We start from the raw sequence: 44,758 nt of genomic DNA, 5'->3' as shown, positions 1-44,758 counted from the left end.
CGATGGACACCCTTGCATTCAGCTAACACTTCCCACTGTAAAGGTGTGTTCGGGACTTACACCCTAGAGTTATCGCCCATGCTGGGCACACAAGCCAAAAGGCGCCAATTGTTTTCAATTGGCGCCTTTTTTTATATCTTACTAAAATATCTTAATTAAGGCTTAAAATATGCAGCCTTTATTATAATAGCAATCACATTTTATATGCATTTTTCCATTGGTTTAAAATTTTAAAGACAAAAGTTATTCCCAGATGCGACAGGCCTAGAAATTTTCACATACACGGAAAAACTTAAATCATTCTTACATTAAAAACCAATGTTATTGGTTGGACTCGTAAAACTAAAATTATCTCTACGAATATCTTTAGCATGTTTAAAGACGTATTTTAAATAAAACTGATTTGATGAGGGAGCATATGCGCCCAAACCATTTATATTACGATCATAGGTAAAACCTGCCTGAAAGTTTTCCATAAAATTAATGCCTACCGTTGCCGTTATTGCATTATCCCAACGATACGAAACTCCAAATCTAAAGTTCCCCTGCAATTCAAAATTAAGTGCAAGATCAATCACAAATGGTTCGTTTTTAGCTTTTTTAGCCAAAATAGACGGTTTAAACAACAAATTATTATTAATTGTTGTTAGAAATCCGGTGATCAGATAAAACTCTGAATTTGTTGTTAACGGTGTGCTTTTGATGCTTGGATCGTCAATTTCTTTTATAAAATTGGGAGTTGATAGTCCAACAAACCAACTGGGTGCATTGTATAAAAAACCAACTCCAATTCGGGGTCTGATCAAATTATTAATATTATTTTCGAAACTCACGTCATTACCTTGCCCAAGATCAAGCCTGGAGTAATTTACATTAAGGTTACTTATACCTCCTTTTAAACCAAAGGTTATCATATTGTAATCATTAGTATAAATTGTATACGAATAATCTGCTGTTGCTATCAGCTTTTGAGTTACTCCAAGATTTTCGTTTATCAGATTAAAACCAGTTCCCATATATATAGAAATTGGTACATTAATATTCAGGTTTTGAGTTTCAGGAGCGCCTTCAATTCCTGTAAATTGTGATCTGTGTATTAAAAGAATACTTCCGTCATAATAGCCGGCAAAGGCTGGGTTAAAGCTGGACATGTTGATCTTGTAATCTGAAAATTGGGCGTTTTGTTGCGCATTTGCTAAAAATGAGAATAATAAGTTCAGTAAAATTATTATAGAATTGCATTTCATTTTGTTATTCGGTTTTAGATTTAAGGATTAAGGTGTAAAAACCCTTTTTTGGTAACTCGTTTATTTTCATTATTCGTAAAACTAAATATGTAGTAGTACGTTCCAAAAGGAAGTAATCCTTTTCCGCGACCTAAACCTTTATTGGCAAAACCTCTAAATAAATTATCTCCTTGTCCGTAATGAGTAATGCTATAAACTAAACTACCTGAAGTATTAAAAATTTCAAGTTGATTGTCGGCAAATGTTAGTACTCCTTCAATAGCGAGATAGTCATTCTTTCCATCTCCATTTGCTGATATTCCATTCTTTATGATGACATCGCAATAATTAAAAATAACTTCAACCTCAAATCTTTTGGTGCTTTCACACTCTGCACCAAAGTAAGACGCATAATATTTATGTTTATCTTCTAATAATGTATCACTATCTAATGGAACTCCTCCAGAGGCGGTATCGTACCAAAGTATTTCTTTTTCATTGGTGATAAGATCTGAAATTGCTGTCTCTTTCTCTCTGCAGAAATATTGTATTGCGTTTCCGCTTGGAGCAGCCTCATCATTCACTATTATAGTAACAGGAATACGGTTGGTGTTACAGGCATTAATTGAGACTTCTGCATAATAAATTCCTGAACGTAAAACCTCCTGAGATAAAAGCGCCGGTGTTGACAATGGATCTGCAAACCAATTTAAAACGTTATACGGTATTGAAATATCTGAAACTAATGGTTTATCAATTGCGCAAAATTTCTGCAATAAATTGAGAGTATTTGGAGATGGCGCTTTTTCTATTGTAACAATTACTGCTTTGGTATCCGAATTTCCTGAGATATCCGTTACTGTCAGTATCACTGAATTGCTGCCAATATTTGTGCAATCAAAAGTGGTTTTATCTATAGTCATTGTTGCAATAGTACAATTATCAGTAGAACCATTATCGATTTGAGAAGCCGTTATAAATGCTTTTCCTGTGATATCCAACTGAACCGTTATATTTTGAACTACTACTGTTGGTTTGATTTTATCTTCGACAGTAACTGTGGCAGTCGCTGTATCTGAATTTCCATTAACATCCGTTACTGTCAGTATCACTGAATTGCCGCCAATATTTGTGCAATCAAAAGTGGTTTTATCTAAAGTCATTGTTGCAATAGCACAATTATCAATAGAACCATTATCGATTTGATAAGCTGTTATAACTGCTTTTCCTGTGGCGTCTAACTGAATCGTTATATTTTGAGCTACAACTGTTGGTTTGATTTTGTCCTGTACAGTAACTGTGGCGGTGGCGGTATCCGAATTTCCATTAACATCAGTTACTGTCAGTACCACTGAATTGCTTCCAATATTCGTGCAATCAAAAGTGGTTTTGTCTAAAGTCATTCTAGCAATAGCACAATTATCAGTAGAACCGTTATCGATTTGAGAAGCCGTTACAACTGCTTTTCCTGTGGCATCCAGTTGAACCGTTATATTTTTTATTAGAACTGTTGGTTTCATTTTATCTTCGACAGTAACTGTGGCAGTGGCTGTATCTGAATTCCCATTAACATCTGTTACTGTCAGTATCACTGAATTGCTGCCAATATTTGTGCAATCAAAAGTGGTTTTATCTATAGTCATTGTTGCAATAGTACAATTATCAGTAGAACCATTATCGATTTGAGAAGCCGTTACAACTGCTTTTCCTGTGATATCCAGCTGAACCGTTATATTGTGAGTCACAACTGTTGGTTTGATTTTATCTTCGACAGTAACTGTGGCAGTGGCTGTATCTGAATTTCCATTAACATCTGTTACTGTCAGTACCACTGAATTGTTGCCGATATTTGTGCAATTAAAAGTGGTTTTATCTAAAGTCATTCTAGCAATAGCACAATTATCAGTAGAACCGTTATCGATTTGAGAAGCTATTACAACTGCTTTTCCTGTGGCGTCTAACTGAATCGTTATATTTTGAGCTACAACTGTTGGTTTGATTTTGTCCTGTACAGTAACTGTGGCGGTGGCGGTATCCGAATTTCCATTAACATCAGTTACTGTCAGTACCACTGAATTGCTTCCAATATTCGTGCAATTAAAAGTGGTTTTGTCTATAGTCATTGTTGCAATAGCACAATTATCCGTAGAACCGTTATCGATTTGAGAAGCTGTTATAACTGCTTTTCCTGTGGCGTCTAACTGAATCGTTATATTCTGAGCCACAACTGTTGGTTTGATTTTATCTTCGATAGTAACTGTGGCAGTCACTGTATCCGAATTTCCTGAGGCATCCGTTACTGTCAGTATTACTGAATTGCTACCAATATTCGTGCAATCAAAAGTAGTTTTATCTAAAGTCATTGTAGCAATAGCGCAATTATCAGTAGAACCATTATCGATTTGAGAAGCCGTTATAACTGCTTTTCCTGTGGCATCCAACTGAACCGTTATATTTTTTGTTACAACTGCTGGTTTAATTTTATCTTCGACAGTAACTGTGGCAGTCGCTGTATCCGAATTTCCATTAACATCCGTTACTCTCAGTATCACTGAATTGCTACCAATATTTGTACAATCAAAAGTGGTTTTATCTAAAGTCATTGTAGCAATAGCGCAATTATCAGTAGAACCATTATCAATTTGAGAAGCTATAATAACTGCTTTTCCTGTGACATCCAACTGAACGGTAATATCCTGAGCTACAACAGTTGGTTTGATTTTATCTTCAACAGTAATTGTGGCAGTGGCTGTATCCGAATTGCCTGAGGCATCCGTTACTGTCAGTATTACTGAATTGTTGCCAATATTTGTGCAATCAAAAGTGGTTTTATCTAAAGTCATTGTAGTAATAGCACAATTATCAGTAGAAGTATTATCGATTTGAGAAGCCGTTACAACTGCTTTTCCTGTGGTGTCTAAGTGAACCGTTATATTTTGAGCCACGGCTGTTGGGTTAATTTTATCTTCGACAGTAACTGTGGCAGTAGCTGTATCCGAATTTCCTGAGGCATCTGTTATTTTCAATATCACTGAATTGTCGCCAATATTCGTGCAATCAAAAGTGGTTTTATCTAAAGCTATTGTAGCAATAGCACAATTATCAGTAGAACCATTATCGATTTGAGAAGCTATAATAACTGCTTTTCCTGTGGCGTCTAACTGAACCGCTATATTTTGAGTCACAACTGTTGGGCTGATGATATCTGATGCTACTACAATTATAAATTTTTGTTTAATGACACATCCATTATCATCGGTTGCAGTTACTTCATAGGTTCCTTCATTTAGATTAACCGCTTCATTGGTTGTTGATGTAACACCATTGTTCCAGACAAAACTGTAGGGAGCTACACCGCCTGTAATAGTTGCTGTTGCTGAACCAGTTGCTGAACCTTGACATAATGCATCTGCCTGTGTTGGAACACTGTTTAATGCTGTTTGAATATTAGATATTGTTACATCACTAGAATTGCTACAACTTCCGTTTGTTATTGTCCATCTTAGCACATAGGTAGTTCCTGGAATTCCGCTAAAGAAAGTTTCTGCCTCATTAACATTAGTAATTGTCCCTCCAGAACCACTTACAATACTCCAACTTCCGGTACCTAGTACAGGAATATTTCCTGCAATTTCTATAATGGCACACTTATCATTAACAATTTGAGCTTGAGATGTAGTTACAAGACATAAATTAGCTGCATCAGAAAAAACTTCACCACAAATAAAATCAGACTGGTTAATCACTATACGATAACCGTAATTATGATGAGATGAAGGGATATTAGTTAAGACTAAAGTTGGCGTTGTTGTACCTGAATAGACTGGTGTGTCGACTAAATCATTCCAGGTAATTCCTTTGTCAGCACTATATTGCCATTGGTATAAAGTTGTGCCAGAACCAGCCATTATACTTACATTATAACTTACACTTCCTGATACATCTGAAACAGCATCTTCGGGTTGTGCCGTAATACTACTACTCTTTCCTGGTTTTCTAACGTTTGGATTCGTTCCTGAATAATTAGCCCCAATTACCTTTCCGTCTGAATCAACTGCTGGAGGATTTCCGTCACCATACATCATATTTCCATCTGAGCCTTCGGCAGTTTTACTATTATATGCTTCATTGGCATCGCTACAGCCGTCGTTATCACTATCAAGATCCAAATAATCTGGTATTCCATCATTATCAGTGTCCAATGAATTTTCAATAACTAAACTTCCCGTCTCAATATTAAAATTACCTATTGATGGTGATGTTGCATTGGATATAACATCTCCTATACCAGTATATGCAGACAAAATAGGTACTTGATTCGTAGTTGAATTAACCGTTATTGATTGACCTGCGACGATATTTGTTATTTTTACAAGAGACGATGATGGATCAGAAGGAAAAGGTACCCAACCTGTAATCGCTGCTCCATTGACACGAATTAAAGAAGTACTCGCTGTATTTACTATTAAAGCTAAAACATTTGAATAAATCATAGAACTTGGTGTAGTAAAATTAAAGCTGGTAACTGCTTTATTTGCATCCAAAACATTTAACCATGAAGGGTCATTATTATTGGGTGTTACTTGCCAAACAGTAACTTTTTTACTTGTTTCAAGTATTTTAAGATCAGTAAGAGCTACGTTAAAATTATAAACATCACCCGCATCGAGCAATGTTTTAATCAAAACACCATCGATTCTTACCTCAGTATTGGGCTCTTCAGCCATTACGTAAGTAGTATTCGGATTATTATTTGGGATGTAATGTTTTGTTCCTAACTGATTAGTTGGCAACAACATTATGTTCAGGTTCTCACCTCCACCAGATGGGTTCCAGGCAACATCGACTCCCATAATAACTCCTAAAGGTTGGGTTGAACTGATAGTCCAACCAGTCATATCCAATTTATTACCTCCTTGCAAATAAGTTTGTCCAATATTTAGAGTAAAAGTTTTTTGAAGGAGTCCTTCCTTATTTTTTATTATAATCTGATTATTATCAATATTACTATAAATAGCTGCGTATTGATAATTACCTCTTTGAGTATCTGTAAACAATCTGTATTCGGTTCCCCAAAGCTTTTCTGGCAGGACGATCCAAGAATCACTTGCAGGACGACTGGTTGTTAACTCCTGAACAATAGTCACTGGTCCCGTTGCGCTCAATATATAACTTTTATTATTTTCTACTGTATTCAATTGCATTATAGGAATTCCTGTTTGTGGTACATTAATCGTTAATGCACCAGAATTTGGTATTGTATAAAAATTATTTCTGAAATTAATCTCTGTACCTGCAGCCCCAGAAATGTTAATGTTCCATTGTTTTATCATACCATCTTCAGCTGGTGGTGCGAATAAATTAAATACAGTAGCGGTTGTAGATACATCGCGTTCTTCATCGTCTAAAATACCATCATTATCATTGTCTAAATCGACGCTGTTAATTACGCCATCACAATCATAATCCTGATTAGGACCGGTACCCCAATTAGCACACGGATTATTATTTGGATCCAGCTGAACCTTTACGGCTGTTCGTGGTGATTCGCACACACCATCGTTTTCACTTACATAATAGGTTTGCCCATTGTTTAAGACAGTGCCGGATGATAAAGGAAAAGCAGCACTATTACTGACATACCATTTAGGATTAGCGGCACTTGTTATTAAGGTGGCTAAAGTTGCATTTATATTGGTATAAACGTACGGTGAAGCAATTACAGGTGAATTAGGAAGAGTATTTAATGTAACCTGAACAGGAACTCTTTCAATACTTTCTACTCCATTTACGGTTTGACTTGCGTAATAAGTAGTATTATTGGTCAAAACAGTTGTATTTATCAAAGCATTTCCGCCTGTTGCAGCACCATACCACTTTATATTTTCCCCTTGTACAGAAAGATTGTTTAACCTAACATTAAAATTGATACAAAAATCTTGATTAGCTGCTGCTTGTGGAGGTGCAATTATTGTAAAAACAACTTTACTCCAATTACTTTCCTCATTAGTACTACACAAAGCCTTAATATAATAGGTTAATTTCGTATTCAAAGGAGGATTGTTGTATGTTTTACTTACAACTCCCGCAGCAATATTTCCGGATTCTACCAAACCGGAGCCGCCGTTCCCAGGTAACCCTGAAGTCCGTAATTCATATAAATAACCATCTAAAGCATTTTGTTGGTTACTCCAGTTTAAAGTTACATTTCCATTTATACTATTTGATACTATTAGATTTTGAGGTTTATAGCAATCTTTTAGCGCCCCTGTAAACTGAATTTGAGCAATTGTTTGCCTAAGACTAATATCACTAGCTGTCAAATTGTTAATATTCACTGTCGCAGCACCATAAGCCAATATTCCCCTGTTTCCTATAGTTGTGGGTGTATAAGCTGAAAAATAAGGGGTCGATGATCCTGCTGCATTTTGTAAAACAGCAACGACCAAATTGTCAGAGGCATTGTAATTAAAACTTGTAGGTAAATCAATCGTTATCCATTGATTATCTTGTGTAATAGTCACTATTCCAGAATAAACTGACGTAAGATCAGCTACAGGAATAAAATCAGAAGCTGAAGAAAATGATGTTTTGGTTGTATGACCTAAATAAACCGACCAATTATTAAAATTAGATGCGTTTACAGCTCCGCCAGTAATTTTCCATTTAATTTGCGTGATGGGTCCAGTTGTTCCATCCTCTGCCTGATATTCACTTGCCAGAACAATTTGTTGTGTATAACTATAGCCCGCCCCATCATAACAAGGAAATACAAAATCGGTATTAGTCCCTCCCGATGTACCAATATGAATTTGAGCGTATAAAGTGTAAAAGGATAAACAAAAAAATAATAGTAGAATTTTTTTCATAAAATTAATTTAGTATTAATGGCTCTAAAACTTTTATTTGTCGTCAGGATATAATAGTTAAGGAGAAATCTAGCTTCGTAAATAGGTTAATTAGGATTACTACTTTGGAAAGACGTCTTAGATATTTCTAACTTAAAGTTATTTTTAAGTATGTGATCCCTAAAGTGCCAAAAATAGTACTTAATTAACCCGTCCGAAAAAAAGAAGGGGGGACAAATTGGGGGACATTTTGAAGCAAAACACTAACAAATTCAGCCTTATAGCTGATATTAAAATACAGAGAGCCCTTTTTTTTAATGTTTTACTCTTTTTTGGGATACAACTAAAATCTATTAAAAATGATAATTTGGTTTAAAAAAAACTTCAGTCTGGAGTCGATTTCAAATTTTGTGCAAAAAGTTATGGCGGTTTGTTCTATTTCGAATAAATTATTCCATAACTTTTGCTTGCAATCAAAGAACTATTTCCTTTAATCCCTAAAAGCACCGTCCAAACCAAAATGCTGAAGACATACAAAGACAGCCACTACTTATAGCAAGGCAATCTTTTTTAAGTTTTCCGTAAAATATCTGAAATTTTTTCCCTTAATGGTCACAAAATTAAAATCCCATTTCGTTAAGAAATGGGATTTTTTTTATGTCTATTCTATGTTATTTATAAGTACTTACATTTAAATATAAATAGTTGTTCCGATATCTTATTATAATACCATTCTTTCCGTAATTGTTTTATTTGAAGAAGCATCAATTCCGGTGACTTCGGCATACTTTACATTTGGTAACCAAAATGAACCGCCTTCAATGCGCACAAATATTTTTTCTACCTGAATTTTTTTCTGATTTACACTTACGAAAACATGGTATTTTTGATCTGAATCTATCTTTTTTAAGGTTAAGGATAACTTTTTGTACGATACAAATTGAAGCTCAAACTCCTCATTATTTACCGTTTTACTTTCTATTCCGTATGCAAATTTACGTTGCATATAAGTTAAATCTTTTTTTTCTCCCTTCTCTGCATATCGAATCCAGTACGCTTTTATGGGATTGCTTTTGTCTATTTTTCCATCTTCCTGGTAGTTTATAGCATATATCGCCGTGTTTACATTTGGGTCCCGCTGAATATAAAACAGCATATTATCTATATTTTTGGGCGTTGGAAAATTTAATGGCGATGGATTTTTGGATTGTGCCAATAGATTTCCAGAAATTATATTTACCAAGATCGTTATAACGATTAGTGATTTTGTGAAATTTTTAAATGGTATTTTATTCATAAATGAAATTTTTATATAACCTGTGGGGTATAATTATTCTAACACATAGAAACATAGCTTTAGGACGCTTAAAAAAGGCGTTTCACTTGTTTAAAACAAACATAGTTGGCTATGTAAACTAAGTTTCTTTTTGTTTTCTTCTTTTACACATAAAATCTATCCCGTCCCGAAGTTTCGGGATCGGGATAGGATCGTGCAATCTCATTAAGTTAAGCTTTTAAATTATTACAGATCAAATCCGTTTTTATCCGCGTTTTTACGAAGTAAATCTGTTTTATCCGCGTCAAAATTAGACGCTGATTTTACTGATTCGCTAAAGCAAAAACGCTGATAAAAACGGATTTCCCTAATTACTTTCTGGATTAATCTGTTTTTTGTTTGCCCTAAAAACCCAATATTTAATCAGCGGATAATTAAATCCATAAGAAACAAAAGTATCTGTGATTAATCTTCCTATTCTATAATCGATTTGAAATACTTTTTGCAAAATAAGCGTACCACATGATTTTAAGGAGATGCTTCCCAAAACCACCAACGCAAATTTAAAAAGCTGACTATTAATGTGGCTGCTATAACCAGATTGATTTTTAAATACCCAAAATCTATTGATACTGAAATTGATAATTGCGCCAACGGTCCCGGAGATTAAAATAGAAAAGGTAAAATGCAATTTGAATACTTCTGTCAATAAAATCATCAAGCCATAATCTGTAATACCACCCAAAAATGCTGCAACTTGTGCTCGCAGAAAAGTAATAATGGATTTTTTCCTAAACATATCAGTCGTGGGTTTTATCCTTTAAATCGCCCAACTTTAAAAGTTTCAAGCTATCAGCAGTATTGATTATAAGCAATATAATAGTAATTAAACCAGCCAAATATGCAATTGATCCCTGAAATAAAACTTCAATAATTAAAATTAAGGCAATAATAAATCTAAGTTCTGTTGGTCCAACAAAGCCAGAATCTATACGGTATTCATTTGTAATTTTGTAGCGTAACTGGCTGATGATGATAGACCAACCATACAATGCGACAAAAGTAAAGGCTATTATTTGTGTGCCATTTTTAGCATAAATGTAGTAGCCAAAACCTATGAGTACAATACCAATCCAATCGGCAATAATATCGAGTGCAAAACCATACCAACGGCGTTGAATATTTCTATAATACGCCAATCTTCCATCTAAAGAATCGCCTAACCAATTTATAACCAAACCGATAATACCCAAAAGCAAATACCAATTTGCTATGTAAGTACCTAAAACAAAAGCTAAAAAAACTAATCCTGAGCCAAGTGTACCAATTAAAGTGAGTACGTTTGGCGAAATGAATTTAGGCACTTTTGGAAGCAAAAATACAATCGTTAACTGTTCTGCCCTTTTTAGAATATTAGTTCGCTTACGGTCTGAAAATGTTCTTTGCACAATTGCACTATAACCTTCAATTTGTGTTTCTTGTCCCATCAATAACGCAATATTTGCAAGCCTGATAGTATAGCCAATTCTAGCTTTAATTTTATTTTTCTATGGGTATTTTTAAAAAAATCAGTGGTTCTTTTTAGCTTACCTGATCTGATCAGATAACTAAATGCGAGGGCAATCAGCATATTATTTAACAATTCCCGCAAAACGTTGATAGAAAACCGTTGGACTGTTCTCGTTTTTAGGAGCATATTTTCCTGCTATAATCGGAATATAAATAACTCTTCTTCTACTTTCTTCGCCACGGATAGAGGATTCTGCCACTCTGTGCCACAAACGGCCATCGTGAATGGTTAAATCTCCGGCCTCCGGATTTATGGAAACTTCTTCTGGATCAGCTTTATTGTCTAAAAAGTATTTTTTACGGAAAAGCATTTGATAAATATTTTGCTTGTGAGTACCCGGAATGATCTTAAGACCGCCATTTTCAGGTTGTAAAGTGCTTAAATGGATACCCACATTTAGCATAGGGTTTAATTTTGCACCATAAAAAATATCTCTCAAACCATCTGTATGCCATCCCATTTTAGTAAACTTACTTTCTGGCCCATTGATATAATGATTGAAAACCATTCCGTCTTTTTCTTCAGTGCCTAATCTAGCCTCATCGCCTGCCAATGGTAATAAACTATTAAATCTTGGATCAAGTAAAAGGCCGCTTAAGGTTTGATGATGTTGATTGATAAAAGCAAAACGCTGTACAATAGGAGAACCATCTAAATCTTTTCCATATTTAATAGGAACACCATTTATTTTTTGAAGGTCATTGTCAATCCATTTTTGCTGTACTTGTTTCGAGGCATCAATGATGGATGAAACAGTTTCAGGATTTATAAATTTTTTGAAATGGATAAAGCCATATTGGTTAAAAAAGTCAATTTGCTCGGCAGTTAATTGCTCAGTAAGGGTAAAAGTTTTATAAGAAGATATCATGATAATATAGATTTAATAAATGAAATAATAAAGTTTAATAATTTTATCTAAAAGATTAGCAGCAACAACAGCAACAACACATTCGCATATTGGCGTGCATTTGGTCTTTAGGAAAATTAAACTTATTTCTTTTATTTGACATACTCTATAGGATTAGTAGATATTAAAACAAATGTAATATAATTTCTCTTTTGCAAAGGATATTTTTTTATTTTTTTTTCGAAAAAATTAAATTTTATAGATTCCGGCGGCAGTTTTTTCGATAAAAGCCTTTGGTAGTATGCGGTTAGCATAAACCGAAATGATATTTGTAAAACCCGGAATCACTTCAGATTTTTTGCTGAACATGGCTTTTACTGCCATTTTTGCAACTTCATCAGGTTGCATATTAAACTTTTCTGCCATTTTGCTAAAAGTGTTTAAACCAGCTCTTTCAGCAAAACCAGTATCAACCGGCCCCGGACTAAAACAGGTTACAGAAATTGAAGTTGGGGCAAGTTCGAAACGCAAGGCCCGTGTAAACGATAAAACAAAAGCCTTTGTGGCTGAATAAACGGCTAGTGTAGGTACAGCCTGGTAGGCAGCTGTACTCGATATGTTTAAAATGTAGGCTTGTTTTTCTTGTGAAAGTATGGGTACTAATAAATGCGAAAGTTCTACCACTACATTCATGTTAAGTTGCATCATGCCAAGCTGATCTGTTAGAGAAGACTGGCTGAAATTGCCCCACACACCATAACCGGCATTGTTAACTAAAAAGCCAACTCGATAATTATTCGTTTTTATCCAATCGGTTACTTTTAGCGATGCACTATTTATCGAAAGATCAATCGATAAAATAGCAGCATTGATACCGTATTTAGCTTGAAGATCATCAGATAGTGCTTTTAATTCCTCTTCGCTTCTTGCAACAAGCAATAGCGAATAACCTAGTTTCGCCATTTCATAAGCAATAGATTTTCCAATGCCTTTGCTGGCGCCAGTTATTAAGGCATATGGTTTCGTTTTTTCGCTCATTTTATTTATTTAATCCTCAAATATAAAAATTAATTGTAAACTGTTGGCTGTGCAGCCTGTATAATGGTTGCTCTCTGCTTCCCTACTCGTACCTATTGCACTCCGCATCTTTTCAGCTGGCAGATTGTCCTAAAACTAATTGTTCAGCCTAATTACATATTTCAGGAATCTATATTCTATTTAGAATAACCCATTTTAACAAAATATTTTTTTCTTTTGGCAATCCTAGTTTTTCAATGATATTACTTCGATGTCCTTCCACAGTTTTTTCAGACAGGAATAATAATCCTGCTATTTGTTTGCTTGTTTTTTGTTGTGCTATAAGTTCAATAATTTTTCTTTCAGATAATGTTAATTTAGATAACAGATTATCATCGTTTGAATGATCCTGAAACAAATCATCTTCTAAAAAAGTACTAACATAACGGTTTCCTTTTGCAACTTCCTCAAGACATTTTTCCAGTTCTGTTTGTGCATGCTCTTTTAAGATATATCCATAAATACCGTATTCTATAGCTTTTTTATAAATAGTCATTTCTTTGTGCATCGTGAGTAAAATAATTTTAGTCCTTAATTTACTTTCCTGCACTTTCAGGCTCACATCTAAGCCATCGAGACCCGGCATATTAATATCTAAAATGGCAATATCCGGATGGTGCAATTTGATTAAATTTAAGGCTGCCACTCCGTTTGAACAAGTATCTGCTACTTTATAACCATATGCTTCTACAAAACTTTTGGTGCCTTGTAAGGTAAAGGGATGATCGTCGGCTATTAATACATTCATAGGTGTTTTTTTATTTCAATAGTTATAATTGTTCCATTAGGGTCTGAAACAATTTTTGCCTCTCCTCCTACTGCCCTGCTCCTTTCGATAATGTTGTGCAGACCAAATGAATGATTATTGTTTAAGGTTTCCTGAACATTAAACCCTTTTCCGTTGTCTTTTATTTCAATGACAATAGTACTTTTATACTCAATCACACTAATTCTTGCTGCAACTGCATCAGCATATTTAATGATATTAGACAATGCTTCTTGTATGATACGATAGATTTGCAATTCGACCACAGAGCTCAAAGAACCCTTATAATCTATTTCGGCAGTAACCATAAAATCATTAACATTCTGAGTTCGTTCTACCATTTGATTAATAGTCGCTTTCAATCCCACTTTATCAAACATTATAGGATGAAGATTTCGGCTAATACTTCGAATATCATTAATAATACCGTCTATTTTCTTATTGGTACTTTCTGCATTTTCTTCAAAAGTATTTTTCAAACTCAACAACTCATGGCTCACACTATCATGCAAATCACTTGCAATACGTTTGCGTTCTTCTTCTGTTTTTTCTAAGAGCTGCTTGGTATATAATTGTGTGTTTTGTTTTTCTTTTTTTAATTTTCTCTGCTTTTGCAAAAGTACAAGTGCCACACCAATAAGTCCAAGCCCAATTAAAACCGAAACCAGTAAAGCTATTGTGGTGTTTTTATTTTGTATCGTATTTTCCTGAAGTGCTATTTGCTGTTCTTTTTTCTTCGTTTTATATTTTACATCAAATTCAATTACGGCATTTGCCATTTCCATACTGGCTATACTATCCTGGATTTTTGCCCCTTCTACTGCATACAAATGAGCATTTTTATAATCTTTTTTTGCAACAGCATCGTCTAATAAGACGCTATAACAATCTCGTAATTTTCCAAAATGACGATTCTCCAAAAGTATCGGAATACTTTTTTTAATCAATTTGGTGTCTTTTATTCCTTTATTCTTTTTTATTTCATATTCAGCTACTAAAACATCGTATTCTAAATTCGTGATATTAGAATTTAGCGCTATTACCTCAGGTTTCAATTCATCCAGTAAATTTTTTGATTCTTCGAATTTACCTTCATGGTAGAGTTTTTTGATATAATATTGTGTTAAAGGAACTTCAATCCAGGTATTGACTTCACCACTTTTTTTAAAAGAATGATAGGTAGAATCGCTCAATGCATACATCTTATCATACTGCCCGGCATGATCGTAAATATTGATTCTGTTAAACAAATAGGTGTAAACATTCGAGTATTTCTCTCCTCTGGTATACTTAATCGCCAGACTGTTATTTTTTAAAGCATTATCATAATCATGCATCGCTTCATAAATTCCTCCAAAATTGTCATAAAGTGTCTGTAGAATATTGGTTTGATCTGTCTGTTTAAAATAATCTAATGCCTTATAATTAGCTGCCAAAGCAGATTTTTGATCTCCAATACATTGATAACACCAACTAATAGTACTATAGGCATCTCCTTTTTTATAACAGCTTTTATAATCGTTAACCGGAATAAGTGTATTCTTAGTATAATAGCTAATTGCCTTTGCAAATTCGCCTTTATCAGTATAATAATCCCCTAAATAGCTTTCTACAAAAGAAGCATTGATTGCAGGAACCTTATTTCTATAATTTTTAGAATAAAAGTTAATGGTATTCATAAACGGCTTGTCAAATGAAACATGCGAAGATTTTTTTAAGCTTACAATTTCCATCGCCCTGCTGGCTTCAATAAATTTTCCTTCCTTAATTTTTTGGTTATAATATGTATAAAAGACAGAGAGATAATTTTTTTTATTGTAATTCTCTACATCATTTAACCAGGTGCAGGTAGCATCAAAATTTAGCTTCAGTGGTTTTTTATATATAATTGTCTCCTCTTTTTGCTTATTACATGCTCCCAAAATCAATAAACATAAGAAGAAAAGGATACGAAATTGTATTATATATTTTTTTACTGACATGGATTTTTCTTTTGAACAAAAGTATCTTTTTATATGAGATAAAAAAGCATATCCTAAAATATGAGGGTTTCCCCCTGTATGATTTTGGTTTATTATAGTTCAGTTTTGTAATGAAAATTATAACTCATTTTTAATCCAATTTTAGGAATTATGAAAAACAATTACTTACTAACTTATTTTAAAACGGGACTTATGCTGCTCTTTTTGTGTTTTACGGCAGTTCCGGCCGTAGCGCAAGTCATCGGGACTCAGCCCATATCTCATACGGTTAGCGCAGGAAAGCCTACCAGTTTTAGTATTACGACGCTTGGTAACGGCTCATTTAGCTACTTTTGGCAAGTTTCAACCAATGGCGGAAATTCATTTACTGCGTTATCAAATGGTGGGGTTTACAGTGGGGTAAACACAGCGACTTTAAACATCAGTAAAGCTCCTGTCTCAATGAACGGTTATCAGTATAAGGTACTATTATCTGGTGCAAGTATTGGTATAGAACTATCAAACACTGCAACGTTAGCAGTTAGTGTACCTTCTCTTGAAGGCAATCGTGATTGGAAATTTGTTGGAGCAGCAAACATTTCTGAGCTTGGAGTTCAATCTACCTCTATTGCTATAGATCCTGCAGGTACCCCATACATATCATATAGAAGAAATGAATACCAGCAATATTTTGCTGTCGTAAAGAAATTTAACGGCACAACTTGGGAAACTCTGCCTACAGATGGCTTAACAACAGATTGGGTAAATCAACCTGTTATAGCTACTAATTCTTCAGGCGTGCCTTATCTTTCCTATTCTAATCTCTTAGGTTATAGAGGAATTGTAAAAAAATTTAATGGTGTAGATTGGGAAACATTAGGAAATGCTAGTTTTTCAGGAGGAGAAGCAGGTTTTATATCCTTTTCTTTTGATAATTTTGATACGCCTCATGCCGTATATTATGATACTCAATTGAATTTTAACGGAACTGCCAAGAAATTTAATGGTACAAGTTGGGTTCAGGTTGGATCTCCTATTTTCTCAAATGGTAGTGCAATCTATTTTTCTACCGCATTTGATTCATTTAATACAGAATACGTTGCATATCGAGATGGAGGTAATGGTGGTAAAGCAAGAGTAATAAAATTTAATGGTACAAACTGGCAAAATGTGGGTACACCAGAAATTTCTGTAGGCATTGTTCACTCTACTACTGTTGCGATTGATGCGGCAAATACTGTTTACTTGTCTTATAGAGATGAAGTAAATGGTAATAAGATAAAAGTAGTAAAGTTTAATGGTACAGACTGGATACCAGTAGGTGCTGCATTTGTTTCTGATATTGTAACGCAATATTCTCGTTTAGTTTTAGACCCGACAGGTACACCGTATATACATGCCTATACTTCAGATTTTAAAAACTTACTATTTAAATTTGATGGTACAGATTGGCAAAAAATTAAAACAGATAATATTTTATCTCTTTCAAATGGTTCACTTGCCTTTAATCCAGAGGGAATGCCTTATATAGTCTATGATGACAGAACAACAGGCAAGGCTCATGTCGTGAAATATGATCTTGATATTCCCGTTATAACCTCTCAGCCTCTTAATAGCATGGTTACAGGCGGTCAGGCCGCAAGCTTTAGTGCTACTGTAACGGGAAGTTCTCTTACTTACCAATGGCAAGTGAGTACAGATGGCGGAAATACATTTACATCTATAGTTGATGGTGCTACATACAGAGATGTTACAAAAGCAAGAATGTATATTAATAATGCTCCGGTTTCTATGAATAATTATCAATATAGATTAGTTGCAAATAATGGAATCGAAGTAATCTCAAAAGCTGTTGTTCTAAATGTTGAATCACCCGAATATAATACTACCCGAGAATGGCACGTTGTAGGTACTCAAGGTTTCTCGAATGCATCATTAAACGATGCACCATCAATGACTTTCGGGTTATCGGGCAGTCTTATTGTAGGATATGCAGATCTTAATGCCGGAGGCAAAATTTTAGTTCAAAAATTTGAAAATACAACTTGGGAGACTCTGGGAGAAACAACTGCTACAAGTCATGCCAATTTTCCCAGTATAAAATCTGACTTATTTGGTAAACCTTATATGGCTTATCAAGATGTAGTTTTAGGAAATAAAGCTTCAGTCGTAAAATACGATGGTACAAGTTGGAAAAATGTAGGTGATGCCGGTTTCTCAAACGGAGCAATTAGTTCTATTACATCTGCGGGGGCTAACGGCCGGAACATATGAGGTAACCGTTACAGATAGTAATGGGTGTACTAGTTCTGTATCAGATATTCATATTGAAGAGCCAGAAGCTTTAACAATTAAAGTGGCTACAAAAGAAAACATATCTTGTGCCGGAGCAGCTAATGGATCTGTTACAGTTAATGCAGCAGGTGGTGCTTTTCCATACACCTACAAATGGTCCAAAAATGCCGGAGATGCTACAACACAAAGAATATCAGGACTTGCCGGGGGTACTTACAGCGTAGAGGTTACCGATAATAATAACTGTACTTTTACTTTAGAAGATATTCTTATAAGCGAACCTTCTGCACTAGTTGCTACAGCTGGTTCACAAATAGATGTTTCTTGTAATGGGGGAACCAATGGATCTGCAACAGTACATATAACAGGTGGAGTTTCTCCATACACTTATACTTGGTCGCCATCAGGAGGTAATGAAGCTACAGCAACTGGTCTTTCTATAGGTAATTATGTTGTGACTGTTCAAGATGCTAATCTTTGTACAACTAAACAGGATTTTACAATATCTCAGCCATTATTTGCACTTAGCGCTACAACAACCCAAAATAATGTTTCCTGCAATGGAGGTAACAATGGTTCGGCTACTGTAAACGTAACAGGTGGCACAGGAGATTATACCTATCTATGGTTGCCCGCCGGAGGTACAGGTGCAACAGCAACAGGTTTAACTGACGGTATATACACAGTAACTATTACCGATGCCAACTTATGTACAATTACGCGATCTGTAACTATAACAACGATTACTGATGTAATTGTACCGGTTCCTGATGTAATTGTACCGGTTCCTGATGTAACAAATTTACCAAATATTACTAATTATTGTGCGGTTTTAGCAACTGATATCGCTATTCCTACTGCTACTGATAATTGTAACGGAGTAATCAATGCTACAACAAATGATCCCTTAAGCTATACTACAGAAGGCAGTTATACAATTACCTGGAAGTATACCGATGCCAGCAATAATAACACTACACAAACTCAAACCATAAATGTAATTGCTTCGCCCCTTAAACAAGTTAGCTTTAGTAATAAAGAATTTAGCTATGACGGAAACCCGCATGCCATTCAAATAGACAATCTTCCTGCTGGAGCAACCGTAACTTATACCACAACTCCTGCAACAGGAAGTGCTAATAGTGCAACAAATAGTGGTACTTATACCGTTACTGCTACGATAACGCCTGCTTGGCAAATGTCTAATTGTACTCCAATAGTTCTTACTGCAGAGATTAAGATTAATAAAGCTGCTCAGCAAATTACTTTTGACGATTTGCCCACTAAAAATATAGGCAAAGACAATAGTTTTCAATTAGAAGGAAAATCAAATTCAGGCCTTCCTGTATCTTATACTTTTAATTATACCTCTGCCCTTGCTCCTGCAACTATTTCTTCTTCAGGATTGGTAACGCTACTTCAGTCAGGAGAAATTACGATTGTGGCGCATCAGGATGGTAATGATAATTATCTGTCTGCCAATACTGTTTCTCAAATTCTTGTAATTACAAACGGTAGTGCCTCAATAGCACAAATTACGATTGGTAATCAAAGCTTTGAAAATCCACAACAGCAAATAAATCATTTACTGGATTGCGGACAAAGCAATCCAACTATTACTATCCAGACAGAAAACAATTCATCTCTTGTTTTTCCTGCTAGTACATTCACGATTCAAACTCCCAAAGTTGGGGTTTACAAACAAGATGTAACGGTTACTTCGCAAGACGGGACGATTAGCAAGAATTATGTAATAATTGTAGAAAGACGTTTTAATTTCTTTGATATTGTTCAACAGAAATTCAATAATGTGCTCCTTGTAAACAACAATCCACAAACAAATGGCGGATATGAGTTTGTTTCCTACAAATGGTTTAAAGACGGTCAATTGATAAGTACAGGTCAGTCTTACTCTGCAGGAAATAATATTACCGATACTCTCGATGCTACGGCTAATTATAGCGTAAAAATGACTACTAAAGACGGATTGGTACTGCAAACCTGCAGTGCTGTAATTCAAAAACTTAATTCATTTCAGGCCAAACTTTATCCAAATCCAATTCAGGCAGGACAAACTATCACTATTGATGCCGATTATTCTGTACAGGAATTGGAAAAAATGCACATAAGCATCTACTCTATTTCAGGAAGTTTAATACAAACAATAGAGTCATCTACTGCAAAAACTCAAATGCAATTACCTCCTTCCTTACAAAACGGAACCTATATTGTGATTCTCGAAACTAGCGATACTAAGAAATCATTCAAAGTAATTGTAAATAAATAAAAATAAAAAACTGCCAGTATTATCCTTAAATAATACTGGCATTAAATAAAATTAAAGATGAAAAAACATATAACCAATTCTATAGCATCTATACCTTTTATTGTAACATTTTTAGGGCTAAGCCTTAGTAGTTATAGTCAGGAAAGAAAACATGAATTTTCTTTTGTACTTGGTGGCGTATCTTCTTTTATGCAGTACGATTTACCTGCAGGGCAACTAACCCCGGGAAATGGATTTAGTGCAGGAATACGTTATTCTTATTATTTAAATGAAGGATTGAGTCTTGGCATTGGTGCCGAATATCAATTGTATAAATCTGCCGTTTCTTTTGAATCTGTTTCAGGTCAATATACAACTACTGATATTGAAGATGAATCATTTGAATTTAAATACAGAGCAACAGACTTGAGAGAGGAACAAAAAATAGCCTATATTAATATTCCCATTGCAATTCAATTCGAAACTCCAGGAACGACAAAACTATACCTTGCTGCCGGCGCCAAAATAGGATTTGCAGCCAGCGGATCTTATGAAGCTAAAATTGGTAATCTTACTACAACAGGTTATTATCCGCAATATAATATCGAATTACCCACTCCTGCATTTGCAGGATTTGCAAGCGCAGACAATGTCAAAGAAAACAAACAGGATCTTGATACCAAAATATCTTACTCCGCTACCTTTGAAACTGGTGTAAAACAGCTTATTGGCAAAAAAAGTGCTTTATATCTTGGTGCTTATTTTGATTATGGACTGAATAATATTTATGATAAAAAAGATCAGAACATTATTCAATATAACAACGAAATTTTACCTGTGAAATTGCAATACAATACCGTTCTTAATGCTGCCAATACAAATAAAATGACATTGGTTTCTTATGGTCTTAAGTTAAGGTTTGCTATTCGATAGGTAAAACTTATACTTTCGAGTTCACAAAATCAAAATCCCATTTCTAACGAAATGGGATTTTTATATGTTCTTTTTGACTTTGGACGCGAAGTCAGAAGATATTAGCAACAGCTTTCTACAAGAACTCATCGATGATCGGCTTTATTTGTTATTCCTGTTTATATCATCATACAAGTTATCAACTACTTTTTCTAAAATTTCTCCTGTTTCATTAAAGCTCGTGTTTGTCAATATCGATATCCCCATATTTTGTTTAGGATAAATCACAAACCAATTCTGCATTCCGTATATACCTCCGTGATGTCTGTAAATTAATTCGTTATCATTTTCTATTATATACCAATGATAGCCTTCCCAAAAATCAGAACCTTCTTTATATAATTTTTTATGAGATTCTTTTACAACAGGATTTGACTTGTCAAGTTGCAATTTCATATATTTCACTAAATCTGTAGTTGTAGAGTGCAATCCTGAAATTCCACCCCATAAAGTTCTATTGAAATTAGGCATTAACTCATTTTTATCGTTATAGCCTTTTACCAATTTTGTTTTATCATTTTCATTTAGTGTAAACTTAGTTTGGTTCATTTTATTTGGCTTCAAAACAAATTCAATTACCAATTCTTCAAAAGGTTTTTCATACACTTTTTCAAGTATATAAGCTGTCAACTCCGGAGCTGTGTTTGAATAGGAATATATTTCTCCCGGTTTCGTTTCGATTTTGATTAGTTTTAATCCTTCAAAAAAGGCCTTTTTATTTTCACTTTTTATAGGAAAATTAGGGAATCCACTTGTATGTGTAATGAGGTGTTTGATTTTAATAGGTTCGCCCTTAAATTCTAAATTGGGATAAGGTTCGTCAAGATAGATTCTAATATCATCATCTAAATTTATTTTTTTATCAAGTACTGCTTTAGCGGCTACATAACCTGTAAAAGTTTTGGTTACAGAAGCTAATTCATAAAGTGTAGAATCGTTTGGTTTGTTTCCTTGTTCAATAGTTAATTCTCCAAAATGTTTTATTGTAGATTCTCCATCTTTAAACACTACAACCGAAACCGAATGAAATCTTTTGTCTTCTAATAATTGAAGAGCATTTTTTGTAATCGCGTTTTCAACATTTTGTTTATTGATTTGCTGAGGACTTTTACACCCGAGTAATGCAAAAAATAAAATAATGGTTAAATATTTCATTGTCATAATTTATAGTTTAATTTTCTGCTTAAGTGGTTAAATAGCATAAAAAGATTCTTCGTGGGTTACAACTACATTGAAACAAAAAGTTTTAATCTATTATGGCTTAAGACAGTAACAATTTTAGTCCCTTTTTTAAAGTATTGTTATTTTTTCGAATATTTCATTTAGTGCATCTTCCATAACTTTGGCTGTATCCGTGCCACTTTGATTAGTAATAATAAACGCACCTAGATCGTATTTTGGAACTATATAAATATAACATTGAGAACGTGGCACTCCACCGTGATGTATATAAAAAGTGCCCAACTTTTTATCATCTGTAGCGATATTCCAAAAATAACCAATACTAAACTCATTGTCAAATTTTACAATTGTTTTATGTGATTCAGCAACGATTTCATTATTTTTCAACTGAAACTTAATATACTTAACCATATCTGGTATTATTGATTTCATATTACCGGATGCCCCCCCAAGGCAGTTTCGGCATTGGCGGCGTGATTACACTATTATCACTGTGATAACCTACTGCAAGCTTTTTGGCTTCCTGATTAGAAAGGGTGATTTTTGTGTTCTGCATTGCAATGTTTTTAGTCAAGTAATCTGTTAATAGTTTTTCATACTTTTTTTTATAAACTTTCTCTAAAATAAAAGCTATAAGTTCGCTGCCTGCACTCGAATAAGAATATTTATACCCTGGAACGGTATCAATTTTGACTTTATGAAGATCTCTTAAAAAAACTTTTTGTTCATAGTTTTTATAAAGTTCATTGATTTTTGCAGGAGTATCGTGATTTATGAAATTCTGCAGAATTATATTTGCTTCAAATGGCAGCATATTTGAAAATCCGCTTGTATGTGAAAGCAAGTGTTTTATAAGAATAGGCTGTTTTCCATACTTTAGATTTGGATAATTTTCCGGTAAATACTTCTGGACTTCATCTGCAATATTCAATTTCTTTTCGCAGACTGCTTTTGCTGCAAGTGTTCCTGCAAATGTTTTACTTAAAGAACCTATTTCATAAATTGTTTCATTATCAGGGCAATTATTTTTTCCTTCTTCTAATTCTCCATAATGACCTATGAATTCTTTTCCCTGATAAACTATTGCGATTGAAGTAGAATGAATTAAAGGTTTTTTAATCATTCTATTTGCTGCACTATCGATTAAGGTTTTAATATTAATGGTTTCTGCTTGTGAACTCTGAGCCAGGCAAAAGATAGAGGATAATAAAAGAATTAAAAGGAATCTATTTTTCATAGTTTTAAACGGTTGTTTTTTTTATGTGGAATTGATTAGATTATCGAATATTTTTTTATAAAAGTATTGATTTTATAGCTATATAATTATTATCTAATTCAAACTTTATACACTATTCTAATATGAGTGATTTGTATGTTCTGCTAAGTTAATCTTGCGAAAAATTCCTTAACAAATCAGCAGCAATCTATATTCGCCTTCATTTTCTATTGGCGCTCTGTGAATACATGGCAATACTTGCTGTTTTGGATGATCTACAGCCAGTCGCCAAAGATGGCCCAACCCTAAATTAACAGGCGCTGTATCCGGATAAACCTGATAATGCAAGTCGAAATAATTTTCCCACGCTGGCGCGAGCATCTTGCTCGTGAATACCATCTAAATCAACAATAACGATATTGTCTCGGTAAATTTCTTTATAACAATAATTAATGGCTATTAAGATAATTTTCATGCTTTATTTTCACGAGCAAGATGCTCGCGCCAGCGCGGAATTTATAAATTCAGTTTTTCTCTTTAATATATTTTTTCTTCAAATAATATATTGACAATGCTAAAAAATTTGAAAATAAATTAATTAAAACAAAGAATATAATCATTGATGTAATCAACTCCGATAAACCTTCCATGTTATCTGGTATTCTATTTTGACTTTTATGGTTAGTATAATTCGACAGAAAAAACAGGGTTACCCAAACAACAAAGAAAAAAATTAAAACATAAAGTATTATTCTTAAGTTCTTATTCAAGTAATAAAAAGAATAAGATAGTATTAGATTTGCTACTACTATAAAAATTGGAATAATTAAATCTCCAATTACAGAGTCCAATTTTATTGTGCGATGATTAGCAATTAGTATTATTATCCAACAAAAAAACATTATGCACAATGAAATAATTGTCGCAAAAACAGGATAACTAATCTTTTTTTTTATTTTTTCCATGTTTTTTTAATTTTTTTAGAATAAGTCAAATAGTCATTGAAAGGTTTATAACCATATTGATGTTCTAAAATCCATTGTGCTATAACACCTCCTCGATAGTTGTACTCCCCTTGCTGGCACAAGCATAACTCTCGTGAAGACAAAGTATAGAACCTCCATAAATTCAGTAAAATCTTAATGAAAGATCTTTAAAAAGAAAATATTACATATATATTTAGATTGCATTAACGAGCGGGACGCTCGCGCCCAATGTCATTAAGTTAAGGAAAATCTATAATGCTTTTGTCTAATTGATCTCGCGCAAAGTCGCAAAGCCGCCAAGTTTACATCCGTTTTCTTTGCGACTTTGCGCGAATTTTTTTAGCCATAATTGTCCTTAAAAAAGCTTAACTTAATGACATTGCGCTCGCGCCAGCGAGGATATGCGCTACATAATGTAAAATAATATTTAACAATACTACGCAAAAAAAAACATAAAAATTACGACTTTCCATAAAACAGAATTCTTTTTGTTCATCTGATAAAGAGCCGGGAGACTTCTATCAGGTTTATAATTTCTAAGGAACAAAAAAATTGCGCAAAGTCACAAACATTTGCACAGCTTCTCATGAAAATTATTCGCACAGCGGGAGATCAATTAGTAAATATTATTAATCAAACACTTATAACAATTTAAATCTTTTACAAAATCTATTTTGAGTCTGTTTTCGTATATATAAGTAAAAGCTGCTGTCATGGAAACATTACCAATATTTCTTATAAAAATTTTGCAGGTGCTTGCCGAAAGATATGGCATGAGTTGCACTTTAGAAGAACTGACAAGTCTCTTAACTACTGTTTTTAATGCTTATACGCCAGCGAGAGACACTATATCTCATGAGAAGGAAAAACAAGCAAGAGTATTAGATGCTTTACTACTTTTGAATAACGAGGGGTATATCTTTTTAAATTCAAGTTCTGATGAAAGTACAATAAGTTTAAAAGGGCTAATTTTGGTAAATAACAAAGTTATCTGCAACTAGATTAACTTCTTTACACTCAACAAATCAGCAACAACCTATATTCGCCTTCATTTTCTATTGGTGCTCTATGAATACAAGGCAATACTTGTTGTTTTGGATGATCTACGGCAAGGCGCCACAGATGTCCTAATCCTAGATTAACAGGTTTTGCATCGGGATTTACCTGATAATGCAAATCAAAATAATTTTCCTTCAGAAAGTCTTCGAATTCTTCTTCTGGTCCTTCATGCAGGTCTTTTAGCTTGGCTCGGATTTCCGGAATCAGGATTTTTTGCTCGGCTTGCGAATTAGCAATAATATCACTTGCCGCTCCGTGATACGTACATAAAAAAGTATCTGTTGCAATGGGCGAACGATCAACATGAAACGAATACACATCTGTCGAGATGAAATCAAATTCATCATCACGATCATAACACTTCAATAAATTAAGAGCCGGAGAAGCACCAAAATCAGTTAATAATTGTACATCATTTAGGATTGTTTCCCTTGCAATATTTCCCTTTTCTGATAGTTTTAGTGCGAGTAGATCTTCAGGAAAAACTTCGGTTATGTTTTCTTTTAATGATAATTGAGATACAATCTCATTAAAATCGCCATCTAAATTTCTGAACCAACACAGTGCATTCATTTCTTCCTTGAAACTGGTATGTATAAGATCAGAGAAAGTAGCTACCACTCCTATTTGGCTGTTGTCAGAAAATGTATTGCTCATAGTATAATAGTAAGAAGCGACTTGCTTCATGTTTTACAAAATTATGTAATAAACGATTAATTGTAAATTATTTTTTAAACACATAGAAACCCATTTCTCTCACATAGCAAGTCCCGAAGCTCAATGTCATTAAATTAAGCGTTTTTTGAATGTGGATTAACTTGTTGTATCAGTAACGCTATCAGAATCTGTAATCTTATCATCTCGACGCAGGAGAGATCACATAAGAACTCGACCAAGATTAGCAAATATTTGAACTAAAATACTAGTGTGATCTCTCCAGCATCGAGATGACAAACTTTGTGGTTACTTATTTGTCTATTTACTAATTCGATAACTTAGTGCCATTTCCCCGAAGCTTCGCGATGTATTTTAACTAAGTAAAAAGCCTTTTTTCGAGAAGTTATATTCTATATTTCTATGTGTTAAACGATTTTTTATTAATTCAAGTTGCGGATTTAATAAGCTGAAAACCTTCAAATTTAGAAGAGCTTAGTTTTGTTTCAAGCAGATTTTAAAAGATTTTAGATATGTACGCGGATTTATTTATAATCAAAATTAAATCTGCATAATCATCAAAATCTGCGTTAAAAATTCGTTTTCTCCAAAACATTTGCTCTTGATACCAAACAAACAGCAACTTGAATTAATTACACGCAACGGGTTATAAAATAGAACGATGCAGTAAAATCCAGTTATTTTTTTGTTTTTAAAACTTTATAACATACAAAAAGAATACCCAGCCAAATAGGAATTAATTCTACGGATAACTTCATATTAGTGATCCACATGATGCATAAAATACCCAACAAAAACAGGAAACAGATGTAATTACTTAGTGGATAAAATATCGAAGGAAATTTAGTTTTTGTGTTTTCCTTGTCTTTCGCGCGCCTAAATTTTAGATGCGTATAAGAAATCATAACCCAGTTAATAACTAGACAAGACACTACTAAAGACATTAAAATACTAAAAGCCTCTTTTGGAATTATCTTATTTATTAAAATACAAATCGCTGCAAAACAGGAAGATATTAAAATGGCATTAATTGGTACTGATTGTTTGTTTAGCTTCATTAAAAACTTAGGCGCATTGCCCTGATCTGCTAAACCATATAACATACGGGAGTTGCTGTATACGCTACTATTATAAACTGATAAAGCTGCAGTTAATACAATTAAATTAAGCACATTAGCAATAAGGCTTGTGAAAAATATTTTTTTGCCAAACAACTCAAATTCCATTCCGTTTAAGTTTTGAAAAACCATTACAAACGGACTACTATCTGTTGTAATTAGTTGCCATGGCGACAAAGCAAATAAAATTACCAATGCACCAACATAAAAGATAAGGATTCTATAGATGACCTGATTGGTTGCTTTTGGAATGTTTTTTTCCGGGTTTTCTGCTTCGGCAGCTGTAATACCAATTAGTTCTAAACCACCAAAGGAAAACATAATTAGCGCCATTGCAGCTAATAAACCCTGAAAATTACCAGTTGTAGTTTTTTCGAAGAAACCTTTAGGAAAAAATCCTCCATCGTTATATAAATTATGAATTGTAGCGTGTTCACCTCCTGTACCACTTATTAGCAAGTAAGTACCAAAGAGGATCATTGCAATAATTGCAACCACTTTTATGATCGAAAACCAAAATTCAGTTTCTCCGTACACTTTTACCGAGGCAAAATTTAAAGCATTAACAATCAGGAAGAAAAATAAACTGGATGCCCAAAGCGGAATTTCAGGCCACCAAAACTGTACATAAACACCAATGGCTGTAAGCTCAGCCATAGAAACTAAAATATATAATATCCAATAATTCCAACCAGATGCAAAACCTGCAAAAGAACCACAATATTTATAGGCAAAGTGACTAAAGCTTCCTGATACAGGCTCTTCGACAACCATTTCGCCAAGTTGTCTCATAATAAAAAAAGCGATAATTCCGGCAACAGCATATCCTAAAATAACAGATGGCCCTGCTAATACAGCCGCTGGACCAATGCCCAGAAAAAGACCTGTTCCTATTGATCCGCCTAAGGCAATTAACTGAATGTGACGGTTAGTCAGCCCACGTTTAAGCTGATTCTCTTCTACGTCTTCATGGTTTTTTTTCACAAATTAGAATTTTAACTGAGTAAATATGTACTCAAAAATATATAAGAGGCGAAGATAACTTAAAAAAAGAATCGTACAAAGCATACGTTATACCAAAGAGATATTTTATTGCACTACTGTATCAATCTGATCGGTATACAGGGCTTTCTATAGAATATATCGTTTAGGTAAAAAATGTATCTTTGCAGTCATATATTATCATTTATGTTGAAAGAAGAACGTTTTGCAAAGATTCTGGAAACACTCTCAAAAGATGGCAGGGTTCACTTTGATGCTCTCGCAATATTATTGGAAGTCTCTGAAGATACGATTCGCAGAGATATTGAAGCACTGCATAATAACGGGCTTCTTTCTAAGGTTCGCGGAGGCGCTATTCCGGTGATCAAAAACCCTTTGAGTTTTGTAGACAGAGCTGCTTATGTAACAGGCAAGAAAGAAGTTATTGCATTAAAAGCACAGCAGTTTATTGAGGATGGCCAAACCATATTTATGGATGGAGGAACTACCAACTGCAGTATTGCGGCAAAACTGCCCATTAAATCAAAACTTACTATTATAACCAATAATACATCACTTATTCCGGTCTTAGAAAACCATAAAAATATAAAACTCATACTTTTAGGAGGTTTATATAATACTCAAACTCATACTACCGAAGGTGCAAAAGCCTGTAATGAAATCAGTACTTATATTGCAGACAGCTATTTTCTGGGAACCTGCGCAATTGACAGTACATTTGGTGTTACTGCAACTTTTCCTGGTGATGCTGATGTAAAAACAGCCATGCATAAATTTGCAAAAAAAACGCTGGCTCTTGCTGTGGAAGAAAAACTAAATACATCAGAGACTTTTCGAATTTGTTCTATGGATGAAGTAGCGGTATTAATCACAGAACTTCCCAGTACTGATTCTAAATTAAACTCATACAGAAATAGCGGGATTAAAATTGTATAATTTTTTTAAGTATAAAATAATCATATAAAAAATAAGCTGTCTAAAAGACAGCTTATTGAACAAGGGATTATAATATATTATTGATGTTTTTTTGAAAGCCATTTTCTAACTGGTATATCATATAATTTGAGAAAAACATAAGAAATTATGATGCAGAATATCAAAACTGCTAACGCAACTCCAAGCGAATTTTCTAATTGAATATTGTTATTGGATACCCATGCATAATATACATACAAAATTGGAAAGTGCGTAATGTAGATAGGATAAGATATATCGCCCAGAAAACTGCACAAACGTTTTGATACTGCACTCTTAATACTTCCGCTTGCACCTATATATACAACTAAAGGAAACAATACTATAATCGTAAGCGAATCATAAATACCATTCCACCATAAGTGTTCAGAACCTCCTACTCTTGGGAATGACATAATTGCAACAATAAGAAGACTACTCCATAAAAATGCATTTTTAATGTTTCCGGATTTAAATAATCTTCGAAGCAGTATTCCCGCCAGAAAAGGAAAAGCTAATCTGGTAAATCCAATACGCAATTGCTCAAAATCAAGTGACCAGCCTCCAATAATATCTCCATGCGGACTAAATACGGCTAAATGTATCAACGCAATTGCTGCAATAACAACCAAAATCCACATTATTGTATTTGAAACCTTGCGTAGTATCAGTGCATAAAAAATATTGGCAATATATTCAAAGAACAAAGACCATGCAGGGCCATTTAAAGGATACATTTCTGACCAACCTCTAATATCTAATGACCCAGGTACAGGTATTAGAAACCAACCGAACACCATTACCAAAATAAGTTTCCAAAAAGGGGTTCCTTCTATTGCGGGAAACATTGCACCGGCTGCAAAGTAAAAACACACTGCCCCGAGTGTCATCCCTACAATTATCATGGGGTGCAAACGTATGAGTCTTCTTTTTAAAAATCCTGTAAGAGACATTGTATTCCATCTGTCATCATAAGCGTGTGCTATTACAAAACCAGAAAGAAGAAAGAAAAAATCAACTGCAAGATAGCCGTGATTGATAAGCTGTTTAGTATGATCGCCACCTGAGAAAACCTCAAGAATATGAAAGGCAACCACAAGAATAGCGGCTACACCCCGAAGCCCGTCAAGAATCTCATAATGTTTTTTAGAATCCTTGAAAACGGTTCCCTGTGAAGAAATAACTTCCATTTATTTTTTGTTTTTGATTTATATTAATTGAATTATTTTAAACGGAAATTAATTTTAGCTCTAATATCTGCTGATGAAGCTCCAATCAATGCCTGAAAATCTCCAGGTTCTGCTATCCATTGATGTTCTTTGTCATTGAAAAAACTCAAAGCGTCTTTTTCGATCGTGAAAGTGATTGTTTTTTCTTCACCCGCTTTTAGAAAAACTTTATCAAAACCTTTAAGTTCTTTTACAGGTCTTGGTAGTGAAGACTTAATATCAGAAATGTATAACTGAACAACCTCTGCCCCATCACGTTTACCTGTATTTTTTACCTTAACAGAGAAAGAAATTTTATCATCCTGAGTAATATTTATTTTGTCAGCTTTTATGTCGCTATATTGAAATGAAGTATAACTAAGTCCGTATCCAAAAGGGAAAAGTGGTTTTATTTTTTCTTTCTCATGCCATCTGTACCCCACAAAAATACTTTCTTTGTAAGTAACCTCGTCTCCACCAGGATATGAGTTAAAAGCGTGTGCAGCATTATCTTTTAATGCAACGGGAAAAGTAAATGTTAGTTTCCCTGATGGATTGACATCACCTAGCAATACTGCCGCCAAAGCAGTACCAGATTCAGATCCAAGAAACCATCCCTGAACAATAGCCGGAACCTCTTTCTCCCAAGGCATCGCTACAGCATTACCTGAAATATTGATATAAATTAAATTTGGATTGACTTTTGCCAGTGCACTTATTAATTCATTCTGACCATACGGAAGATCGAGTTCTTTTCGATCATTGCCTTCACTGTCCTGAAAATCACTTTTATTAAGACCTCCCATAAACAGTACCACATCAGCTTCTTTTGCTAATTTCAGAGCTTCATTTTTAAGTTCTTCGGCACTTCGGTTTTCTGTAAGGTTTTGTCCGGAAACTACGCCGTTATAATTTCCGCTGGCATCTCCTACATATCCTCTTGCATACGTTATCTGAGCTTCATTGCCAATTCTTGTCTGAAGTCCTTTAAGAGGCGAAATTTCGTATTTGGCTTTAAGCGAAGAGCTTCCTCCTCCTACTGTCATCATCTTGATAGCATTTTCTCCAATAACCGCTATTTTTTTATACTTTTTTATATCCAGAGGCAATATTGCTCCCTTATTTTTCAAAAGTACAATCCCTTCTTCTGCAATACTTCGTGCTGCAGCGGCATGTTCTGGTGTCCCAAAAGATCCCCACGGTCTGTTCCTGTCCATATTAGTCCTGAAGATAAGACGCATTATGTTTCTAATTTTTTCATCAAGTTCTTTAGTACCAACTTCGCCGGACTTTATCAAATCAAGATAAGGTTTTGCCAGATAATAATTATCATAAGCATTACTTGCACCCCATGTAAGACCATCTGTCCAGGTTCCAAATTCCATATCAAGACCATTATAAATAGATTCTTTGGTATTGTGAACACCTCCCCAGTCTGCCACTACAGCGCCATCAAAAGACCACTCTTTTCTAAGGATATCCTGCAACAAAAAATTATTATGACATCCTTGCAATCCTTTGTATTTATTGTATGATCCCATAACTGCCCAAACATCCCCTTCCTGAACGGCTGCTTTAAAAGCCGGAAGATAGATTTCATAAAGTGCACGATCGTCTACAATTACATTTACTCCATGGCGATTGGTTTCCTGATTGTTTAATGCAAAATGCTTCACACAAGCCGCTACTCCATTTGACTGAACCCCACGAATGTAAGGCACAACCATTTGGCCGGCAAGAAAAGGATCTTCGCCCATGTACTCAAAATTTCTTCCGTTTAGAGGGCTGCGATAAATATTTATTCCGGGACCCAGAATTACATTTTTATTTCTGTAACGCGCTTCTTCTCCAAGACTTTTTCCATACAAAAGCGACATATTTCTATTCCAGGTAGCAGATAATGCAGTAAGAGCCGGAAAAGCAATACAAGAATCATTAGTCCATTCTGCCTGCTGCCATTCATCCCATTTTACTTCAGGACGAATTCCGTGAGGGCCATCAGTCATCCAGTTCTCCGGAATTCCTAGACGAGGTACTCCGGGAGAACTAAATTTAGATTGTGCATGCACCATAGCGATTTTTTCTTCTAATGTCATCTTCGAAAGCGCATCTTCAATACGCTGTTCTACAGGTTTTGAATCGTCAAGATATATTGGTAATGCCTTCTGGGCCGTGACATTCAAAACGGACAGCATTATAAAAGCAGTAAATAATTTATATAACATAGTTTTTTTAGTTTTCGGATTGTGGTTTTTTATTTTAAAGTAATCGAAGCAGTTTGTACATCATTACTGCTGGTTCCTATCATGATTTGAAACTCACCAGGTTCGCTTAGAAAGTCAAGTGCGCTGTTATAGAATTTAAGCATCTCCTGAGTGATTATAAACTTTACTGTTTTTGACTCTCCGGCTTTAAGAAAAATTTTATCAAATCCTTTAAGTTCTTTTACCGGTCTTGAGATACTAGCTTCCATATCTCTTATGTAAAGCTGTACAGTTTCTGCTCCATCCTTTACTCCGGTGTTTTTTACATTTACTGAAGCTGTAAGTGTTCCGTCAGCGCTCATTTCAGTTGCGCTCAACGTTATGGGACTGTATTGAAATGTAGTATAACTTAATCCGAAACCAAATGGATACAAGGGAGCATTCTTTTCGTCCATATAATTGCTTCTAAATTTCTCAAAGCCCTTATCAGATGCTGGTCTTCCAGTATTTAAATGATTATAATAAAGTGGTATTTGAGCCACACTTCTTGGGAAAGTCGATACCAATTTTCCGCTCGGGTTTACACCTCCAAAAAGCACATCACCTATCGCTTTGGCCGATTCGCTTCCGCCAAACCATACATTCAAAATTGCAGGCACATTTTCCTGTTCCCAAACAAGTGTCATAGGTCTTCCGGCAAATAAAACCAGTACTACCGGTTTTCCTGTCGCTAAAAGTTTCTCCAAAACTCTTTTTTGTACGGCTGGAATTCCAATATCTGTGCGGCTGCTTGATTCTCCGCTCATTTCAGACGACTCACCCATTGCCGCTATAATTACATCTGCTTTTGAAGCCGCATTAAGCGCCTCCGCAATAAGCTCGTCTTCTGTTCTGTTATCCCACGGAATGTCTCTGCCAAACATTGTGGCATCTTTTTGCATTCCCTTATCACTTAATAGATTAGAACCTTTCGCGTATAAAACAGTAGCTTTATTACCCACGGTCTCGCGCAATCCTTCAACCAGACTAAGCGGTTGATCAAGTTTCGCGGCAACACTCCATGTACCTACCATATTTGACTTTGTGTCTGCCATAGGTCCAACTACTGCAATTGTTTTTGCTTTGGATAAAGGCAGAATATTTCCTTGATTTTTTAAAAGAACAAAACTTTCAGAAGCCGTTTTACGCGCTGCAGCTCTATTTTCATTGGTATATATTTCTTTCTGCGCTCTTTTAGTATCACAAAACTTATAAGGATCTTTAAATAATCCCAATTTATACTTGGCTTCAAGAACACGTTTGCAGGCCTGATCTATTTTTGCAACATCAACGTTTCCTTCTTTTATTGAAGCAGGAAGTGTATTTAAGAATCCTTCTGAAACCATATCCATATCCAGTCCTGCATTGAGTGCAGCAGCTGATACATTTTTTAAATTGCCAAGTCCGTGATTCACAATCTCACCTACTCCCCCATAATCAGCTACTGTAAACCCATCAAACCCCCATTGTGTACGAAGTACATCGGTCAACAGCCATTTATTAGCATGGGCAGGAACAGCATCTACCACATTAAAAGATGCCATAACACTTGCCACTCCTTGCTCTACTGCAGCTTTGTAGGGATAAAAATATTCATTATACATACGAATATGGCTCATGTCTGCAGTGTTGTAATCTCTTCCGGCTTCTCCCGCTCCATACAATGCAAAATGTTTAACGCAGGCCAGAATATTAAATTTTTCTGAAAATGTATTATCCTTTCCCTGATATCCTCTGATCATTGCCTTTGCAATTTGTCCGCCTAAGTACGGATCTTCACCACTTCCTTCAGAAACACGTCCCCATCTTGGATCTCTGGCAATATCAACCATAGGGCTAAATGTCCAGCTAATACCATCGGCACTGGCTTCTTTGGCAGCAATTCTTGCAGATTCCTCTATAATTTTCATATCCCAGGTACAAGCCAATCCAAGAGGAATTGGAAAAACGGTTTCGTAACCATGAATAACATCCATACCAAAAAGCAGCGGTATTTTCATTCTGCTTTCTTCAACAGCAATTTTCTGAATCTCTTTGATTTTCTTAACTCCCTTGATGTTGAACATTCCTCCTACAAGACCTTTACGAATCTTTGCTGCAATATTGGTATTGCTGCCCAATCCTGTTATTATATCTCCCTCACTAGGCAGGTTCATTTGTCCTATTTTTTCTTCTAAGGTCATCCGGTTCATCAATTCGCTGACGAACGCCTCCATTTTTTGATCTTTTTGCTGCTGGGCATTCATTTGAAATGCTGCTGCCAGAAACAACACTGCTGCTAATTTTTTTTTCATATCTATTTATAATTTATCGACTTCAGGTTTATTTTTAATAGTGATAAACCTTGATGTTGTAAAACTATAACGATATAGTACGCATGCGGCATTGTAAAATAAAAATGTAGAAATCAAAAACACTCAAAATACTCATTATCAATAAACTAAACAATGTATCATGTTTTAAAAAGTAGTCGCCACGCCTTAAAAATGTAGTTGAAAAAAGAAAAAAAACGCGGTCAAAATACTACATCATTCCCTATACAGGTTTAGACTTAGGTTTTGTTAGGTATTGAAAAGACAGGAATGTCGCGAGATAAAGATTGGTCTTAAAGCCCATTCGACCTGCTGCCGGTTTTCTCCAGTCTTTTAGTGAACTCTTCTTTCGAATAGCTCGTTTTATTGCGAATTTTAGTTCGGTAATTATAAATAGTACTCATAGAAAGCCTTAAAAAGGAAGCAATTTTATCGCTGTCTTTAATACCAAGTCTTTCAAGAGCAAAAATGCGGAGTTCTGTAGTAAGTATTTCTCCTTCTTTAAGAGTAATTTTCTCTCCGTCTGCAAGGAGTGCATTAAAATCTATGGTAAATTCAGGGTAAAGCTTAATAAAAACACTGTCAAATTTTTGATACAATTCAAGAAGTTCCTGATCTATTGTATCATTTGATTTTAAAATATTAGTCAAATCAACAAATTGCCTGCTAACAGCTTTTTTATAAAGTTTGCGTCTGTAATCTTCCATTTTGTTAATATAAGACGAGCAGATATCAAAAAACTGTGCTATATATTCTTCTTTTATATTATTGGATTCGTTGAGCTGCTCATTGAATACTTTGAGTTGCTCATTTGCAGCCTGAAATTCAGAATTAAGCTCCTGAAGTTCTTGTGCCGAGTCTGAAAGTGCTTTTTTTACTCTCGACAAACGTCTCATCTGACGGTAGATGTAAAAAATTAAACCAATTAAAAAAACACTGAGAACACTTACAGAGGCAATATAAATTTGAAGCTGCTTTTTATTTTTCTCTGCTTTTTTCTGATATGCCGCATTAATAATCGAATAAAACTCTGACATCATTAGTGTTCTAAATTTTACATTGCAGAATACTGCATCTTCAAGAGCTGATTTTGCATACTTATAAGCCAGATCAATTTTGCCATTGTAGTAATTGTATATCGCAAGATTCTGGATCGCTCCCTGATCTTTTGTTGCTGTTTCTATATCTGTTATTGCTGCCAGCGTATAATAATCGATTCCTTCTGCGTATTGTTTATTGCGCATACTGATATTGCCCAGAATATAGGCGCACATTGCATACTGTGATTTATTAAGGTCCTGAGAATAAAACAATTCTTCCAGATTCTGTTTGGCTGCACTATAATCCTGTTTATTAATTGAACGCAGGGCTAAATTTACTTTGTATTCTGAAGATTGAGAATCTAAAACAGAGAGTAATGAATCTCTATAAACATCTATTTGTTTAGTGTAGTATTTACTGGGATTATTAGTAGCGTATTGCTCAAAAAATTCAATATAAAATTCGAAATAAGTCTTTTTTTGCTCCTTTGAAAGCGTTCTGGTTTGAATTGATTTAAGCAGTTTCTCAGATTCTAAAAAACGTCCGCTTGCAGAATATACATTCGCTAATTGCAGGACAGTATTTGTCCTGAAATCTGCTTCATTAAAGGAATCGGAGAGCTTTACATTTTTCATAACAAAATATAAAGCAGAATCAATTTTATATTTCCGGTATTCTGTGTACAATTTTTGATTCAGCAAATACTGATTCTCGAGTGAATTGTTTTCTTTTAGAGCTTTTCTTAATTTCGATGTTCTTTTGTCTTTAAGGGCAGAATAATCCGCTTTATGCTGTATGGCAAAGTCAAGTTTAAGACGTAATGAATCGTTTACATTTCCAAAACAAAGAGTGACAAATAAAATTAATAAAATGGAGATTATACTTTTCTTAAACAAAACCTTTGATTTAAATTATGATACTCCAAACTTTTTTTGGAATCATGCAAATATATGCAAATTCGCATTTTATTTGAATAATTTATTTTATATAACGACTAAAAAAAATAGCTGGTATATGCAGTCAAAAAAACATCAGTTTAGAAAGTTCTGCCTATGACAAAAAAAAAGAGATGCTGATTAGATTGCATCTCTTTTTCAATTGTTTTTTATTTAAATTTTATCTTTTTAAATCAAACCTGTCCAGATTCATTACTTTGTTCCAAATGGCGACAAAGTCATTTATAAATTTTTCATGTGAGTCAGTACTTGCATATACTTCGGCAATTGCTCTTAATTCTGCATTAGAACCAAAAACAAGATCTGCTCTTGTTGCTATCCATTTAGGCTGCCCTGTTTTGCGATCGTTTCCTGTATAAAGTTCTTTATCATTTGAAACTGCCTGCCACTGGGTACTCATATCAAGAAGATTTACAAAAAAATCGTTTGTCAGCTGTCCGGGACGATGTGTAAAAACACCATTTTTGGTACCATCAGTATTAATGTCCAACACGCGAAGACCGCCTAAAAGCACTGTTAATTCTGGTGCGGTTAAGGTTAGTAAATTGGCTTTATCGATTAATAGTTCCTCTGTAGTTACTGTAGATTTTGTTTTTCGAAAGTTACGGAACCCATCCGCTTTAGGCTCAAGATATCCAAAAGATTCCACATCGGTTTGTTGTGCAGAAGCATCCATACGCCCCTGAGAGAACGGCACTTTAATGCTAAAACCTGCAGCTTTTATTGCTTTCTCTACCCCAACTGTACCTGCTAAAACTATTGTATCTGCAAGTGATACTTTTTTTCCGGTACTCTGTGCATTATTAAATTCATTCTGAAGATTTTCCAGTTTTTCCAGAACTTGTTTCAGCTGTGCAGGATTATTCACTTCCCAGTCTTTTTGCGGAGCTAGTCTGATACGCGCACCATTTGCGCCACCACGCTTATCAGATCCTCTAAAAGTCGAAGCCGAAGCCCACGCCGTTGCAACTAATTGTGAAATACTTAAGCCTGAATTTTCTATTTTTTCTTTTAATTGATTGATGTCATTTTCTTCTATTAAAGAATGATTTACTTCAGGAATCGGATCCTGCCATAAAAGTTCTTCCTGAGGAACATCAGGTCCTAAATAACGGGAAACCGGTCCCATATCACGATGTGTCAGTTTAAACCATGCACGAGAAAAAGCATCTGCGAACTGGTCAGGATTTTCAAAAAATCGGCGTGATATTTTCTCGTACGCAGGATCTAATCGTAAAGATAAATCTGTGGTAAGCATCGTTGGTAAATGCTTTTTAGCAGGATCAAAAGCATCCGGAATAATAGGTTCAGCGTTTTTAGCTACCCATTGATGAGCACCGGCAGGACTTTTTGAAAGTTCCCATTCAAAACCAAATAAATTTTCGAAAAAGTTATTGCTCCACTGTGTTGGTGTTTTGGTCCAGATCACTTCAAGTCCGCTGGTAATAGCATCAGGACCTTTACCGGAACCAAAACTATTTTTCCAGCCAAATCCCTGATCTTCGAGGTCTGCCGCTTCTGGTTCTTTGCCCACATGGTCAGAAGGAGCTGCACCATGAGTTTTACCAAAGGTGTGTCCTCCTGCAATTAAGGCTACAGTTTCTTCATCATCCATTGCCATTCGTCCAAAAGTATCTCTGATGTCTTTAGCTGCTGCGATAGGATCCGGATTACCATCAGGACCTTCAGGATTTACATAGATAAGTCCCATTTGTACAGCTGCCAAAGGTTTTTCTAAGTTTCTGGAATGAATATGACCATCAGCATCGTCATCAGATGAAACCACACCGTGATCCTTCGGCACACCTTCTGAACCATCTTTGTAACGCTCATCTCCTCCCAGCCATGTGGTTTCAGATCCCCAATAAACTGATTCATCCGGTTCCCACACATCAGCACGTCCTCCAGCAAAACCAAATGTTTTGAACCCCATCGATTCTAAGGCAATATTTCCTGTCAATATCATTAAATCTGCCCATGAAATTTTTCGCCCATACTTTTGTTTAATAGGCCACAACAATCTGCGGGCTTTATCAAGGCTTACATTGTCCGGCCAGCTGTTAAGAGGGGCGAAACGCTGTTGTCCTGCGCCTGCACCACCGCGACCATCTTCAACGCGGTATGTTCCTGCGCTGTGCCATGCCATTCTGATAAAAAGACCTCCGTAATGACCAAAATCTGCAGGCCACCAATCTTGCGAATCTGTCATAAGCTCGTGCAAATCTTTCTTTACTGCTTCGAGATCAAGACTCTTAAAAGCTTCGGCATAATTAAAGTCCTTATCCATTGGATTTGATAAGGCTGAATTCTGTCTCAGTATATTTACCCTGAGTTGCTTTGGCCACCAGTCATTGTTTTTTGTACCTCTCGCGGCTTGATTGTCCATGCTGCCATTATGAAAAGGGCATTTGCTGATGTCGTTCGATTTATCCTCCATAATTCAAAATTTTAATTTGATACTAATTTACAAACTAAATGAAAAGATTGTTATCAGTATACATAATAATTATTTGTTCTTTGATAGTTAAAATCTATTCAACAGAAATTCAGAATAAAAAAGCGAAGTAAAATTACCTCGCTTTAATTTAAATTTCATCCTGATTATTTGTAAAAATTAGGTATCGGATTTAATGTAAGATTCTGTCTTTGATGCCAATAAGGATAAATTGGATTAACTTCACTTGCTTCATCGAGCCTCTTGATTTGATCAAGACTAAGATTCCAGCCTATAGCACCAAGATTTTGTCTTAACTGTTCCTCGTTTCTTGCTCCTATTATTATCGTCGATACAGTAGGGCGCTGCAAAAGCCAATTTAAAGCTACTTGCGATATTGATTTTCCAGTCTCGCCGGCAATAACTTCTAAAGCATCCGTAATTTTAAAAAGATGTTCTTTCTCTATTCCTGATTCTGGTACGGGACTTCCTCCTCCTGCGACACGACCTGTATTGGGCCAGTCTTTTGTTCTGCTAAATTTACCGCCCAGTCTCCCTCCTGCTAACGGACTCCAGATAATACCTCCCACTTTTTGATCTAATCCCAATGGCATTAACTCCCATTCATACTCACGATTAACAAGCGAATAATATACCTGATGGCCTATATAACGATTCCAGCCATACTTTTCAGATAATGCCTGAGATTTCATTAAATGCCATCCTGAAAAATTGGAAGCTGCTATATAACGTACTTTTCCACTTTGAACCAGATCGTCTAATGTGCGTAAAGTTTCATCAACAGGTGTATTTCCATCAAAACCATGCATATGGTAAATATCAATATAATCTGTACCCAGCCTTTTAAGACTGCCTTCTATTTGTTTTAATAAATGATACCTGGATGATCCCTGATTGTTAGGTCCCTGGCCAAATGTGAATGTAGCTTTTGTTGATATCAGCAATTGATCTCTTTGGTGATCTGCAATTGCTTTGCCTAATACCTCTTCTGCCAAACCATCTGAATAAATATCTGCCGTATCAAAGAGATTAACTCCTGACTCTAAACATATATTTACAAGTTTCTTAGCTTCCTCAACCTGAGTACTGCCCCATTCCTTAAAAAAATCATTTCCTCCGCCAAAGGTGGCTGTACCAAAACTCAATACAGGAACTTGTAATCCTGAATCGCCCAATTGTCTATATTCCATAATTTTATTTTTTATTAGTGTTTTTTTTAAAGGCATTCATTAATCTATTCCAAATTATTTTTAAAACCATACCTACTGCAAAGCATTATAAAATCTTTTCTAATTTTCCTGACCTCAGAAATAATAAATAGCCTATTCTCAGCATAAGCTTAGTTTATTATGACAAAGTTCTTCATTTAAATTAAATATTTTCTTGTAAATTTCCATCAAATACTTGTAAATTTCCATCACAAAATGATTGCGACAATTTGATACATTAGTTATTGACGAATTGGAAGAAAATAAATTACCTTAGAACAAATTGCTCAAGTAGTTGGTTTTACGGATGAAAGTCATTTGTCTAATTATTAAAAAAAGAAAATCACTCCAAATCTGTATAGAAAGAAAACTAATAATGAAGTTTTAATATCTGAGACTAATACTGTTCTTAATTTATAAAAAATAGACTTAAAATTGATCACAATTATTACTGGGATAGTTCTGCTTCGGTATGTAAAGCTATTGATCAGGATGACAAATTTTAAGATTATTTTTGATGACCATAATGCACAGGAATTTTTGATCCAGAAGTCTGCAATAAACTGGACTATAGCCAGACCTGTTGGCTTAAACGAAAATGAAACTTTAGGAAAATTAGACATTACCTATGACCACAAACTAAGACCGTGCCGGATGAGCCGTAAACTACTTGCTAAATTTTTTATTGATAATTTATATACTGAAACTTATAATCGAAAAATGCCAATGTTAGCTGAAAAATGATAAATAAAATTATACTTCAGCAACTAATAATTGTAAGTAAACTAAATATTCACTTTGAAAAAAATATGTTCTTAATAAAATAATTATCTTCATAAATTGACTTGAAAACATACCAATATTAAGTAGGTAACAACTCAAACTTCATTCTTCAATAAAAAAAAGAGGGACTGAAAGTCCCTCGCAAAACAAACCCCTGCACTTTTAGTGCAAAGCGATTAGTATATCAAATGTTGGCTTCCTGATGCAAATTATATGAAGAACCGCTATTTGTTGTCAAATTCTCTGCGGTTGTAAAAAGAATCATCATCACTATAATAAACAGAGTTAGGATCGTTTTCAGGATAATAAGACTTCATTACTCTTCTTTCATACTCCCTGTTAAAATTGTATTCCCTGTTATATCTGCTTGTGTTTCTAAATGTATCATATCCTATGTTGCTAGCCATAACAATTTTTGTGTCTTTATTGATATTAACCGATCCAATAGGTATTATAACATGGTTGTCGCCGTCTTTGTAGGTAAACTCCTTTTCGTTCTCGCTCGCTATAGCATTATGAACTTCATTACGGCTATCTTCAATTAATGCTTTATCTACTTTCACATCTAGATATACAACACGCTTCATATCTTTATTAACCCAAAGATTATCAATTGTGCCTATAGTGCGGTTGTCAGCGTCTACTATTTTCCATCCTCGTACATCAGGATAGTTCGAAGCAATTTTATAATCAGAAAGTTCATCCAATCTGTATAAATTTTTATCTTTATTTTCCATAAATATTTTTTTAGTATTAAAAATTATTTTTCGCTAGTCTGGCTGCAGGATACTTTTACTTTTTAAGTCTACCTTGTTTTATCATGGAAAACAAATTCACGAAATACCTTTATAAACCAATGTCAAAAAAATGTAGAGGATAACTATAACAAAGTTTATTTCGTGAAGAAAAAGCTGTTTTCATCGCTGCATTTCTTCTAGTTAATTTGTCGTATTGTCTGTACTTGTAGTATTTTCAATTTCTACACTGTTATCACTTTGCGTCACGTTATCTTTCAAAAAGATGTAGTATATAAGTGCTGCGATCAACAGGACTGCTACAATCCATGGCCATACTGGCTTCTTTTTCTCAATTTTAATTTCTGCCATAACTCATTTTTTTTTTTGATTATATAAATAGTTTTAATATCCTATTAAAGATACAAATGAGTTGAGTTTAAGAAATATTTAATTTCAGCAGGATGTTACACAATTCCCAGTAGATGAATCTGAAAGGCAACTTTAATGTTTTAATCATGAACAGAAAAGCCCATTTCTTAACGAAATGGGCTTTTTTATATTTTCAATCCACTATATCTTCCATTATCTTAAATATTCAAAATATTCATTCTGTATACAAATTAGTTAAAGGACTGTCGAAACTCCAACGGAGACTGATTGGTTTTTATTTTAAATAGTTTGCTGAAAGATTGTGGATGTTCAAAACCAAAACTCGAAAACTATTGTATTATATAAAAATCTATCTTTTTCAACTCAGAAACTAAAGCATAAATGATAATTAGCTTTATTCGATTTTATAATCTTTCAAAATAATTTTAATACCCTCTTGGTAGGTTGTTACCCTGAAGTCAGGAAATCGTTTTTTAAATTTAGAGGAATCAAAAATATTGTCAATCGCATATCGTGGCAATAATTCCAAAGTTTCTTTGACGAAAGGATTGAAAACCGCTGCAATTTTTAAAATGAATGCGCCTAATTTACCGTAACTGATTTTTCGTCCTAATTGTTTGGATATTTCTTCCATAAATTCTTTGAATGTTAATCGGTCATCATCACATGGTAAATGCCATGTCTGTGAATAAGCATTATCCGTATTACCAATTTGGGCCATTGCCCTACTGGCATCAGGAGTAAAAATTAAGGTTCTCTTTACATTGTCATTCAGCAAAAATTTTGGTTTTTTATGCTTTTGCAAATTTCCAAATACAAGATCATTTGTAATTCCCTTAGTTTTGCCCGGTCCATAAAATTCAGGTGCCCGACAAATAACAGCGTTAATTTCCTTTTTCTCAATAGCATCTAATAACAATTCAGCAGCTATTTTTTTTGCCATTCCTTTTTTACCGCCAGGTTCCAAAGGAGTGTTTTCGTTTTGAATTTTACTCCCTTGCGGATAAGCGTAGGTATTGTCAAAATAAACAAGTTTACATCCATGTTCTTTACAGCCCAAAATTACATTGGTCATTATAACAGGCCATTGCCTGAGCCATAATTCAGACTCATATGGCAGGCCTACAGTAAGGTAAGCAATATCAGTATCTGCCAGCGCAGCGTTTACACTTTGCGGATCCAGCAAATCACATTTGAATAAAATATCTTCTTCATGAACTTTCTTTGGGTTTCGTCCAACGAGCTTTATTTTATTGGTATAGTTAAGGCGTAATACTTTAGCCAGTTCTTCTCCAATTATTCCGTTTGCCCCTAATATTGTCTGCATTTTTTTATATAAATTTAATGAAATCTACGGTAAATAAAAATCGTATCTCTATTACTTTCGTTCTTCTCTATATCGATATTACAAAAGCTTTTAATTCAGACATTTTGCCTTCTCGAAAATGCCAGACATCGCAATATGAATAGTGAGTCTCATTTCCGTTTTCGTCTTTCAGGGAGATTTTGCCGACTGCCGTAACGAAATCATTTTCAGCTATTAAATTTTCGACTATGAATTGTGGGGGCTCTAAATATTCTTTTGCCATATACTCTCTAACAGCTTCCTTTCCTTTCAGGGTTTTATCACCTACAAAAGTCCAATGCGTGTCGTCAGTGCAAAAAGACAAAAAGCCCTCATTATTTCCTGCAGTAAGCGCTTTATTTGCCATTTCCAGTATTGCTTTATTATTCAAATCCATATACTGTTTTTTAATTGTTTGTTTTATTGTCACTTTCAAATTTAATAATTTAATTTTGACATTACTAATCAAATTCTAATCTAAGAATGGATTTCAATTGACTTTTTTCTTAGAAATACTTGACACTTTTTCTACATTTATCCATCATTATTTTGAATAAATATTTATTGGAAGGTGGCGAAAAAACAATTGCTTTAGCCCCTGAAGATATAGATTCCTGAATATTTAATATACTTGTGCCACCTGTTGCCATAACAGGAAAGGCAGGGAAAAGTACGTAATTATAAAAAGCAAAAGAGGCTGTCCGAAAAGTAATTTCGGGCAGTTTTTTTTTGTTTTACACATTGATTTTTCTTATATTTAAGTACTAAAATCAATGATTATGCA

The 44,758-nt window shown here is 34.6% G+C and carries 30 protein-coding genes and 1 pseudogene; 6 read left to right on the top strand and 25 right to left on the bottom strand.

What is annotated here, in order from left to right; genetic code table 11:
- Nucleotides 1-308: 308 nt before the first annotated feature.
- The 9 genes from ACQKCJ_RS21370 to ACQKCJ_RS21330 form a co-directional block, all read right to left on the bottom strand.
- Nucleotides 309-1,247 carry a PorP/SprF family type IX secretion system membrane protein gene (locus ACQKCJ_RS21370; protein ID WP_271338773.1) on the bottom strand — a complete coding sequence of 313 codons (939 nt, stop codon included), beginning with the start codon at nt 1,245-1,247 and terminating at the stop codon, nt 309-311.
- A gap of 20 nt (nt 1,248-1,267) precedes the next feature.
- Complete coding sequence (locus ACQKCJ_RS21365; protein WP_427402885.1) at nt 1,268-8,095, bottom strand: gliding motility-associated C-terminal domain-containing protein; 6,828 nt, start codon at nt 8,093-8,095, stop codon at nt 1,268-1,270.
- A gap of 700 nt (nt 8,096-8,795) precedes the next feature.
- Nucleotides 8,796-9,371, bottom strand: a complete 576-nt coding sequence (locus ACQKCJ_RS21360; protein ID WP_427402884.1) for a DUF4833 domain-containing protein — start codon at nt 9,369-9,371, stop codon at nt 8,796-8,798.
- Between the two features lie 346 nt (nt 9,372-9,717).
- Nucleotides 9,718-10,149 carry a GtrA family protein gene (locus ACQKCJ_RS21355; protein ID WP_271338420.1) on the bottom strand — a complete coding sequence of 144 codons (432 nt, stop codon included), beginning with the start codon at nt 10,147-10,149 and terminating at the stop codon, nt 9,718-9,720.
- 1 nt (nt 10,150) lies between these two features.
- Nucleotides 10,151-10,837 carry a CDP-alcohol phosphatidyltransferase family protein gene (locus tag ACQKCJ_RS21350; RefSeq protein WP_271338421.1) on the bottom strand — a complete coding sequence of 229 codons (687 nt, stop codon included), beginning with the start codon at nt 10,835-10,837 and terminating at the stop codon, nt 10,151-10,153.
- Between the two features lie 144 nt (nt 10,838-10,981).
- Nucleotides 10,982-11,788, bottom strand: a complete 807-nt coding sequence (locus ACQKCJ_RS21345) for a phytanoyl-CoA dioxygenase family protein (protein WP_271338422.1) — start codon at nt 11,786-11,788, stop codon at nt 10,982-10,984.
- Between the two features lie 228 nt (nt 11,789-12,016).
- Nucleotides 12,017-12,805: an SDR family NAD(P)-dependent oxidoreductase gene (locus ACQKCJ_RS21340; protein ID WP_427402883.1), complete on the bottom strand. Its 789-nt coding sequence runs from the start codon at nt 12,803-12,805 to the stop codon at nt 12,017-12,019.
- Nucleotides 12,806-12,974: 169 nt separating this feature from the next.
- On the bottom strand, nt 12,975-13,592 hold the full coding sequence (locus tag ACQKCJ_RS21335) for a response regulator (RefSeq protein WP_271338424.1): 618 nt from the start codon (nt 13,590-13,592) through the stop codon (nt 12,975-12,977).
- The gene (locus tag ACQKCJ_RS21330) at nt 13,589-15,592 is read right to left on the bottom strand and encodes a tetratricopeptide repeat-containing sensor histidine kinase (RefSeq protein ID WP_427402882.1); all 2,004 of its coding nucleotides are present in this window, start codon (nt 15,590-15,592) and stop codon (nt 13,589-13,591) included. Before ACQKCJ_RS21330 ends, ACQKCJ_RS21335 begins: the two co-directional genes overlap by 4 nt.
- 150 nt (nt 15,593-15,742) lie before the next feature.
- On the opposite strand from ACQKCJ_RS21330, the gene ACQKCJ_RS21325 reads away from it, so the two are divergent.
- From ACQKCJ_RS21325 to ACQKCJ_RS21315, 3 genes are read left to right on the top strand one after another with little or no spacing between them, the layout of a single operon-like run.
- Nucleotides 15,743-17,845 (top strand): hypothetical protein, encoded by a 2,103-nt coding sequence (locus tag ACQKCJ_RS21325; RefSeq protein ID WP_427402881.1) that lies wholly within the window; start codon nt 15,743-15,745, stop codon nt 17,843-17,845.
- Nucleotides 17,778-20,153 (top strand): T9SS type A sorting domain-containing protein, encoded by a 2,376-nt coding sequence (locus ACQKCJ_RS21320; protein WP_427402880.1) that lies wholly within the window; start codon nt 17,778-17,780, stop codon nt 20,151-20,153. Before ACQKCJ_RS21325 ends, ACQKCJ_RS21320 begins: the two co-directional genes overlap by 68 nt.
- A 57-nt stretch (nt 20,154-20,210) precedes the next feature.
- Nucleotides 20,211-21,065: an outer membrane beta-barrel protein gene (locus ACQKCJ_RS21315; RefSeq protein WP_271338427.1), complete on the top strand. Its 855-nt coding sequence runs from the start codon at nt 20,211-20,213 to the stop codon at nt 21,063-21,065.
- A gap of 141 nt (nt 21,066-21,206) precedes the next feature.
- Here ACQKCJ_RS21315 and ACQKCJ_RS21310 read toward each other — a convergent pair whose 3' ends face one another.
- The 4 genes and pseudogenes from ACQKCJ_RS21310 to ACQKCJ_RS21295 form a co-directional block, all read right to left on the bottom strand.
- Nucleotides 21,207-22,265 (bottom strand): serine hydrolase domain-containing protein, encoded by a 1,059-nt coding sequence (locus ACQKCJ_RS21310; protein ID WP_271338428.1) that lies wholly within the window; start codon nt 22,263-22,265, stop codon nt 21,207-21,209.
- Nucleotides 22,266-22,394: 129 nt separating this feature from the next.
- Entirely contained in the window at nt 22,395-22,697 is a 303-nt protein-coding gene (locus tag ACQKCJ_RS21305) for a hypothetical protein (RefSeq protein WP_427402879.1), read from the bottom strand.
- Nucleotides 22,698-22,719: 22 nt separating this feature from the next.
- Entirely contained in the window at nt 22,720-23,523 is an 804-nt protein-coding gene (locus ACQKCJ_RS21300; protein ID WP_427402878.1) for a serine hydrolase domain-containing protein, read from the bottom strand.
- A gap of 168 nt (nt 23,524-23,691) precedes the next feature.
- Nucleotides 23,692-23,865 (bottom strand): annotated as a pseudogene (locus ACQKCJ_RS21295) (DUF1826 domain-containing protein); the annotation flags it as partial.
- A 1,336-nt stretch (nt 23,866-25,201) separates the two neighbouring features.
- Here ACQKCJ_RS21295 and ACQKCJ_RS21290 point away from each other — a divergent pair.
- Nucleotides 25,202-25,489: a hypothetical protein gene (locus tag ACQKCJ_RS21290; protein WP_271338431.1), complete on the top strand. Its 288-nt coding sequence runs from the start codon at nt 25,202-25,204 to the stop codon at nt 25,487-25,489.
- A 16-nt stretch (nt 25,490-25,505) separates the two neighbouring features.
- Here the strand turns inward: ACQKCJ_RS21290 and ACQKCJ_RS21285 are convergent, their stop codons facing one another.
- Nucleotides 25,506-26,204 carry a DUF1826 domain-containing protein gene (locus ACQKCJ_RS21285; RefSeq protein ID WP_271338434.1) on the bottom strand — a complete coding sequence of 233 codons (699 nt, stop codon included), beginning with the start codon at nt 26,202-26,204 and terminating at the stop codon, nt 25,506-25,508.
- 695 nt (nt 26,205-26,899) lie between these two features.
- Nucleotides 26,900-28,324, bottom strand: a complete 1,425-nt coding sequence (locus ACQKCJ_RS21280) for an amino acid permease (RefSeq protein WP_271338432.1) — start codon at nt 28,322-28,324, stop codon at nt 26,900-26,902.
- A 204-nt stretch (nt 28,325-28,528) separates the two neighbouring features.
- On the opposite strand from ACQKCJ_RS21280, the gene ACQKCJ_RS21275 reads away from it, so the two are divergent.
- Complete coding sequence (locus ACQKCJ_RS21275; RefSeq protein ID WP_427402877.1) at nt 28,529-29,278, top strand: DeoR/GlpR family DNA-binding transcription regulator; 750 nt, start codon at nt 28,529-28,531, stop codon at nt 29,276-29,278.
- A 77-nt stretch (nt 29,279-29,355) separates the two neighbouring features.
- Here ACQKCJ_RS21275 and ACQKCJ_RS21270 read toward each other — a convergent pair whose 3' ends face one another.
- From ACQKCJ_RS21270 to ACQKCJ_RS21245, 6 genes are all read right to left on the bottom strand, one after another.
- Nucleotides 29,356-30,486, bottom strand: coding sequence for an acyltransferase family protein (locus tag ACQKCJ_RS21270; RefSeq protein ID WP_271337295.1), 1,131 nt, complete (start codon nt 30,484-30,486; stop codon nt 29,356-29,358).
- 32 nt (nt 30,487-30,518) lie between these two features.
- Nucleotides 30,519-32,729: a glycoside hydrolase family 3 C-terminal domain-containing protein gene (locus ACQKCJ_RS21265; RefSeq protein WP_271337296.1), complete on the bottom strand. Its 2,211-nt coding sequence runs from the start codon at nt 32,727-32,729 to the stop codon at nt 30,519-30,521.
- Between the two features lie 29 nt (nt 32,730-32,758).
- Nucleotides 32,759-35,041: a beta-glucosidase BglX gene (gene bglX / locus ACQKCJ_RS21260; protein ID WP_427402876.1), complete on the bottom strand. Its 2,283-nt coding sequence runs from the start codon at nt 35,039-35,041 to the stop codon at nt 32,759-32,761.
- A gap of 311 nt (nt 35,042-35,352) precedes the next feature.
- Nucleotides 35,353-36,996: a DUF6377 domain-containing protein gene (locus ACQKCJ_RS21255; RefSeq protein WP_427402875.1), complete on the bottom strand. Its 1,644-nt coding sequence runs from the start codon at nt 36,994-36,996 to the stop codon at nt 35,353-35,355.
- Between the two features lie 220 nt (nt 36,997-37,216).
- Entirely contained in the window at nt 37,217-39,493 is a 2,277-nt protein-coding gene (gene katG / locus ACQKCJ_RS21250) for a catalase/peroxidase HPI (protein ID WP_427402874.1), read from the bottom strand.
- Between the two features lie 164 nt (nt 39,494-39,657).
- Nucleotides 39,658-40,701 carry an aldo/keto reductase gene (locus ACQKCJ_RS21245; RefSeq protein ID WP_427402873.1) on the bottom strand — a complete coding sequence of 348 codons (1,044 nt, stop codon included), beginning with the start codon at nt 40,699-40,701 and terminating at the stop codon, nt 39,658-39,660.
- A 510-nt stretch (nt 40,702-41,211) separates the two neighbouring features.
- On the opposite strand from ACQKCJ_RS21245, the gene ACQKCJ_RS21240 reads away from it, so the two are divergent.
- Complete coding sequence (locus ACQKCJ_RS21240; protein ID WP_271337301.1) at nt 41,212-41,463, top strand: NAD(P)H-binding protein; 252 nt, start codon at nt 41,212-41,214, stop codon at nt 41,461-41,463.
- A 263-nt stretch (nt 41,464-41,726) separates the two neighbouring features.
- Here the strand turns inward: ACQKCJ_RS21240 and ACQKCJ_RS21235 are convergent, their stop codons facing one another.
- The 4 genes from ACQKCJ_RS21235 to ACQKCJ_RS21220 form a co-directional block, all read right to left on the bottom strand.
- On the bottom strand, nt 41,727-42,239 hold the full coding sequence (locus tag ACQKCJ_RS21235) for a PRC-barrel domain-containing protein (protein WP_271337302.1): 513 nt from the start codon (nt 42,237-42,239) through the stop codon (nt 41,727-41,729).
- Between the two features lie 201 nt (nt 42,240-42,440).
- Nucleotides 42,441-42,608: a hypothetical protein gene (locus ACQKCJ_RS21230; RefSeq protein ID WP_271337304.1), complete on the bottom strand. Its 168-nt coding sequence runs from the start codon at nt 42,606-42,608 to the stop codon at nt 42,441-42,443.
- 415 nt (nt 42,609-43,023) lie between these two features.
- Nucleotides 43,024-43,956 carry an NAD-dependent epimerase/dehydratase family protein gene (locus tag ACQKCJ_RS21225; RefSeq protein ID WP_271337305.1) on the bottom strand — a complete coding sequence of 311 codons (933 nt, stop codon included), beginning with the start codon at nt 43,954-43,956 and terminating at the stop codon, nt 43,024-43,026.
- Between the two features lie 67 nt (nt 43,957-44,023).
- Nucleotides 44,024-44,371, bottom strand: a complete 348-nt coding sequence (locus tag ACQKCJ_RS21220; protein ID WP_271337306.1) for a nuclear transport factor 2 family protein — start codon at nt 44,369-44,371, stop codon at nt 44,024-44,026.
- Nucleotides 44,372-44,758: the final 387 nt, after the last annotated feature.

The organism is Flavobacterium sp. NPDC079362, from assembly GCF_050267765.1.
Classification (GTDB): Bacteria; Bacteroidota; Bacteroidia; order Flavobacteriales; family Flavobacteriaceae; genus Flavobacterium; species Flavobacterium azizsancarii.
This window is presented reverse-complemented; position numbering and strand designations above follow the sequence as displayed.

Excerpts from the sequence above, each read along its gene's own strand:
- ACQKCJ_RS21360 (WP_427402884.1), bottom strand. The coding sequence starts at position 9,371 with ATGAATAAAATACCATTTAAAAATTTCACAAAATCACTAATCGTTATA.
- ACQKCJ_RS21350 (WP_271338421.1), bottom strand. The coding sequence starts at position 10,837 with ATGGGACAAGAAACACAAATTGAAGGTTATAGTGCAATTGTGCAAAGA.
- ACQKCJ_RS21340 (WP_427402883.1), bottom strand. The coding sequence starts at position 12,805 with ATGAGCGAAAAAACGAAACCATATGCCTTAATAACTGGCGCCAGCAAA.
- ACQKCJ_RS21230 (WP_271337304.1), bottom strand. The coding sequence starts at position 42,608 with ATGGCAGAAATTAAAATTGAGAAAAAGAAGCCAGTATGGCCATGGATT.
- ACQKCJ_RS21330 (WP_427402882.1), bottom strand. The coding sequence starts at position 15,592 with ATGTCAGTAAAAAAATATATAATACAATTTCGTATCCTTTTCTTCTTA.
- ACQKCJ_RS21285 (WP_271338434.1), bottom strand. The coding sequence starts at position 26,204 with ATGAGCAATACATTTTCTGACAACAGCCAAATAGGAGTGGTAGCTACT.
- ACQKCJ_RS21370 (WP_271338773.1), bottom strand. The coding sequence starts at position 1,247 with ATGAAATGCAATTCTATAATAATTTTACTGAACTTATTATTCTCATTT.
- ACQKCJ_RS21235 (WP_271337302.1), bottom strand. The coding sequence starts at position 42,239 with ATGGAAAATAAAGATAAAAATTTATACAGATTGGATGAACTTTCTGAT.
- bglX (WP_427402876.1), bottom strand. The coding sequence starts at position 35,041 with ATGAAAAAAAAATTAGCAGCAGTGTTGTTTCTGGCAGCAGCATTTCAA.
- ACQKCJ_RS21240 (WP_271337301.1), top strand. The coding sequence starts at position 41,212 with ATGACAAATTTTAAGATTATTTTTGATGACCATAATGCACAGGAATTT.
- ACQKCJ_RS21345 (WP_271338422.1), bottom strand. The coding sequence starts at position 11,788 with ATGATATCTTCTTATAAAACTTTTACCCTTACTGAGCAATTAACTGCC.
- ACQKCJ_RS21300 (WP_427402878.1), bottom strand. The coding sequence starts at position 23,523 with ATGAAAAATAGATTCCTTTTAATTCTTTTATTATCCTCTATCTTTTGC.
- katG (WP_427402874.1), bottom strand. The coding sequence starts at position 39,493 with ATGGAGGATAAATCGAACGACATCAGCAAATGCCCTTTTCATAATGGC.
- ACQKCJ_RS21220 (WP_271337306.1), bottom strand. The coding sequence starts at position 44,371 with ATGGATTTGAATAATAAAGCAATACTGGAAATGGCAAATAAAGCGCTT.
- ACQKCJ_RS21290 (WP_271338431.1), top strand. The coding sequence starts at position 25,202 with ATGGAAACATTACCAATATTTCTTATAAAAATTTTGCAGGTGCTTGCC.
- ACQKCJ_RS21335 (WP_271338424.1), bottom strand. The coding sequence starts at position 13,592 with ATGAATGTATTAATAGCCGACGATCATCCCTTTACCTTACAAGGCACC.
- ACQKCJ_RS21265 (WP_271337296.1), bottom strand. The coding sequence starts at position 32,729 with ATGTTATATAAATTATTTACTGCTTTTATAATGCTGTCCGTTTTGAAT.
- ACQKCJ_RS21225 (WP_271337305.1), bottom strand. The coding sequence starts at position 43,956 with ATGCAGACAATATTAGGGGCAAACGGAATAATTGGAGAAGAACTGGCT.
- ACQKCJ_RS21325 (WP_427402881.1), top strand. The coding sequence starts at position 15,743 with ATGAAAAACAATTACTTACTAACTTATTTTAAAACGGGACTTATGCTG.
- ACQKCJ_RS21365 (WP_427402885.1), bottom strand. The coding sequence starts at position 8,095 with ATGAAAAAAATTCTACTATTATTTTTTTGTTTATCCTTTTACACTTTA.
- ACQKCJ_RS21270 (WP_271337295.1), bottom strand. The coding sequence starts at position 30,486 with ATGGAAGTTATTTCTTCACAGGGAACCGTTTTCAAGGATTCTAAAAAA.
- ACQKCJ_RS21275 (WP_427402877.1), top strand. The coding sequence starts at position 28,529 with ATGTTGAAAGAAGAACGTTTTGCAAAGATTCTGGAAACACTCTCAAAA.
- ACQKCJ_RS21315 (WP_271338427.1), top strand. The coding sequence starts at position 20,211 with ATGAAAAAACATATAACCAATTCTATAGCATCTATACCTTTTATTGTA.
- ACQKCJ_RS21310 (WP_271338428.1), bottom strand. The coding sequence starts at position 22,265 with ATGACAATGAAATATTTAACCATTATTTTATTTTTTGCATTACTCGGG.
- ACQKCJ_RS21320 (WP_427402880.1), top strand. The coding sequence starts at position 17,778 with ATGCCGGTTTCTCAAACGGAGCAATTAGTTCTATTACATCTGCGGGGG.
- ACQKCJ_RS21305 (WP_427402879.1), bottom strand. The coding sequence starts at position 22,697 with ATGGTTAAGTATATTAAGTTTCAGTTGAAAAATAATGAAATCGTTGCT.
- ACQKCJ_RS21245 (WP_427402873.1), bottom strand. The coding sequence starts at position 40,701 with ATGGAATATAGACAATTGGGCGATTCAGGATTACAAGTTCCTGTATTG.
- ACQKCJ_RS21355 (WP_271338420.1), bottom strand. The coding sequence starts at position 10,149 with ATGTTTAGGAAAAAATCCATTATTACTTTTCTGCGAGCACAAGTTGCA.